This is a genomic window from Halobacterium zhouii (genome assembly GCF_021249405.1).
Lineage (GTDB): Archaea > Halobacteriota > Halobacteria > Halobacteriales > Halobacteriaceae > Halobacterium > Halobacterium zhouii.
Genome location: NZ_CP089593.1, coordinates 558,690 through 613,232, shown reverse-complemented (window position 1 = coordinate 613,232; position 54,543 = coordinate 558,690). Strand labels below are relative to the sequence as shown.

The 54,543-nt window shown below is 66.8% G+C and carries 62 protein-coding genes and 1 tRNA gene (2 of these 63 running past the window's edge); 28 read left to right on the top strand and 35 right to left on the bottom strand.

All coding sequences use genetic code 11. From position 1 onward, the window contains the following. The 9 genes from LT970_RS03100 to LT970_RS03060 form a co-directional block, all read left to right on the top strand. A protein-coding gene (locus LT970_RS03100; RefSeq protein WP_432419603.1) for a DNA-directed DNA polymerase crosses the window boundary here: on the top strand, positions 1–1,848 show its 3' portion. 885 nt of this gene lie to the left of the window's left edge; 1,848 of the gene's 2,733 nt are visible here — the last part of the coding sequence; the start codon falls outside the window, past its left edge; its stop codon occupies positions 1,846–1,848. 244 nt (positions 1,849–2,092) lie between these two features. Continuing rightward, entirely contained in the window at positions 2,093–2,998 is a 906-nt protein-coding gene (locus tag LT970_RS03095; protein WP_232687507.1) for an ABC transporter ATP-binding protein, read from the top strand. Between the two features lie 9 nt (positions 2,999–3,007). After that, positions 3,008–4,435 carry a Fe-S cluster assembly protein SufB gene (gene sufB / locus LT970_RS03090; protein ID WP_232687506.1) on the top strand — a complete coding sequence of 476 codons (1,428 nt, stop codon included), beginning with the start codon at positions 3,008–3,010 and terminating at the stop codon, positions 4,433–4,435. 1 nt (position 4,436) lies between these two features. Beyond that, complete coding sequence (sufD, locus tag LT970_RS03085; protein WP_232687505.1) at positions 4,437–5,651, top strand: Fe-S cluster assembly protein SufD; 1,215 nt, start codon at positions 4,437–4,439, stop codon at positions 5,649–5,651. A gap of 240 nt (positions 5,652–5,891) precedes the next feature. Next, the gene (locus tag LT970_RS03080) at positions 5,892–6,383 is read left to right on the top strand and encodes a ferritin-like domain-containing protein (protein ID WP_232687504.1); all 492 of its coding nucleotides are present in this window, start codon (positions 5,892–5,894) and stop codon (positions 6,381–6,383) included. An 84-nt stretch (positions 6,384–6,467) separates the two neighbouring features. Continuing rightward, positions 6,468–6,902 carry a metal-dependent transcriptional regulator gene (locus tag LT970_RS03075; protein ID WP_232687503.1) on the top strand — a complete coding sequence of 145 codons (435 nt, stop codon included), beginning with the start codon at positions 6,468–6,470 and terminating at the stop codon, positions 6,900–6,902. A 119-nt stretch (positions 6,903–7,021) separates the two neighbouring features. Next, positions 7,022–7,123: transfer RNA gene (locus LT970_RS03070), tRNA-Gln, on the top strand. 158 nt (positions 7,124–7,281) lie between these two features. Continuing rightward, the gene (locus LT970_RS03065) at positions 7,282–8,865 is read left to right on the top strand and encodes a lamin tail domain-containing protein (RefSeq protein ID WP_232687502.1); all 1,584 of its coding nucleotides are present in this window, start codon (positions 7,282–7,284) and stop codon (positions 8,863–8,865) included. Continuing rightward, entirely contained in the window at positions 8,865–9,161 is a 297-nt protein-coding gene (locus LT970_RS03060) for a DUF3006 domain-containing protein (RefSeq protein ID WP_232687501.1), read from the top strand. The genes LT970_RS03065 and LT970_RS03060 overlap by 1 nt, the downstream gene beginning before the upstream one ends. A 61-nt stretch (positions 9,162–9,222) precedes the next feature. On the opposite strand, the gene LT970_RS03055 is transcribed toward LT970_RS03060, so the two are convergent. The 4 genes from LT970_RS03055 to LT970_RS03040 all read right to left on the bottom strand — a co-directional run bounded on the left by LT970_RS03055 (position 9,223) and on the right by LT970_RS03040 (position 11,422). After that, positions 9,223–9,582: a helix-turn-helix domain-containing protein gene (locus LT970_RS03055; protein ID WP_232687500.1), complete on the bottom strand. Its 360-nt coding sequence runs from the start codon at positions 9,580–9,582 to the stop codon at positions 9,223–9,225. Between the two features lie 141 nt (positions 9,583–9,723). Further along, on the bottom strand, positions 9,724–9,945 hold the full coding sequence (locus tag LT970_RS03050) for a hypothetical protein (protein ID WP_232687499.1): 222 nt from the start codon (positions 9,943–9,945) through the stop codon (positions 9,724–9,726). Between the two features lie 167 nt (positions 9,946–10,112). Next, positions 10,113–11,018, bottom strand: a complete 906-nt coding sequence (gene rmuC, locus LT970_RS03045; protein ID WP_232687498.1) for a DNA recombination protein RmuC — start codon at positions 11,016–11,018, stop codon at positions 10,113–10,115. A gap of 248 nt (positions 11,019–11,266) precedes the next feature. Further along, the gene (locus tag LT970_RS03040; protein WP_232687497.1) at positions 11,267–11,422 is read right to left on the bottom strand and encodes a DUF7563 family protein; all 156 of its coding nucleotides are present in this window, start codon (positions 11,420–11,422) and stop codon (positions 11,267–11,269) included. A gap of 155 nt (positions 11,423–11,577) precedes the next feature. Between LT970_RS03040 and LT970_RS03035 the strand changes: the two genes are divergently transcribed. Then, positions 11,578–11,877, top strand: coding sequence for a DUF7964 domain-containing protein (locus tag LT970_RS03035; protein ID WP_232687496.1), 300 nt, complete (start codon positions 11,578–11,580; stop codon positions 11,875–11,877). A 117-nt stretch (positions 11,878–11,994) separates the two neighbouring features. Continuing rightward, on the top strand, positions 11,995–12,669 hold the full coding sequence (locus LT970_RS03030) for an HD domain-containing protein (RefSeq protein WP_232687495.1): 675 nt from the start codon (positions 11,995–11,997) through the stop codon (positions 12,667–12,669). Here the strand turns inward: LT970_RS03030 and LT970_RS03025 are convergent. The 5 genes from LT970_RS03025 to LT970_RS03005 all read right to left on the bottom strand — a co-directional run bounded on the left by LT970_RS03025 (position 12,666) and on the right by LT970_RS03005 (position 16,923). Then, entirely contained in the window at positions 12,666–13,298 is a 633-nt protein-coding gene (locus LT970_RS03025) for a LysE family translocator (protein ID WP_232687494.1), read from the bottom strand. The two genes, LT970_RS03030 and LT970_RS03025, sit on opposite strands and share 4 nt — an antisense overlap. 37 nt (positions 13,299–13,335) lie before the next feature. Then, positions 13,336–14,202 (bottom strand): TMEM165/GDT1 family protein, encoded by an 867-nt coding sequence (locus LT970_RS03020; RefSeq protein ID WP_232687493.1) that lies wholly within the window; start codon positions 14,200–14,202, stop codon positions 13,336–13,338. Then, entirely contained in the window at positions 14,203–14,877 is a 675-nt protein-coding gene (locus LT970_RS03015) for a metal-dependent transcriptional regulator (RefSeq protein WP_232687492.1), read from the bottom strand. Positions 14,878–14,961: 84 nt separating this feature from the next. Then, a complete protein-coding gene (locus tag LT970_RS03010; protein WP_232687491.1) occupies positions 14,962–16,155 on the bottom strand; it encodes a threonine synthase in 1,194 nt (397 codons plus the stop codon). A gap of 72 nt (positions 16,156–16,227) precedes the next feature. Further along, a complete protein-coding gene (locus tag LT970_RS03005) occupies positions 16,228–16,923 on the bottom strand; it encodes a metallophosphoesterase (RefSeq protein WP_232687490.1) in 696 nt (231 codons plus the stop codon). Between the two features lie 159 nt (positions 16,924–17,082). Here LT970_RS03005 and LT970_RS03000 point away from each other — a divergent pair, with 159 nt between their 5' ends. Beyond that, positions 17,083–17,865 carry a DUF7839 domain-containing protein gene (locus LT970_RS03000; protein WP_232687489.1) on the top strand — a complete coding sequence of 261 codons (783 nt, stop codon included), beginning with the start codon at positions 17,083–17,085 and terminating at the stop codon, positions 17,863–17,865. 17 nt (positions 17,866–17,882) lie between these two features. On the opposite strand, the gene LT970_RS02995 is transcribed toward LT970_RS03000, so the two are convergent. The 6 genes from LT970_RS02995 to LT970_RS02970 all read right to left on the bottom strand — a co-directional run bounded on the left by LT970_RS02995 (position 17,883) and on the right by LT970_RS02970 (position 21,136). Beyond that, entirely contained in the window at positions 17,883–18,488 is a 606-nt protein-coding gene (locus LT970_RS02995; RefSeq protein WP_232687488.1) for a J domain-containing protein, read from the bottom strand. Positions 18,489–18,840: 352 nt separating this feature from the next. Next, positions 18,841–19,596 (bottom strand): proteasome assembly chaperone family protein, encoded by a 756-nt coding sequence (locus tag LT970_RS02990; protein WP_232687487.1) that lies wholly within the window; start codon positions 19,594–19,596, stop codon positions 18,841–18,843. Positions 19,597–19,686: 90 nt separating this feature from the next. Further along, on the bottom strand, positions 19,687–19,854 hold the full coding sequence (locus LT970_RS02985; protein WP_232687486.1) for an RNA-protein complex protein Nop10: 168 nt from the start codon (positions 19,852–19,854) through the stop codon (positions 19,687–19,689). Between the two features lie 27 nt (positions 19,855–19,881). After that, positions 19,882–20,682, bottom strand: a complete 801-nt coding sequence (locus tag LT970_RS02980; protein ID WP_232687485.1) for a translation initiation factor IF-2 subunit alpha — start codon at positions 20,680–20,682, stop codon at positions 19,882–19,884. Next, a complete protein-coding gene (locus tag LT970_RS02975) occupies positions 20,679–20,852 on the bottom strand; it encodes a 30S ribosomal protein S27e (protein WP_232687484.1) in 174 nt (57 codons plus the stop codon). Before LT970_RS02975 ends, LT970_RS02980 begins: the two co-directional genes overlap by 4 nt. A 2-nt stretch (positions 20,853–20,854) precedes the next feature. Then, positions 20,855–21,136: a 50S ribosomal protein L44e gene (locus LT970_RS02970; RefSeq protein WP_232687483.1), complete on the bottom strand. Its 282-nt coding sequence runs from the start codon at positions 21,134–21,136 to the stop codon at positions 20,855–20,857. Between the two features lie 286 nt (positions 21,137–21,422). Between LT970_RS02970 and LT970_RS02965 the strand changes: the two genes are divergently transcribed. Further along, positions 21,423–21,689 carry an HAH_0734 family protein gene (locus LT970_RS02965; protein WP_232687482.1) on the top strand — a complete coding sequence of 89 codons (267 nt, stop codon included), beginning with the start codon at positions 21,423–21,425 and terminating at the stop codon, positions 21,687–21,689. A gap of 57 nt (positions 21,690–21,746) precedes the next feature. On the opposite strand, the gene LT970_RS02960 is transcribed toward LT970_RS02965, so the two are convergent. Then, positions 21,747–24,320, bottom strand: a complete 2,574-nt coding sequence (locus LT970_RS02960; protein WP_232687481.1) for a DUF2298 domain-containing protein — start codon at positions 24,318–24,320, stop codon at positions 21,747–21,749. A gap of 214 nt (positions 24,321–24,534) precedes the next feature. Between LT970_RS02960 and LT970_RS02955 the strand changes: the two genes are divergently transcribed. Further along, positions 24,535–24,876, top strand: coding sequence for a DUF7565 family protein (locus LT970_RS02955; protein WP_232687480.1), 342 nt, complete (start codon positions 24,535–24,537; stop codon positions 24,874–24,876). Between the two features lie 103 nt (positions 24,877–24,979). On the opposite strand, the gene LT970_RS02950 is transcribed toward LT970_RS02955, so the two are convergent. From LT970_RS02950 to LT970_RS02925, 6 genes are all read right to left on the bottom strand, one after another. Then, on the bottom strand, positions 24,980–25,252 hold the full coding sequence (locus LT970_RS02950; RefSeq protein WP_232687479.1) for a HalOD1 output domain-containing protein: 273 nt from the start codon (positions 25,250–25,252) through the stop codon (positions 24,980–24,982). Positions 25,253–25,563: 311 nt separating this feature from the next. Continuing rightward, positions 25,564–26,001 carry a transcription elongation factor Spt5 gene (locus LT970_RS02945; protein ID WP_232687478.1) on the bottom strand — a complete coding sequence of 146 codons (438 nt, stop codon included), beginning with the start codon at positions 25,999–26,001 and terminating at the stop codon, positions 25,564–25,566. 1 nt (position 26,002) lies between these two features. Next, complete coding sequence (locus LT970_RS02940; RefSeq protein WP_232687477.1) at positions 26,003–26,173, bottom strand: protein translocase SEC61 complex subunit gamma; 171 nt, start codon at positions 26,171–26,173, stop codon at positions 26,003–26,005. A 224-nt stretch (positions 26,174–26,397) separates the two neighbouring features. After that, positions 26,398–27,555, bottom strand: coding sequence for a cell division protein FtsZ (gene ftsZ / locus LT970_RS02935; RefSeq protein ID WP_232687476.1), 1,158 nt, complete (start codon positions 27,553–27,555; stop codon positions 26,398–26,400). Positions 27,556–27,582: 27 nt separating this feature from the next. Continuing rightward, the gene (locus tag LT970_RS02930; protein WP_232687475.1) at positions 27,583–29,022 is read right to left on the bottom strand and encodes a D-aminoacyl-tRNA deacylase; all 1,440 of its coding nucleotides are present in this window, start codon (positions 29,020–29,022) and stop codon (positions 27,583–27,585) included. A gap of 51 nt (positions 29,023–29,073) precedes the next feature. After that, positions 29,074–30,423, bottom strand: a complete 1,350-nt coding sequence (locus tag LT970_RS02925) for a sodium:calcium antiporter (RefSeq protein WP_349292249.1) — start codon at positions 30,421–30,423, stop codon at positions 29,074–29,076. Between the two features lie 218 nt (positions 30,424–30,641). Here LT970_RS02925 and LT970_RS02920 point away from each other — a divergent pair, with 218 nt between their 5' ends. The 4 genes from LT970_RS02920 to LT970_RS02905 all read left to right on the top strand — a co-directional run bounded on the left by LT970_RS02920 (position 30,642) and on the right by LT970_RS02905 (position 34,190). Next, positions 30,642–31,457: a shikimate dehydrogenase gene (locus LT970_RS02920; RefSeq protein ID WP_232687473.1), complete on the top strand. Its 816-nt coding sequence runs from the start codon at positions 30,642–30,644 to the stop codon at positions 31,455–31,457. Positions 31,458–31,483: 26 nt separating this feature from the next. Then, complete coding sequence (locus tag LT970_RS14610; protein WP_269785475.1) at positions 31,484–32,209, top strand: helix-hairpin-helix domain-containing protein; 726 nt, start codon at positions 31,484–31,486, stop codon at positions 32,207–32,209. 344 nt (positions 32,210–32,553) lie between these two features. Continuing rightward, positions 32,554–33,405: an aminotransferase class IV gene (locus LT970_RS02910; RefSeq protein WP_232687472.1), complete on the top strand. Its 852-nt coding sequence runs from the start codon at positions 32,554–32,556 to the stop codon at positions 33,403–33,405. A gap of 362 nt (positions 33,406–33,767) precedes the next feature. Further along, entirely contained in the window at positions 33,768–34,190 is a 423-nt protein-coding gene (locus tag LT970_RS02905; protein WP_232687471.1) for a Rieske (2Fe-2S) protein, read from the top strand. 42 nt (positions 34,191–34,232) lie between these two features. Here LT970_RS02905 and LT970_RS02900 read toward each other — a convergent pair whose 3' ends face one another. After that, positions 34,233–34,517, bottom strand: coding sequence for a transcriptional regulator (locus LT970_RS02900; protein ID WP_232687470.1), 285 nt, complete (start codon positions 34,515–34,517; stop codon positions 34,233–34,235). 59 nt (positions 34,518–34,576) lie between these two features. Here LT970_RS02900 and LT970_RS02895 point away from each other — a divergent pair, with 59 nt between their 5' ends. Beyond that, on the top strand, positions 34,577–35,545 hold the full coding sequence (locus LT970_RS02895; RefSeq protein WP_232688670.1) for a nucleotidyltransferase family protein: 969 nt from the start codon (positions 34,577–34,579) through the stop codon (positions 35,543–35,545). Positions 35,546–35,763: 218 nt separating this feature from the next. Here LT970_RS02895 and LT970_RS02890 read toward each other — a convergent pair whose 3' ends face one another. From LT970_RS02890 to LT970_RS02880, 3 genes are all read right to left on the bottom strand, one after another. After that, a complete protein-coding gene (locus LT970_RS02890) occupies positions 35,764–36,486 on the bottom strand; it encodes a diphthine--ammonia ligase (RefSeq protein WP_232687469.1) in 723 nt (240 codons plus the stop codon). An 81-nt stretch (positions 36,487–36,567) separates the two neighbouring features. Beyond that, on the bottom strand, positions 36,568–37,716 hold the full coding sequence (locus LT970_RS02885; RefSeq protein WP_232687468.1) for a DUF373 family protein: 1,149 nt from the start codon (positions 37,714–37,716) through the stop codon (positions 36,568–36,570). A 237-nt stretch (positions 37,717–37,953) separates the two neighbouring features. Beyond that, positions 37,954–38,856: a coiled-coil protein gene (locus tag LT970_RS02880; protein ID WP_232687467.1), complete on the bottom strand. Its 903-nt coding sequence runs from the start codon at positions 38,854–38,856 to the stop codon at positions 37,954–37,956. A 309-nt stretch (positions 38,857–39,165) separates the two neighbouring features. On the opposite strand from LT970_RS02880, the gene LT970_RS02875 reads away from it, so the two are divergent. Together LT970_RS02875 and LT970_RS02870 are read left to right on the top strand one after the other, a co-directional pair. Continuing rightward, positions 39,166–39,579: a DUF371 domain-containing protein gene (locus LT970_RS02875; protein ID WP_232687466.1), complete on the top strand. Its 414-nt coding sequence runs from the start codon at positions 39,166–39,168 to the stop codon at positions 39,577–39,579. A 76-nt stretch (positions 39,580–39,655) separates the two neighbouring features. After that, positions 39,656–40,495, top strand: coding sequence for an endonuclease III domain-containing protein (locus LT970_RS02870; RefSeq protein WP_232687465.1), 840 nt, complete (start codon positions 39,656–39,658; stop codon positions 40,493–40,495). A gap of 15 nt (positions 40,496–40,510) precedes the next feature. Here LT970_RS02870 and LT970_RS02865 read toward each other — a convergent pair whose 3' ends face one another. Beyond that, complete coding sequence (locus LT970_RS02865; protein ID WP_232687464.1) at positions 40,511–40,924, bottom strand: DUF7332 family protein; 414 nt, start codon at positions 40,922–40,924, stop codon at positions 40,511–40,513. Positions 40,925–41,519: 595 nt separating this feature from the next. Continuing rightward, positions 41,520–43,442, bottom strand: coding sequence for a beta-CASP ribonuclease aCPSF1 (locus LT970_RS02860; protein WP_232687463.1), 1,923 nt, complete (start codon positions 43,440–43,442; stop codon positions 41,520–41,522). A gap of 259 nt (positions 43,443–43,701) precedes the next feature. On the opposite strand from LT970_RS02860, the gene LT970_RS02855 reads away from it, so the two are divergent. Together LT970_RS02855 and LT970_RS02850 are read left to right on the top strand one after the other, a co-directional pair. Further along, positions 43,702–44,208 carry a DUF7984 family protein gene (locus LT970_RS02855; protein ID WP_232687462.1) on the top strand — a complete coding sequence of 169 codons (507 nt, stop codon included), beginning with the start codon at positions 43,702–43,704 and terminating at the stop codon, positions 44,206–44,208. A 40-nt stretch (positions 44,209–44,248) separates the two neighbouring features. Continuing rightward, the gene (locus tag LT970_RS02850; protein WP_232687461.1) at positions 44,249–44,731 is read left to right on the top strand and encodes a cupin domain-containing protein; all 483 of its coding nucleotides are present in this window, start codon (positions 44,249–44,251) and stop codon (positions 44,729–44,731) included. 134 nt (positions 44,732–44,865) lie between these two features. On the opposite strand, the gene LT970_RS02845 is transcribed toward LT970_RS02850, so the two are convergent. Beyond that, entirely contained in the window at positions 44,866–45,114 is a 249-nt protein-coding gene (locus LT970_RS02845) for a hypothetical protein (protein ID WP_232687460.1), read from the bottom strand. Positions 45,115–45,268: 154 nt separating this feature from the next. On the opposite strand from LT970_RS02845, the gene LT970_RS02840 reads away from it, so the two are divergent. After that, positions 45,269–46,024, top strand: coding sequence for a PHP-associated domain-containing protein (locus LT970_RS02840; RefSeq protein WP_232687459.1), 756 nt, complete (start codon positions 45,269–45,271; stop codon positions 46,022–46,024). 190 nt (positions 46,025–46,214) lie between these two features. After that, the gene (locus LT970_RS02835) at positions 46,215–46,343 is read left to right on the top strand and encodes a rubrerythrin-like domain-containing protein (RefSeq protein ID WP_232687458.1); all 129 of its coding nucleotides are present in this window, start codon (positions 46,215–46,217) and stop codon (positions 46,341–46,343) included. 19 nt (positions 46,344–46,362) lie between these two features. On the opposite strand, the gene LT970_RS02830 is transcribed toward LT970_RS02835, so the two are convergent. After that, on the bottom strand, positions 46,363–46,881 hold the full coding sequence (locus LT970_RS02830; RefSeq protein ID WP_232687457.1) for a metal-dependent hydrolase: 519 nt from the start codon (positions 46,879–46,881) through the stop codon (positions 46,363–46,365). A gap of 13 nt (positions 46,882–46,894) precedes the next feature. Next, positions 46,895–47,413 carry a CinA family protein gene (locus tag LT970_RS02825; protein ID WP_232687456.1) on the bottom strand — a complete coding sequence of 173 codons (519 nt, stop codon included), beginning with the start codon at positions 47,411–47,413 and terminating at the stop codon, positions 46,895–46,897. A gap of 202 nt (positions 47,414–47,615) precedes the next feature. On the opposite strand from LT970_RS02825, the gene LT970_RS02820 reads away from it, so the two are divergent. Further along, complete coding sequence (locus LT970_RS02820; protein ID WP_232687455.1) at positions 47,616–48,650, top strand: ArsA family ATPase; 1,035 nt, start codon at positions 47,616–47,618, stop codon at positions 48,648–48,650. A gap of 95 nt (positions 48,651–48,745) precedes the next feature. Beyond that, on the top strand, positions 48,746–50,107 hold the full coding sequence (locus tag LT970_RS02815; protein ID WP_232687454.1) for a GntP family permease: 1,362 nt from the start codon (positions 48,746–48,748) through the stop codon (positions 50,105–50,107). Between the two features lie 15 nt (positions 50,108–50,122). On the opposite strand, the gene LT970_RS02810 is transcribed toward LT970_RS02815, so the two are convergent. The 4 genes from LT970_RS02810 to LT970_RS02795 all read right to left on the bottom strand — a co-directional run bounded on the left by LT970_RS02810 (position 50,123) and on the right by LT970_RS02795 (position 54,301). After that, positions 50,123–51,511 (bottom strand): glycerate kinase type-2 family protein, encoded by a 1,389-nt coding sequence (locus LT970_RS02810; protein ID WP_232687453.1) that lies wholly within the window; start codon positions 51,509–51,511, stop codon positions 50,123–50,125. A 154-nt stretch (positions 51,512–51,665) separates the two neighbouring features. Next, entirely contained in the window at positions 51,666–52,502 is an 837-nt protein-coding gene (locus LT970_RS02805; protein ID WP_232687452.1) for an SDR family oxidoreductase, read from the bottom strand. Between the two features lie 50 nt (positions 52,503–52,552). Next, positions 52,553–53,353 (bottom strand): endonuclease V, encoded by an 801-nt coding sequence (locus LT970_RS02800; RefSeq protein WP_232687451.1) that lies wholly within the window; start codon positions 53,351–53,353, stop codon positions 52,553–52,555. Between the two features lie 30 nt (positions 53,354–53,383). Then, positions 53,384–54,301 carry a rhomboid family intramembrane serine protease gene (locus LT970_RS02795; protein WP_232687450.1) on the bottom strand — a complete coding sequence of 306 codons (918 nt, stop codon included), beginning with the start codon at positions 54,299–54,301 and terminating at the stop codon, positions 53,384–53,386. 171 nt (positions 54,302–54,472) lie between these two features. Between LT970_RS02795 and LT970_RS02790 the strand changes: the two genes are divergently transcribed. Then, positions 54,473–54,543, top strand: the beginning of a protein-coding gene (locus tag LT970_RS02790) for a DUF5788 family protein (protein ID WP_232687449.1). It continues 364 nt past the right edge of the window; the window shows 71 of its 435 coding nt (coding positions 1–71); its start codon is at positions 54,473–54,475; its stop codon lies off the right edge, out of view.

Below are 54,543 nucleotides of genomic sequence, written 5' to 3'. Positions count from 1 at the left end.
TACATCGAGGAGACCGACCCGGACGTCATGACGGGGTGGAACTTCGACGACTTCGACGCGCCGTACTACATCGACCGGCTCGACGAACTGAATCCCGGAACGCGCGAGAACCTCGACTCCGACCGGCTCTCCCGGGTCGACGAAGTGTGGACGTCCGGCTGGGGCGGTCCGAACGTGAAAGGGCGGGTCGTCTTCGACCTGCTGTACGCCTACCAGCGCACGCAGCGTTCGGAACTCGACTCCTACCGCCTGGACGCGGTCGGCGAGGTCGAGTTGGGCGTCGGGAAGGAGCGCTACGCGGGCGACATCGGCGACCTCTGGGAGAACGACCCCGAGCGCCTCCTGGAGTACAACGTGCGCGACGTGGAGCTCTGCGTGGAGATCGACGACAAGCAGAACATCGTGCCGTTCTGGGACGAGGCCCGGAAACTCGTCGGCTGCAAGCTAGAGGACGCCACGACGCCCGGGGACGCGGTGGACATGTTCGTCCTGCACAAGGCCTACGGGGAGTTCGTGCTCCCCTCGAAGGGCCAGCAGGACACCGAGGAGTTCGAGGGCGGCGCCGTCTTCGACCCTATCACGGGCGTCAAGGAGAACGTCTCCGTGCTCGACCTGAAGAGTCTCTACCCGATGTCGATGGTGACCATCAACGCGTCGCCGGAGACGAAAGTCGACCCCGAGGAGTACGACGGGGAGACCTACCGCACGCCGACGGGCGTCCACTTCCGGAAGGAGCCCGACGGCATCATCCGGGAGATGGTCGACGAGTTGCTCACGGAGCGCGAGGAGAAGAAGGAACTCCGCGACGACCACGACCCCGAATCCGAGGACTACGGCCGCTACGACCGCCAGCAGGCCGCGGTGAAGGTCATCATGAACAGCCTCTACGGTGTGTTCGGGTGGGACCGCTTCCGCCTCTACGACCGCGCGATGAGCGCGGGCGTCACGTCCACGAACCGCGAGGTCATCTCGTTCACCGAACAGGCCGCCAACGACATGGGCTACGAGGTGGCCTACGGCGACACCGACTCAGTCATGTTGGAACTTGGACAAGACCTGTCCACGGAAGAAGCCATCGAGCAGTCCTTCGACATCGAGGACCACATCAACGAGGCGTACGACGGGTTCGCGAGCGAGGAACTCAACGCCGAGGACCACCGCTTCCAGATCGAGTTCGAGAAGCTCTACCGCCGGTTCTTCCAGGCGGGGAAGAAGAAGCGCTACGCCGGGCACATCGTCTGGAAGGAGGGCAAGGACGTCGACGACGTGGACATCACGGGCTTCGAGTACCAGCGCTCGGACATCGCGCCCATCACGAAGGAGGTCCAGAAGGAGGTCATCGAACTCGTCGTGAAGGAGGGCGACGTGGACGGCGTCGAGGAGTACGTCCACGAGGTCATCGAGGAGTTCCGCGCGGGGAAGGTGAGCCTCGACGACATCGGCATTCCGGGCGGCATCGGGAAGCGCCTCGACAACTACGACACGGACACCGCCCACGTCCGCGGCGCGAAGTACGCGAACCTCCTGCTCGGCACGAACTTCCAGCGCGGGTCGAAACCCAAGCGCATCTACCTCGCGAAGGTCCACCCCGAGTTCTTCGAACAGGTGGAGGCAGAGCGCGGCCTCGACCCGCACGCAGACGTGCTGTACGCGGAGTTCAAACGCGATCCGGACGTCATCTGTTACGACTACGCCGACCAGATTCCGGACGCCTTCGAGGTGGACTACGACGTGATGCTGGACAAGACGCTGAAAGGCCCCATCGAGCGCATCCTCGCGGCCCTGGACGTCTCCTGGAACGAGGTCAAGAACGGGCAGACCCAGACCGGCCTGGGGAGTTTCACGTAGCACTCGGCGTCGTCGCCCGCGGATGACGGTGGCGGAGACGATGGCGAGAATGGTCTAGTGGCGAAAACGGCCGAAAACGTCGAGTTCACCGACAGGTCGTCGGCGAATCGCCGACAAATCACCAGCCAGCGAACCCGCCGGCCGTTTACATTTCGGAAACTGTTTTTTCGTATTCGAGAATCCGATGCCGGTAAATGCGTAACCGTTATGGGCGCGACACGCTTTCTTCAACACGACTGAGGCAATGGCTACGCTCGAACTCAAAAACGTCCACGCGACGGTAACAGAAGCAGACGAGAAGATCCTGAACGGCGTCGACCTCGAGATCCCCTCGGGCGAGATCCACGCCCTGATGGGACCGAACGGCTCCGGGAAGTCGACCACCTCGAAGATCATCGCAGGCCACCCGGCCTACGAGGTCACGGAGGGCGAGGTGCTCCTCCACCTCGAAGACAGCGACTTTGGTGACGTCGACATCCCCGAGGACGCCCGTACGTGGGACCTCCTCGACCTGGAACCGAACGAGCGCGCCGCGCTCGGCATCTACCTCGGCTTCCAGTATCCCGCCGAAATCGAGGGCGTCACACTCGTCAACTTCCTCCGCACCGCGCTCAACGCGAAACTCGACGAGCGCGAGGAACTCCTCTTCGGCGAGGACGAGGACGGCGAGGAAGACGAGGACTCGGGCTACGAGACCTCCCCGATGGAGGGCCCCGCCGACGAGGGCGAGATCGGTGTCGCTGAGTTCCAGGAACTACTCTCCGAGAAGATGGAACTCCTCGACATGGACGAATCGTTCGCCCAGCGCTACCTCAACGCCGGCTTCTCCGGCGGCGAGAAGAAGCAAAACGAGGTCCTCCAGGCCGCCATCCTCGAACCGAGCATCGCCGTGCTCGACGAGATCGACTCCGGACTGGACATCGACCGCCTACAGGACGTCGCGAAGGGCATTAACGCGCTCCGCGACGAACAGGACACCGGCATCCTGCAGATCACACACTACCAGCGCATCCTCGACTACGTCGAACCCGACCGCGTCCACATCATGCTCGACGGCGAAGTCGTCATGGAGGGTGACGCTGAGCTCGCCCAGAAGCTCGAGGACAAGGGGTACGACTGGGTCCGAGACCAGGTCTACGAGACCGCGTAAACCACGATTATGAGTTCAGACGAACACCTACAAGACACAGACACAGAAGCTCGATTCGAGTTCAAGAAGGAGGAGAACTCCGCCTTCGAATCCGGAAAGGGCCTCAACGAGGAGACCATCCGACTCATCTCCGAGGACAAGGACGAGCCCGACTGGATGCTCGAGCGGCGCCTTCGCGCGCTCGAGCAGTACAAGCAGATGCCGATGCCGACGGACTGGCCCGGCCAGCCCGACCTCTCGGAACTCGACGTCGAGGAGATCATCCCGTACATCCGCCCGGACGTCGACAAGCGCTCCGGCGCGGACGACTGGGACGACCTCCCGGACGAGATCCAGGACACGTTCGAACAGCTGGGCATCCCCGAGGCCGAGCGCGAAGCGCTCTCCGGCGTCGGCGCCCAGTACGAGTCCGAGGTCGTCTACCAGAACATGCAGGAGCGCTGGGAGGAGAAGGGCGTCATCTTCTGCAACATGGACGAGGCCGTCCAGGAGTACCCGGAACTCGTCAAGGAGCACTTCATGACGAGTTGCGTGCCGCCCAGCGACAACAAGTTCGCCGCGCTCCACGGCGCAGTGTGGTCCGGCGGCTCGTTCGTCTACGTCCCCGAGGACGTGACGGTGAACATGCCCGTGCAGGCGTACTTCCGCATGAACTCGGAAGGCATGGGCCAGTTCGAGCACACGCTCATCATCGCCGAACCCGGCAGCGAGGTCCACTACATCGAGGGCTGTTCCGCGCCGAAGTACGGCACCCACAACCTCCACAGCGGGGGCGTCGAGGTGTTCGTCGGCGAGGACGCGCACGTGCAGTACTCGACCGTGCAGAACTGGTCGAAGAACACGTTCAACCTCAACACGAAGCGCGCCATCGCCGAAGAGAACGCCACGATGGAGTGGGTTTCGGGCAGCATGGGTTCGAAGGCGACGATGCTCTACCCGAGCACCATCCTGAAGGGCCGGAACGCGACGGACAACCACATCACCATCGCGTTCGCGGGCGAAGGCCAGGACATCGACACCGGCGCGAAGGTGTACCACAACGCACCGGAGACGAAGTCCACCATCGAGTCCAAATCCATCGCGAAGGACGGCGGCCGCACGAACTACCGCGGCCTCGTCCACATCGCGGACGGCGCGGAGAACTCCTCCACGAGCGTGGAGTGTGACGCGCTGATGTTCGACAACGAATCCACCAGCGACACCATGCCGTACATGGAGATCAACGAGTCGAAGGTGGACGTCGCCCACGAGGCGACCGTCGGGAAGATCGGGGACGAGGACGTGTTCTACCTCCAGTCCCGCGGTCTCGACGACGACGACGCAAAACAGATGATCGTCGCTGGCTTCATCGAGCCCATCACGGAGGAACTACCCATCGAGTACGCGGTCGAACTCAACCGCCTCATCGAACTCGAGATGGAGGGGAGCCTCGGATAACATGAGCACGCAGCTTCACAACGACGTTTCCGAAGAGACGGTACGCACGCTCGCCGAGGAGCGAGACGAACCCGAGTGGCTCCTCCAGGCGCGACTGGACGCACTCGACGCACTCGACGAGCTCGACTATCCGAGCGTCATCCAGACGCCCGGCCGCAAATGGACGAACCTGGAGGACCTCGACTTCGACGCGCTCGTCGACCCGCTCTCCCAGACCGAGGACAAAGACCAGGTCGGCCCCGAGGACGCGCGCGTCGAGTCGTTCCACGACGCGCTCGACGACGACGAACTCGCGCCGCTCGTCGAGGAGCGCTTCGGGAGCGTCGTCGACCCTCAGGAGAACCGCCTCACCGCGCTCTCCACGGCGCTGTTCACGACCGGCACGGTCGTCTACGTGCCCGCGAGCGTCGACGCCGAGGACGTGACGATTCGGACGTCGATGAATTCGCGGTCGCTGTTCAACTACACGCTCGTCGTCACTGAGAAGAACGCTTCCGTGACGATTCTGGAGCGCCAGGACAGCGGCGAATCGGTCGAAGGCGAACGGTATTACAGCGGCATCGTCGAGGTGGACGCGGGCGAGAACTCCTACGTCCAGTACGGCAGCCTGCAGGACTTCGACCAGCAGACGTACAACTACACCGTGAAACGCGGCGACGCCGACACGTACGCCACGGTGAACTGGATCGAGGGCAACCTCGGCAGTCGCCTAACGAAGACCGGCGTCTCCACTGAACTCAACGGCAACGGCTCGGAGACGAAGATCGTCGGCGCCTTCTTCGGCCACGACGACCAGCACTTCGACCTCGACGCGAAGGTCTGGCACCGCGCCGAACACACCACCGCCGACCTCGTCACGCGCGGCGTCATCGACGACGAGGCGCGCTCGGTGTACGAGGGCGTCCAGGACGTCGGCAGCGGCGCCTGGGACACCTCCTCGTACCAGCGCGAGAACACGCTGATGTTGAGCGACGAGAGCGAGGCCGACGCCTCCCCGAAGCTCATCATCAACAACCACGACACGGAGGCCTCTCACTCCGCGACGGTCGGCCAGATCGACCAGGAGGACCTCTTCTACATGCAGAATCGCGCGGTGCCCGAGCAGGCCGCGACGAACATGCTCGTCGAGGGCTTTTTCGTCCCCGTCCTCGAGGAGGTCGAGGTCGACGAACTCCGCGACGACTTAGAGCAGCGAATCTACGAGCGCCTCCACTGACCACGCGAACGCGGCCACCGTACGGTGGTCGCGCTCGCCGTGTTCGCTCTCCGCCGGAGGGAACCGTTTAAGTCCGACTCTGCCCGAGTGTTCTACAGAATGAGTACTGAATCGCGGGGGTGGCCGCCGTGAGTTCCGTCGAATCGGTGATTCGACGACCTCACAGCAACATCTGGTGGTCGCTGTGAGCGTTCCCGGACCACGGGTGCAACAGGCTCACGAACCCACGAGGTGGGGAGCGTGAGCGTCTCCGCTCGCGTGGACTCCGACGGCCAGCTCGCGCGACTCCTCCAGATCGGCGTCGTCCTAGAGGAGGTGGTGGAGGCCCGCGCCCACCGGAACTACCAGACGCTCCCGGAGCGCGAGCGCGACGACGCCATCGAGGAACTGCTCTCGGAGGCTAGCGAGGAGTCCGCCGAGCACCGTCGGCTCCTCGAAGCGCTCATCGACGACCTGGACGCCAAGAGCATCCCTTTCGACGAGGTGAAGTCCCTCGTCGCGGAGAGCTACGGGCAGACGGGCCCGGAGGACTTCGACGGCGTGCTGTACGACCAGCTCCACGGCGAGGAGACCGCGTACAAGTTCTACGACGACCTCATCCAGGCCGTCGAGGCGAGCGACGCGGAGTTCGGCGTGGACCGCGAGGAACTGTTCGACACCCTTCGGTTCATCCGCGACGAGGAGGCGGAGGGCGTCGAGGAAGTCACGGAGCTGATGGGGGACCACTCATGAGTGCGTTCGACTGGAGGGATCTGATTTGAACACTGTCAGAGCGAGCTCTGACGGGCTCACGCTCGATCACAGAGGTGACCTCGCGTGAACACCGCCGACCAGTATCTGAAGACGATATTCCTCGTTCAGCAGTTACACGACGAGCCGGCGGCGACCGGTGAGCTCGCGGACCGACTCGGCGTAAGTCCCGCGAGCGTCAACGAGATGGTCGGAAAGCTCGAAGAGCGCGGCCTCGTCGAACACGAGAAGTACAAGGGCGCGAGCGTCACCGAGGAGGGCGAGCAGCGAGCCAGTGACGCTCTCCAGACGTACTGCATCCTCGAGCGCTTCCTCACGAACGTCCTCGAAGTGGAGGACTTCCGCGAGGAGGCGCGGCAACTCGAACCCGTCATCGACGAGACGGTCGCCCAACGCCTCGACATGATCATCGACCGCGAGCCTCAGTGTCCGGACTGCTTCGACGCCGAAGCCGACGCGTGCAGTCTGCTCGCGGAGGAGCGCGTCGAAGCCGACGACTGACCCGGGAATCGCACTACTCAAGTGACGGCCCTGTGTACTCCTTGTTGCGACCGGAGTCCCGTGGTGGTGAGTAAACGCGAAGCGTTTACGAGCCTCAGGGGGCTTCGAACGAAGTGAGAAGTCCCGTGGTGTAGTGGCCAATCATATGGGCCTTTGGACCGGTTCGGGTTTGCGTACCGGGAAGTCAGCCTATGACGGCGGTTCGAATCCGCCCGGGACTACTTCTGCTGCGAGCGAACGTGACGAGCAAGTGGGCTGCAGACACGATTCTGCGAGACTGCGGAGTAGCATGACCGAGAGGTTGCGCCGCGTGTCGCCACTTACTGGCGGCCATCCTGTCGATTGACCTATCGACTCGCGCGTCGTCAGTTGGCCCGGGATGCGTACTCGCCACCGCAGCGTGCTGGTTGTGGTCTGCGTCGTGGTGCTCGCGGGAGGTGTGGTCGGGTTGGAGGATGGAGGTGGGGCATCACCCGACGCGACGACGCGACCACTCGACACCCCGGGAGCGTCTCCGGAGGACGTGCAATCGGCGTCCGTTGCAACCGCGAACGGAACGCTGACGGTCCACTTCATCAACGTCGGACAGGGCGCCAGCGCGCTGGTCATCGGGCCGACGAACGAGACGATGCTCGTCGGCTCCGGCGACTGGACCGACGACGGCGAACGCGTCATCTCCTACCTCGAGGGTCACGGCGTCGAGCGCATCGATCACCTCGTGACGACACACGCCGACGCAGACCGCGTCGGTGGGCACGCCGCCGTCATCGACCACTTCGAGACCGAGGGCGAAGGCGTCGGTGCGGTGTACGATCCGGGTCTCGTAGCGAGTTCGCGAACCTACCAGGAGTACCTCGACGAGGTCGAGGAACACGACGTGACGCTGTACGAGACCCAGGCAGGCGACCAGATACCGTTCGAGGGTGTGCGAACGCGGGTCCTCTCGCCACCCGAGCGGCGCCTCGCGAACGGCGACCGGAACGAGAACAGCCTGGTGCTCGGACTCGGCTTCGGACGGGCGAGTTTCCTGCTCCCTGGAGACGTCGAGTCGGCCGGCGAGCGCCATCTGGTCGGAGGGAACGTCTCGGTCCTCAACGCGACGGTGCTGAGCGTCCCGCATCACGGGAGCCGTTCGAGTTCGGGCAGCGAGTTCCTGAACGCCGTGCAGCCCAGAATCGCCGTGATTTCGAGCGCGTACGATTCCGAGTACGGCCACCCTCACCGGGAGGTGCTCGAACGGCTGGCCGAGCGGTCGGTGCGGACGTACTGGACGGCGACACACGGCGACATTCGCATGGTGACGAACGGTTCTGCGGTCGTGGTAGCGACGCAGCGAGACGCACCGACCGACCCGCTTGCGCTCCGGAACGCGACGATGATACAGGCAGGTGATAGCCCTGGTATCGAGAATCGCACCGTGGTACGGCTGGGTGAAGCGACCCAGTCGCAGGTCGTTCCTTCCTCCGGAGCGCCGGCCACGACGACGACGCCGGGAACCGCGACGACACCGGAAACCGCGACCACGTCGGGAACTACGACGACGGCTACGGGAACGACACCGAAAACCGCGACGACGCCAGCCACGGCGATGCGCACCTTGACGACAACTGCTACAGGCCGGCCGGGCACGAGCAGTGGTCTGGCGGTCGTGACAGTTCACGAGGACGCGAGTGGCGACGAGTACGACAACCTGGACGACGAGTACGTGGTCTTCGAGAACGCGGGCGACCAGCCACTCGACCTCTCCGAGTGGACCGTCGTCGACGAGGCGGGCCACACCTACGTCTTCCCAAGTGGGGTTACGCTCGACCCGGGCGAACAGGTCACGCTCCGGACCGGGGTCGGAACAGACACCGCGACGGATCTGTACTGGGGGTCGGACGCGCCCGTCTGGAACAACGGCGGTGACACGGTTACCGTGCGGAACGACGACGGAGCGACCGTCACCGAGGAGGCGTACTGATGACGATGGATGGAACGTACACGACAGTCGTCGACCGGTTCGAGGGTGAGCGAGCGGTGCTATTGCTCGAAGACCAGGACGAGACAGCGGGAGAGATGGTCGTCGACCAGGAGCAACTTCCCGAGACGAGCCGGCACGTAGACGCGGTTGTGACAGTCGAAGTGGCGGACGGGGAGGTGGTCGATGCGACGTACGAGAAACGAGAGACCGAAGACAGGAGCGAACGGGCTCAGCGCCGATTCGACGAGTTGTCGCGGCGGCCACCGTCGCCGGAAGACGAGTCCGACTCGTCCTGAGATTCGGCGTTCTCGGTGCCAGAGTCGGGAGACTGCCGTTCGATTGGATGGCTGCCCGACCTCACTGGCAGTCGTCTGTGAACGCCAGGTCCAGATACGGTCGTACGGATTCGATGGCGTCTAGCGCGCGGACCGTCTCCTGGTCGACGTCGTAGCGAACGAGGCCGCCGTCGACCAGTTTCGGGAGTTGGGTGTGGTGGAGGTCGGTGAGGATGCGTTCGTAGTGGTCGTACGTCGGGTTGTCCTCACGGACGGCGAGCTGTTCGGCGAGTTCCCCGAGAGACACGGCGCCGGTGTGCTGACAGAGGTAGTGGAGGATGGCTCGACGCCGGTCGTCCGCGAGGAGCGGGAAGATGTCCGTGGCGGCGAGGTCGTCAGTCTGCGAACTATGCGACAGTTCGGCGGGAGTCTTCGTCGTCATACAGATTTCACCGATACTCGACCTACGGTCGTCGCCAACTCTCTCGTCGACTGCAACTTCAGCAGAGTACGTGTAGTAGTCCAGACGATTCGGCATAAGTGAACCGCCCACGAACTCACCAGAACCTACCGTCGTTCCGCGTTACTCTTCGAGAAGGTCGGGTTGATAGGACGTGGCTTCCTCCGAGTAGGATTTCGCTATCGTGACCGTCCAGTTGGGGGCGTCAGCGACAGGGACGGTGATGTCCCACGTCCCTTCGAGTGGGACGCCATCGGTGAACGAATTCAGAACGAGTTGTTCGAGCGTGCGCGCGAACGCGGCAACTTTGTCGCCGGTTTCCGGGATGTCGGGGTTCGAGTCCATGGCGGTAGGGGACGCTGTACGAGAGCAACGCTCGTCTGTCAGCCGTCTACCGTCTGGAACGAGGTGCGAGGTATAAACAGCCGTCGCCGGCGTGAGCGTATCCCCGGTACCGCCGGACCGAGTGCTCGGGTGTCGTCGCTCAGCGGAACCCGGTGCTCGGTCGCTGGTCAGTTCTCGATAGTCGGTTCGTCGACGCGGTCGAACTCTTCGCGGAGTCGGTCGTAGCTCCGGTCGACGTCGTCGGCCTTGTTCTTGGCGTTCGAGATGTGGCGGTAGAGGGTGTTCCACTCGTCCTCGACGTCGTCGAAGCGTTCGCCGAGTTCCTCGAGTCGGTCGAGGACGTCTTCGGCCTGCTCGGAGAGTTTCTGGGCGTGGACGTCGGCCTTGATGAGTTCGAGTTTGTGGCCGAACGTGAGCGGAGAGACGACCTGGACGCCGCGTTTGGTGAACTCCCGGAGGAGGTCGTACTCCTCGGTGATGAGGTGGTAGTAGACGCTCTCGGAGGGGATGAACGCGAACGCGAAGTCCGTGGTGCCCTGCGTGGGACGGACGTAGTCGGCAGCGATCTTCTGGAGTTGGCGTTCGACGTCGTCGCGGAACGCGCGGCGGTACTGGTCACGTTCGTGGTCGCTGTCGGCGTCGAGGTACTGCTCGTAGTTGTCGAGGGGGAACTTCGAGTCGATGCAGATGAGGCCGCCGGCGGACTGGATGTGCGCGTCCGGGGTCTTGCCGTCGACGACCTGCTCACGGGTGCCGTACATTCCCGGGGGGAGGTGGTCGTCGAGGAGGACCTCGAGTTGCTGTTCGCCGAACTCGCCGCGCTCCTGTGGGGTGCGGAGCATGCGCGCGATGTCGCCGTGGAACTCCTGGATATCGTCGGCGTGGTTCTCGAGGTCGTGGGCGATCCTGTCGATGTCCATCTCGCGCCAGGTCTGGGTGATGGCGGCCGAGAGTTTGTCGGAGTCGACGCCGCCGCGCGTGCGGACGGTGGCGTGGACGCGCCACACCATCGCGAGCGTGCCGACGGCGACCGCGAGGATGGCGGCGGACAGGAGCGTGTCGTTTACCGGCATACTGGGTTCTGGGGACGTGCCGACAAGATACTTTTCGAGTGGTGACCGGCGGGGACCGAAACAGCGACCAGTTCGTGTTCCAAGGTATCGTTGGCCAGGCAGTTACGGAGGCGGGTGGAGTAGCCCCGGGTGGAACACTCCGGTCGTGGCACCCAGGACGGTCGAGTTCGACGTCGAGGACGCGAGAGAAGGGGCCGCGAGCATCGAGCGTCGGGTGTGGGCAGGGCATACAGCAGACGGTTGTTCGTTCAGGACCTAGTGGCGCGGGCCTCGCGAACGTCGTTGCCGTCGCGTACCATGTCCGGACAGTCGGGGCAGATACGAGGGGACTCGACGCCCGGTGGGGCGAAGACGCGGACGTAGTCCGGCGTCACGAACGACCCGCAGTTCTGGCATTCGGGCATCTCAGTTGGTGCCACACCCACTCGCCATATATACTTTGTGTGAATTATCTCGGAGTGAATGAAACCCCGCGAGGCGAATGAAACACCGTGGAGTACAGTGCACAGGCTGGCGGCCGAACGAATGACCTAACCGTCCCTACCACCCTCTGTCGGGTATGACAGGCGCGCTGGACTCGCTTCCGGACCGGCCGCTCCGCCAGCAGGAGGTCACGGCGCTCAACCACGCCGACGCGTTCACGCTCGTCGTTCCCGTCGACCGCGAGGAGGCCGTCGAGGCCGACACTCGGGAACCGGTCGTCATCACTGAACGACTCGTACTCGGCACCGACGACTGGGTTCGCGGCCTGGTGTACGACGATGGGTGGCGGACCGTCGAGACTGTGCCGATCGAAGACCCGGACGAGGAACGGTTCGACGCGATGCGGGTGTGTGAGTCCGCAGTCGCCGAACACTGACCGCTGACGGGAGTGGACTGCTCGTCCAACCACGTGGTCTGCAAAAGGCTAAAGAGCGAAACAGGCCTTCGTATAGATAATGACACAGTCACCGTCCCGCAGAACGGAGGTGAGACCGTGGGCGTCGAGATAGCGGAGTCCCCAGTGTCGGACGCGGAGTTCGACGAGATGGCCGCATTCGTCCGCGACTTCCTCTCCGCGAGCGTGGAGAACGAGGAGGACGGCGGCCGCATGCGGTGGTACCCGTGGCACTCCTCCGAGTACCGCTTCAACCACATCATGAACGTCGTCGACCTCGCGGAACGAATCGCCATCGAGGAGGGCGCGAACGAGGACGTGGTCCGCGTCGCCGCGCTGTTCCACGACATCGCGAAACTCGAGGCCGACCAGGAGGTCCACGCGGAGGAGGGCGCGCGCATCGCCCGGAAGTACCTCGAGACGCACGGCGACTTCGCGCCGTCGTTCGTCGACCAGGTTGGTCGCGCAATCGAGACCCACTCCTACCAGGGCGACCTCACGGATCTCGCGCTCGAGACGCAGGTGCTCATCGAGGCCGACATGCTGGACAAAGCCGGGGCGAACGGCGTCGCGCTGATGCTCCTTCGGATGGGGTACGAGGCGCGCACGCACGTCGACGCCTCGAAGATGGTCGGACGAGTGGTCGACCGGAGCGTCGACGCCGCCGAGCGCGTCGAGAGCGACACCGCAGAATCCATCGCGCACCAGCGCCTCAAACGCGCGCGGTGGTTCCGCGAGTGGCTCGACGACGAGGTCCCGGGGATGCAGGACTAACCCACGACCGCGGTTCGCAGGAAGACGACGCCGAACACCGCCAGCACCGCCGCGCTCGCGTACGAGACCGCAGTGCCGAGCGCGTCGACCCGGTCGCCGGCCGCTCTGAGCGCCGCCGGGAACAGCGTTATCCAGAGGAAGATACCAGCGAAGAAGCCGACGACAGTGAGCGCGCCGTTCGCCGCGGCGAGCGAGACGCCGAACGCCGAGACGGAACTCGGGTTCAGGAGGCCGACGCCAACTGTCACCCACCACGTCACCTGATAGGGGTTTGCGATGGCGAGCGCGAACGCCTTCCGGAAGCCGTGGCCGTCGGCTGCCTCGGCGTCGGAAAAGGAGCGGGCGTCCCGGAGCGCGCCGTGTGCGTAGTACAGCATCAGTAGCCCGCCGACACCCACCATCACGGCCTCGACCGTTGGCGCGTTCTCGAGGAACGCGACGACGCCTGCGAGCGCGAGCACGAAGAAACAGGCGTCCGCGGCCATCGCACCGAGGCCCGCGGCGAACCCCGACGTCCAGCCCCGCGAAACGCTCTCCTCCGCGATGACGGCGTTCATCGGGCCGGGCGGCGCCGAAAGCGAGAGGCCGAGTACGGCGCCGGCGGCGAGTGAGACGGCGGCGGTGAACACGCCGAGAAGTGGCACCGAGTCGGTGAAAAGCCCGTCGCTACCGGCCAGTCGCGTACGCGACAACGACCGCGACCGCGAGCGCCAGGACGATGCCCGCGACGAGGCCGAAGTCGCCGATGACGCCGAACGCCGCGAGGCCGAACGCGAGGAAGACGATGCCCGCGGCAAGTTCGATGGCGCCCGTAGGGAGGCGGTTCTCGAGGTGGTCGCCGATGTACACGTCGACGCCCGTGCGGAGACCGAGCGCGGCGACGACGCCGACGAACACGAGGAGTCTGCTCTCCGGGAAGTGGGCGGCGAGCGCGATGGTGAGCGCCTGGGTCTTGTCGCCGAACTCCGCGACCCCGATGGCGAGGAAGGACGCGGCGACGGGGCCGCGGCCAGCGACCACGCGCTGGACGCGCTCTGAGAGCACGTCGTGGCCGCCGTCGGTGTCCGTGGGCCGCGGGCCGATCGGCCACGGCAGTTGCGTGACGCGCAACTGCTGGAGCGCCTCGCGGAGCGTGAGGAGCGCGAACCCGACGAACAGGCCGCCGGTGACCAGCGCCATCACGCCCGCCGGAAGCACGCTCGTTACCCACGCCCCGAACGCGACCTCGAGGGCGCTCCACGCGACGAACGCGCCCATCGCCCCGACGAACACCTTCTTGACGTCGTAGCGGGACGCGAGCGCGAGCACGACGAGTTGGCCCTTGTCGCCGAACGTGGCGAGCGTGTTCGCGAGGAACGAACCCAGAAGCGGCCCGAACGCGTCGTACCGATCGATGACGCCGCCGACGCCCCCAGCTGCGATCGAGTGAACGACGGTGGCAAGGGGTGTGGCGTAGCTACCGTACGCAGTGCCGACGGCGTCCGCGACGGCGACCACGTACGCGACCGCGAGTGCGCCGGGGACCGCCTCCATTCAGGAGGTCACCTCGGCGTTCACGGCCCGGACGCGGATGGTGGCGGCGACGTCGTCGGGGAGGTGGACTGTCTCGTCGCCGATCCGCACGACGACCACGCCGATGGGCGTGTGCTCGACGAGTTCGAGTTCGGTACCGGGTTCGACGCCGGATTCCGCGAGGTAGCGCAGTTCGTCGTCGTCGCGGTCGCTGACGCGCGCGACCACGACGCGGTCGCCCGCCTCGTGGTCGGAGAGCACGGTGGCGGTGTCGTCGTCGGGAATCTCGAGGTCCTCGCTGGGAATCGGGTCGCCGTGGGGGTCGACGCTGGGGTCGTCGAGTTTCTCGGCGAGGCGGCGCTCGAACTCCTCGCTGATGTGGTGTTCGAGCGTGTCGGCCTCCTCGTGAACGCGGTCCCACTCGTAGTCGAGGTGATCAGCTAAAAACGCCTCGAGGAGGCGGTGGTGGCGCAGCACCTCGACGGCGACGGTCTCGCCGTCGGGGGTGAGCTCCACGCCCTTGTACTTCTCCCGTTCTACGAGGCCGCGGTCGGCGAGTTTCTCCACCATGCTCGTGACGGTCGGTGGGGTCACACCGAGGTAGTCCGCGAGCGTGGACGTGCGGACGGGCGGCCCGTGCTCGCGCTGGAGCGCGTAAACCGCCTTCAGGTAGTCCTCCATCACGTCAGAGAGCATCTGTTGCCCGTTATTTGACGCGTCTAAAACTTAGGTTTGGCGGGTGAATCAGTGCACAGTTGCCGGTGGCGGGCAGGCGGCGGTCTACAGTCCCTTCCCCATCAGGTGCGAGCGCACCACGTCGGCGTCCTTGTTCGCGGTGCCCGTGTTCATCACGACGACCGTGTCGTCCTCGTCGAACTCGCCCTGCTGTGCGAGTTCCCACGCACCCGACGCGGCCGCCGCGGGCGTCGCGCCCATCTCGATGCCCTCGTGCTGGGCGACCAGCACCGCCGCGTCGAGGATGTCCTCGTCGCTCGTGGCGACCGCGCCGCCGCCGCTCTCCCGGAGCGCGTCGAGAATCAGGGGGCTGGCGCCCGGGTCCGGGATCTCGATGCCGCCACAGATGGTGTCCGGTGCGTCCCACGCCTCGTGGGTGTCTCTGTCCTCCTCGAACGCGCGCACCACCGGCGCGCAGCCCTCGGCCTGTGCGGCGTACATCGCGGGCAGGTCGTCGGTGAGCCCCAGGTCGCGGAACTCCTCGGCGGCCTTCTGCATCCCGACGAGGCCGACGCCGCCGCCGGTCGGGTAAACGACGCGGTCGGGAACTTCCCAGTCGAGTTGCTCGACGACTTCGTAGTACATCGTCTTCTTGCCCTCGTGGCGGTACGGCGTCTCGAACGTCTTCACGGAGTACCAGTCGTCGTGGTCGGCCATCGCGTCCTCGTAGGCCGCGCCCGCGTCGCCGATGCGCCCCTCGACGATGGTCATGTCGCCGCCGTGGACGTTCACCATCGCCTTGTTCGTGAACCCCGAGCGCGTCGGCAGGAAGACGTGGCTGTCGAGGCCCGCGCGACCCGCGTACGCCGACGCGGCCTGCCCCGCGTTGCCGGCGGAGGCAAGCGCCACGTCGCTCGCGCCGTGCTGGACCGCCGCGGTCACCGCGAGCGTCTGCCCGCGGTCCTTGAACGTGCCCGTCGGGTTCTGCCCCTCGTCCTTTATCAGCACGCGCTCGACGCCGAGTTCGTCGGCGAGACGCGGGCACTCCACGAGCGGCGTCGTGCCCTCGTGCATCGACACCGCCGAGTCACAGGTGAACGGGAGCAGTTCCTCGTAGCGCCACATCGACTCGAAGCGCCGTGATTCCAGGTCATCGCGGTCCAACTCGACCGAATCGTAGTCGTACGTCGGGTCGAGGATGCCCTCGCAGTCAGGGCAGCGGTGGGTCGCCGTCTCCGGGTCGAACGTCTCCCCGCAATCTACGCAGCGAAGGCCCTCGAAGGCCGGCGTCGTCTCCATGCGCCCGGGTTGGTGGTCCGGGAGAAAAGCCCTGTCCCTTCGAAACGGGCGGGGTGGGTCCGCCACTCGAACTCACAGGTGGCTGCGCAAATCCCCGAGGCGCGGGAACACGAGGGGGTCGTCGTCGCTCACGACGACGGGATGGAAGTCGTCCGGGTCGCGCAGGAGCGGGGAGAGCGACGACCCCGGAGTCAGGCCGTTCACGAGCGTGCCAGCGGCGAGACGGGAGAACGCCGGCAGCACGAGCGCGTCTGCGCTCTCGTACTCGCCCGGTCCGTAGAGAAAACACGGGTGTCGCTGGCCCTCGACGCGAATCGCCGGGTGTTCGTGGCCGACGACGAGTCGCTCGGCATCCGCAGTCGGCTCCTCGTGACCGTGACAGACCACGGTTCCGTCCGCGAGTTCGACCGCCGCGTCCACGTCGACGCCGAAGGAGTCGAGCATTGTGTCGTGGTTCCCGCGCGCCACGCGGAGGGACGCGCCTGCCTCCGCGACGGCGTCCACGAGCGCGCGAACCGTCGCCTCCGCGCCGTCCGGCAGACTCCCGTGGACGTGCAACACGTCGCCCGCGAACACCACCACCGACGGCGCGAACTCCCCGAGGAGCGCGTGCAGGCGCTCCGTGAGGTCCGCGCGCTCCCCCAGCGGGAGCGCCACGTTCGAGGCGGCGTCCCGTCCGACGTGGAAGTCCGCGAGCACCAGCGCGTCCGCGTCCGACAAGTAGACCGCTCGCTCCGCGAACGTCGCCCACGACGGCGGGTCGGTCACGACTCGCTCACGACTTCGGATGGGACGCGAACCGAGTTAGGTTCGGCGGTCGCACACCCCGCCGACCAGCCCACCGATGCAGTTGCTCGCCGATGCAGTTGCTCGCCGACCCGACTGCCCACCGATGCGGTTTTGACGCGCGCGTACGACGCCTCCCGTATGGTCGACGTCCTCGCGGACAAACGCAGCGCCACGCGGTTCCGGGTCCTCGTGGAGATCGCGGACCGCCAGCCCGCCGTCAGCCAGGGCGAAATCGCAGAGGCCGTCGGCGTCACCAGCCAGGCCGTCTCCGAGTACATCCGCGAACTCGTCGAGGACGGCCTCGTCACGAAGGAGGGGCGGTCGCGCTACCGCGTCACGAAAGAGGGCGTCGACTGGCTCCTGCGCACTGCTTCGAACGTACGTCGGTACGCCGACCGCGTCTCCGAGGACGTACTCGGCGGCGTGAACGAGGACGCCGCCATCGCCACCGACGACGTCGAGGCCGAGGACACGGTCTCCCTCGAGATGCGCGAGGGGCTGCTGCACGCGACTCCCGGCGACGTCGGGCCCGCGACCGGCATCGCGACGACGGACGCCGCCGCCGGCGAGGACGTCGGCGTCACGGGCTTCGAGGGCATCATCGACCTCGAACCCGGCGACGTCACTGTCTACCAGGTTCCCGCGGTGCGGTCGGGCGGGAGTCACGCGACCGACGCCGAGCGCCTCCGCAGTGCCACCGCGGACGCCGACCTCGTGGTCGCCGCGGGCGTCGAAGCCGTCGTCGCGCTCCGCCGCGCCGACCGCGAGCCAGCCGTGACGTTCGCCGCCGGGGAGGTCGCCGCCGACGCCGCGAGCCGCGGGCTGGACGTCGTGGTCGTCGCCGTCGCGGACGCCGTCGGCCGCGTCACCGACCCGCTTCGGGACGCCGGCGCGAACTACGAAGTGACGGACCTGGCGTAGCTACAGCAGAACGCTACTCACGACGTGCTCGCCTGCCGCGCCGCCGCGTACGCCTCCCGAACCCGTTCGAAGGTCTCCCGGTCGCCGCCGTGGTCGGGGTGGACGTCCTTCACTCGCTCCCTGTAGGCCGCCTTCACCTCGGACTCGCTCGCGGACCGCGGGAGCCCCAGCGTGTCGAACGCGCGCTCCACGCTGTCCGCGTCCGCCTCGTCGTCGCGCTCTCCGGATTCCTCGCCGAACAGTTCGCCGGGGTCGGGCGTCTCGAACGGCAGGCGGCCGCCGAGGTGTCGCCCCGGCATCTCGTGTTCCGCGAGCACGACGTGCGTCTTCGCGTTCCTGATGCGGAAGTACGCGGGCGCGTCGAACGTGATGGCGACGTCACGCCCTGGCAGGTAGAACGCGACGTGCGTCCCCGCGACGAAGTGCTCCTCCGCGAACGGTTCGTCGATTGCGCGCAGGTACTCCCGGATCTCCTGTCTGCGTTTCCACTCCCCGGACACTGACCCGGCCGGCGTGACCGGTTCCGTCGGGTACAGTCGCTCCCCGACGACGAACAGCGCCGCGACCACCACGGAGACCAGGCCCGCGATGACCAGTCCCAGTTCGAGCCAACCCGGGAACACACGTCGTGGTACGCAGTGGCGGGAAAAGAATCGTTCGCCGGTCGAGTCAGCCGAGGATACGACTGCCCTGTTTCTCTCTGTTGACCAACCGGCGTCCAGTGGACTGATCAGCCGGTCGCCTGGCGGACTTCCGAAGGGCGAGTGCGCTCCAGGAACCCGGGCGAAGGTGAGCCGAGCAACGCGAGGCGAACGTCGAGAGACGCAAAGGGTCTCTCGGAACAAGCACCGAAACGAGCGAAGCGAGTGAAGGCGCGCAGCGAGCCCCGGGACTGGAGCGCGCGAGGGCTTCGGGGATGTGGGAAGCAAGGGCTACCGCTGCGGAAGAAGGGAGAAGGGAGAAGACCGTCCGTTTCTAGCCGATGTAGCGCAGGTCGTCGTCGCTGCCGGGGCTCGGGCCTTCCTCCATCTCCTGGAGGCGGCCGACGACGTCCTCCATGTCCTCGGCGCGGTCGTCGAGGGCTTCCTCGTCCACCTCGAAGCCGAGCAGCGATTCGAGGACGCCGAGGACGGCCTTCGCGGCTTTCGGGTCGACGAGGTAGCCAGAGGTCTCGCCCATGAGGCAGGCGGCGTCGTGGCCGCGGCGGCCGCCGAGACCGAGCAGGAGGCCGCTCGAACCGACGATGCCGCCGGAGGGTTCCTCGCTGCGGAACTCGACGCCGGCGTCCTCGAGGCGGTCTTTCATGTCGGCGTCGGAGACGGCGCCGAGGACGTCGTGTTCCTCGACGAGTTCGCCCGTGGGGACGCCGCCGAGCGCGTACAGTTCAGTGGCGCCAAACTCCTCGGCGACGTCGAGGAACGACTCCGTGACCCGGTAGTGGCCGATGTTGTCCTGGGCCTGGTGGTTCCCGCTGAGCACGAGCAGGTCCCGGCCCTCCGTCTCGACGGCGTGGACGTCCGCGGCGGCGAGTTCCGCGACGCCGTCGTCGTCCACGGTCACCTGGGGCGGGAAGTGCTCGGTGTAGATCTGGCAGACGAGTTCGCTGTCCGCCTCCTCGACGACGTGTTCGGCGACGAGTTTTCCGACGTGCCCGACGCCCGGCAGTCCTTCGACGAACACGGGGTCCTCGAGTTCGGGCGTCGCCGCCCACTCGATGTCGATTTCGTCCATGCCTCTAGCGGCGGGAGCGCTCCTTAAGAGAGCGTCGGTCGCGCTCGTCTGCGAGCGCGCGTCGCAGTGCGCTGGAGGTGTTCGTGGAGGTTACTGGCGCGCTCGCCGATACCGTCCGTAGGGGTCCTCGGGGTCGAACGGGGCGGGCGCGCTGTTCACGGCGTCCGCGCCGCACTCCGGACACGTAGGAGAGAGCGTGTACACCGGCCGGTCGTGGGTGTCGCGCCACGCCGAACAGACGCGGATGTCCGATTTCATCTATCGAAGAAAACTCGTCGAGTCGGACTACTCGTCCTCGAGTTGGCGGTTGCGGTGGTACTCGCCCTCGCCGCCGAGGCCGTCGATCTCCGCGACCGCGCGGTCCGCTGCGGCCTCGAGTTCCGATTCGGCGGTCTTGTAGTTCGGCGCCTGGACGCGGAGGCGGTACTCGGGCGACCCGACGTACGTCACATCGAGTTCGGCCTCGTCGGGCACGTCTCCGTTCCCCTCGGCGGCCTGCAGCGCCTCCTTCACGTCGTCGACGCCGTCCGCATTCGGCGACGTGAGGCTCACGTAGCCGGTGACGGTGACGTACGGCACGGAGACGTTCTCGCGAGCGGTCTCGACGATGGCGTCCCGCTCGTCGTCCTCGAGGTCGGTGTCCTCGAGTGCGTCGTAGCCGTGGATGGCCGCCTGCTCGAAGCCGTCGTAGAGGCTCCCGAACGAGGCCAGCAGCCCGTTCGTGACGCGGCGGAACTGGTCGTCGGCCATGTCCTCGCCGAACGCGAGCGTGAGCCACTTGTCGGCCTTCTGCTCGTTCTTCCACTCCTGGATGGCGTCCGAGTGCTGGTGGTCGTTGACGTCCTTCAGCGAGAGGTCGATCTGTTGGGCCGACTCGTCGACGTCCAGGACCTTCGCGACGACCGTCTGGTCCTCGTTGACGTGGTCACGGACGTTCTTGATCCAGCCGCTGGCGACCTCGCTGACGTGCACGAGGCCACGCTTGCCCTCGTACTCCTCGAGGTCGACGAACACGCCGAAGTCCTCGATGTCGTCGACCTTCCCGACGACGAGTTCGCCCTCCTCGGGCCAGCCCTCGTACTTCATCTCGCCTCGACGGTCTCGACGACCTCGCCGAGGATGTTGGCCTCACCGCCCGTGGGACGCACGAGCGTCGTCCCGCAGACGGCACAGGCGACCTCGGTAGAGGCCTTCCCGAAGACGGTCTGTTCGTTCTCACAATCCGGACACTCGACTTTGTAGAACTGTCCTGACATCGTTATTCCTGGAGGACGAGACGGCCAGTGCGCCATCCCTCGCGGAGGTGGGCGTTACCGCACTCGCTGCAGCGGTACTTCAGGTCGGTCTTCTTCGTCGGCTTGTTGCCGACCGGCACCTTCGAGAAGCGGCCGTGGTTCCCGATGGAGTGGTTCGCGCGCTTCGTGCGGCGAGCGTCCCACTTCATGCCGGAGGAGCGGCCGCTCCGAACCTTCTCGACCTCGATCTGGTGGTGCTCGTTGCAGAACGGGCAGTAGCTGTTGAATCGGCGTGGCATCTCCATAGGCTAAATCAACTCTGTTGGCAGATGCTTGGCGGTGGTCGTTTAAAATCCGTTTGGTTCGGGTCGGCGACAGCGACTTCCTTCGGGCAACGGTTTCGCCTGCCTTCGGGCAAAGATTGTGCGCCTGCCCGGTGGAGCGTGTACGCCCTCCCCCGCTCGACCACCTCCACGTTCCTCGCAGTCGTCCTCGCGACTGTGCTCGCTCCGCTCGCGTACCTTTTCGACGCGCCGGTCGGTCGGAGCGGCCTTCGAAGCGTTTAATCCGCCCTACTGTGAACCCAGAGGCATGAAGCGCCTCATCATCCACGGCGACCCCGGCGTCCGCCGTGACGCCGTCATCGAGTACGACGGCGAGGAGAAGGTCCTCTTCCAGGTGACGCGGAACGGCGACTGGCACGGCCCCGACGAGGTCCAGTTGTGGTGTGTCATGGGCGACGCCGACGAACTCGAGGACTACGAGACGCGCAACTACGTCCCGCACTTCCTCGACGTCGAGTCCGTCGACGCAGAGGACGTCACCGTGAAGAAGCGCTCGGGCGACCTCGCGGTCTGACGCTCGGTCTGTTCTTCCACGCAGCCTGCTCTTTACACCTGATTCTGCTCGGTCGATTCACTCCGCTTCGTCGGCGTTCGGCGTCTCGACCAGCGCCGTCCGGTTCACCGCGTACACCGTCACCTCGGCGTTCCGGAACGCCGGCTCGATTCCCGGTTCGTCGACCATCTCCGCGACGTCCCAGCGGTTGCGTTCTATCGGGCCGACCCAGATGTACGCCACGTCGTGTTTCCGCAGGAGCGCCGCGCGGGACGACGGGTCCGCAGTCTTGTAGATGACTCGGACGTCGCTGACGCGCGTCTGGTACCCCTCCTCGCTGTGGTAGTTGGCGGCGTGTTGCCACCCCGCGACGGTCGGAATCCCGGTCAGGCTCGACGCCGGGTTCACCCACGAGTAGGTGCTCAGACCCGGCGCAGAGACTATGTGTGGCTGCCCGGGCTTGTCGTTCAGCCACTCGATGGCCTCGGCCTGATGCGGGCGGGTGTCGTGGGCGTACTCCATGCCGTCGATGGTGGCCTCGTCCATGCTCCCGAAGTGGTTGCCCAGCGCCAGGCCGCCGTAGATGGACGTCGAGACGACGAGCACCGCCACGAGCGCTGTCCCAGCGGTCTCCCGGAGTTGCGCGCCGTCCGGCGTCCACGACCTGCTGTGTTCTCGGACGGCCGACTGGCGCTCACCGGCCCTCCACACTCTGGACGCAAACGCCGCGAGCGCTACGCCCGCTGCGACCGACCAGAGCGCCCACACCTGCGCGTACACCTTGAACACGGTGTTGTACCGCTCGAAGCTCGCGGCGTCCGAGAGGTAGACGTACTCCACGAGCACCACGAGGCCGGTGCCCGCGACCACGAGCACGCCCTCGAACCCGATCCGGTCACGCCGGCGCAACAGCCACGCGCCGACGAGCAGTGGGCCGCCGACCGCGACGCCGACGAAGTCGAGGCGGACGCCAGCGACCACGAGGTCGAAGGACGCGGCGATGCCGGCGAACCCGACGACGGCGAGCCCCGCGGCGAGCCAGTCACGCCAGTCGCGGGCCACCCGGGAGACGAGGTACGCGGCGAACGCGACGAGGAAGACACCGTGGATCACCAGGAACGACTCGAGGTGCGAGGGCGCCGGAAGGACCGCCGGGTGCTGGCTGCTCGCCCCGACGAGCAACACACTCACCACGAACGGCCACACGGCCACGAGCGCGAGCGCACCGACGACCACAGCGGCGACGACCGCGAGCAGGATGCGCTGGATCTCGCGGAGCGGGCCGCGGTCGCGTTCCAATCGCGAGGCCACGCGCGCGGGCAGCAGCGTCCGCGGCGGCGCGTCGGCGAGCGCGACCGCGAGCGCAGGAACGCCCAGCGCCGTCGGGAAACTCCACGTGTTCACGGTGAGTATCAGCCCAGCCGCGACGGGTGACGCGACGAACAGCAGGCCGCGGCGCCGCCACCGCCGCTCGGCGGGCGTGCGGTAGTACGCGAGCGAGATGCCGACCACGACGAATAGCACCGCGACGCTCATCATGTGTCCGTGCAGGTCGCCGTTCAGGTACGCGAACAGCGGGAACTCGTTGATGCCGGTTCCGATAACCCTGCTCGCGTGCCACATGTCGAAGGTCTTCGGCGTCGTCGCGAGCGACCAGGCGTCGTTCATCCCCGTGCCCGCGATGAACCCGCGGAGCGCCGTGCTCGCCCCAGCGAGCAGCCGGAGCGGCGTCAGCACGTTGCTCGCGAACCCGAACACGAACGCCGCGAGCGCGCCCGCGCGTACCCGCCGCGAACGCGTGACGACCGCGAGCGCGAACGCCGCGGGCGTCACCAGTATCCACCACGACACGTCGAACGCGACCAGCGCTACCCCGAGCACCGCGCCCGTGACGCCGAGCGCTATCGACGGGCGGACCGCGCGCTCGCCGCCCGTCCAGACTCCCGTCTCTTGGGCTGTTCCACCGTCTGCCTGCGAGCGCTCGCCGTCCGTCTGGGAACGCTCGTCATCTCCCAGCGAACGCTCGCCACCCGCCAGCACCGCCGGCGCGCCGGTGCGTGCCGCGATGGTGCTCGCGAGGCCGTACGCCCCGGTCACCGCCATCGCGTAGAACCCGGCGAGCGCGGGGCTGTACGCGAACCTCCCCTGCGTCCCGGAGAGCATCGCGAGCGCGGCCGTCATCAGGTGGCCGCCGTAGTAGTAGACGACGCGCTCGCCGGCGTACCACATGTCCTGTGGCGGAAGCCGGTCAGCGCGCAGCAGACTCTGTAGCAGGCCGAAATCGAGGAACTTCTCGCCGCCACCCGGGGCGATGCCGTTGCTCGCCGCGCGTATCGCGACGAGAAACGCGAACGCCACCGTGAACACGGCGACGACTTCGGCGTATCGGCGCGCGTCCACGTCGACGCCGTCCCGCGCCAGCCACGCCGACACCGCTATCACGGCGACCGCCACGCCGGCGACCACGAGCGGTCCGAACGCGAAGTGGCCGACCCAGAACAGCGGCACCGTCAACAGCGCGAGCGCGGTCGGTATCGCAAGCGAGGCACCGCTGTCCGGCGCGTCAGGCAGCAGCCGTGAGGTGAACGGAAGCCCCACGAGCAACAGCGCCTGATAGAGCGCCCACCAGCGAACGACGACACCGTACTCCATCGGTGGATACCAGTCAAGCCGCCGCTAAACACTTTCGGGTTCCGTAGCAGGGACAGCCCACACCAGGCCCGAGACCGCCGCTCGCGGCCGCGCCGCCGCCAGCGAATCTCGACAGCCGGCGTCAGACGTTCGGCGTACAATCGGCAGACGGCGGGGGTTCAGTGGCCCGCAGATCGACACAAGGCTTATCTATTCGTTCTGGCTATACGCGAGTATGAACGGGTGGCACTGTGCGATCGTCGACTGCGGGTCGACGTTCGGGACCGTCGAGGCGCTCCTCGCCCACCAGGTCAGCGAACACGGCACTCACGAGTGCGAGGTCTGTGGCGAGGCAGTTCCCGAGGGGTACTTCGCCATCAAACACGGACTCGAGGACCACACTCGCGCGGAGTACGTGCGGGCCTACGACGGCGACGCCGCTGCGATCCGTGAACGCGAATCGGTCCTCTCGGACGTCGCCGACGCCCTCGACACGAACGTACTCGAGGACCTGTTGAGCGACGAGCGCACCGACGCACTCGACACCCCGGAAGCGACCCAGGCCACAACGAGTTAGCGCCCTCACGTCTACTGGCCCCACAGCTGCTTCCCTCACGTCTACCGCCGGTACACCGCAGAGACCCCCGAGGATTCTCGAGAAATCCGACAGGGTTCGACTGTTACTTCGTTCTGACGAACGTCGCCTCCCCGTTCTGTTCGACCGTGATTCGGTACTGCTCGTACGAGAACGTGACCTCGACCTCTGCGCTCGGGTCCGGCGGGTCCGAGAAGATGTGTGAGATGACGTGGTCGATCTGGTTGTACACGGGAGTGAGACTCTCCTCGTTCGTGTCCTCGTGTGACGCGACAATCTCGGCGATCTGGACCGAGGGCTCGTTTCGGGACGTCTCCAACTCGTGGTGAAAGACCTCTTCGTCGCGTGCCTCTGTCATACCATCACGTGCGGCGCCCACGAGGATAAAACCACTCCTTGGTATCCGGTTCGATACCACTCCCAGCACGCCTGATTCCGGGTGGTACGCGGCCACTTTCCTGCGTCGGATGCGCTTTGCGCACCGCTCTCTGCTCCGGCGCTTCGCGCCGTCTGCTCGCGGGCCAACGGCCCGCTCGCATGGGCTAGGGAACCTCCGGTTCCGCACTGTTCGTACGGCCAGCGGAACCGGGGGGTCCGTTCGGCTCGCAAACCGTGGTGAGAAACAGCCTCGCTCGCGAGTGAAACGCCTCGCTTCGTTCGGCGGACAGGCTACCGCTCGTCGGAGTCCAGCACGCGGATCTGGTCGCCGCGGACCGTCACCGGAATCGGGACCGTCGCCTCGTACAGTTCGACGGTGACCTGGTCTTTGCCCTCGTCGATGCGCTGGACCTGGGCCTTCTCGCCCTTGAACGGGCCGGCGATGAGTTCGACGATGTCGCTCTCCGCGATGCCCTCGACGTCCGGCTTCGGGGAGAGGAAGTGCTCGACCTCCGCGATGCCGGACTCGCCGGGGACGAGGCTGCGCGCGTGGGGAATCTCCTCCATCACGCGATTCAGCGCGGCGGTGCCGTCGGCCTCGACCATCACGTAGCTCGTGAGCGCGTCGGGCGCGATGACTGCGTGGATCTCGTCTTCCTCGCGGTTGGCGATCATGCTGGCGACGGTCTGCTCCTGGCTCGCCGTCGTCTTGACTGCGTAGATGCCCATGTTAGAACCCCGTCAGCCCCTCCATCACGAGGAAGATGAGGAAGCCGAGCAGTCCGATGAGCAGGATGCCCGCGCCGGCGATCTTCGAAATCTGGGAGAACTCCTCCCAGGACGGCGTGCTCGCGAGTCTGAGCACGCGGGTGTACGCTGAAAGCTCTAGGGGAACGTCCATGTACGGGGGAATGAGGCGCTCGCATTTTTATCTATTGGAATGCTGGCCAGGAAACCGACTGTGAGCATTCGCGGGCCGAGCGGCTTGAAAAGCCCGAGGGCCGCGATTCACTGCGCGAGCGAAGCGAGCGCAGGAAGTTTTTAGCGTAGCTTTTTGCGAGGAGTGGTTCCCGCAGCGAGCGGCGAAGCCGCGAGCGAGGAAACCCGACGAGTAAAAAGGTCCGACTACTCGACGTAGTCGATGTCCTCGATTTCGCTGCCGCTGTCGTCGTCCTCGGGTTCCGGCTGGGTGTCGTCGGTGCGGCCGTAGATCTGGGGGGAGTCGACGCCGGTGACGACGACCATGGTGCGCATCTCACCGTCGAGTTCCTCGTCGATGCTGGTGCCCCAGATGATGCGGGCGTCGGGGTCGATGCGGTCGTAGAGCTGTTCGACGACGCCCTCGGCCTCCTCGATGCTCATGTCCGGGCCGCCGGTGACGTTGATGAGCGCGGAGTTCGCGGAGCCGATCTCGACGTCGAGCAGCGGGGAGCGCAGCGCGTCCTTGATGGAGTCCGCGGCCTTCGCGTCGGAGTTGGCTTCGCCGAGACCGATCATGGCGACGCCGCCTTTCTCCATGACGGTGCGAACGTCGGCGAAGTCGAGGTTGACGAGGCCGGGCTTGGTGATGAGTTCGGTGATGCCCTTCACGGAGCGCATCAGGACCTCGTCGGAGATCTTGAACGCCTGGCGGACGGGGAGTTTGCCGACGGAGTCGAGCAGGCGGTCGTTCGGCACGACGATGACGGTGTCGGCGACATCGCGGAGGCGCTCGAGGCCGGCTTCGGCGTTGGTTCGCCGGACTTCGCCCTCGGCGGTGAACGGCGTAGTGACGATGGCGATGGTGAGCGCGCCCTCCTCTTTGGCGGCCTTCGCGACGACGGGTGCGGAGCCGGTGCCGGTGCCACCGCCGAGACCGGCGGTGACGAACACCATGTCCGAGCCCTGGATGGCGTCCCGAATCTCGTCCTGAGATTCGAGGGCGGCCTCCTCACCGACCTGCGGAAGCGAGCCGGCGCCGCGTCCCTGGGTCTTCTGCTGGCCCATGAGGATCTTGGTGCCGGCCTCGATCTCGACGAGATGCTGGACGTCGGTGTTCGCGGCGACGAGGTCGGCGCCGTGGATGCCCTCCGTGGCCATCCGATTGACAGTGTTCGAGCCGGCGCCGCCACAGCCGACCACGGTGATGCTGGTCTGGAGTTCCTGGAGGACGTCCTCGAGTTCGTCGTCGGTCATCGTCCCGGTCGGGACGGCGGACCCCTCGGACGGGACGTCACCCGCCTCGGAAGCCGAGTCTTCGGCATCCTCGGCCTCGTCGATGGCGTCCTCTACAATCGAGTCCATTGTTGCCTAACGGGTATCGGGTGAGGCTTAATTACCTTTCCCCTCCGCGTCGGACGGGCGGCGCACGCGCTCACGCGCACGCTCGCGGACCCCGACCGAAACCGAGACCGTCTCGGTTCTGGACACGTCGACCGGGTGAACGGTCTCGCCGTCGACGTCGACCGACTCGCCGTTCGCGAGCCGGCCGAACGCCGGGCCTTCTGGCACTCCGCGGTCGGCTGCGGCCGCCGGGTCGAGGACGGTTCGTTCCGCGATAAGCCTGTCATCTTCGCGGGTAACGTCGTATTTCCGTTCGAGTAGGGACGCCGTTCGGCCGACGAACGACTGGTAGGCGTCGTCGTCAACGAACGCCGCGCGAGTGCCGAGTCGGCTACCGTTTTCCTCGGTCTCGGCTGCGAGCGCGGTTCCGAGCGCGGCGGCGACGGCGTCCGCTGCGTCCACGGCGTTGGCGGCGTCTACCAGTGTCTCGGGAAGGTCGACGAGCACGTAGTCCGCGTCGGCGGCGGCGTCGCTGGCTGGACCACCGAACCGCAGGCCATCGTCCACGGAGCAGAGGTCGGTTTCGAGCGCGTCAGCGAGGGGAAGAGGGACGCCGCTGGTCTCCCGTACCCAGGTCTCGCTCACGACGTCGTACCCGAGGTCTTCGACGACGGCTTCCAGTTTGGGCACCTCCCCGTCATCGGACGGAGTCCGATTGGCAGAGGGACTTCGTCCCTCCCCGTCCACGACCGCGCGGGTGGCGTCGCTCGCTGTGAACATCTGGTCGACCACGTCCCGGTGTTGTTCGGGGTCGCCGAGGTCCGTGAGACACCAGTCGGCGGCGACGTGGCCGACCGCCCACTCCGTCTCGCGCAAGATTCTGGTCGGGCGGGGCGCGTAGTGGCCGCCGCCGAACGCCACGACCGTCCGATCGGTCCGGGCGTCGACGCCTGCGAGGTCGAGCACCGCGCTCGCCACGGCGCGCGCTCCCTCGGGGTCCGCCCACTCGTCTTCGCCGCTACCGAGTTCGACGAACATCGACGGCGCGCCGACGTCCGTCGGTCCGTGGTGCGTGCACTCAATCCCGACGTCGTACCCCTCCGGCGCGTGGTCGGCGAGCGCGGCGACGACGCGGCGGTGGGCGTTCGGGCAGGCGAGCGCGAGGTCCCGGTCTCTGCCGCCATGCTCGGCGGCGCCGAAGTTGCCGGTGAAGTGCGCGGTGAGCAGCGGCCCGGTGTCGCCGGCGTGCCGGGAGACAAACACGAGGAACTCGACGTCCGAGAACGAGTCAGCGACGCGTTCGAGGTCGAGGTGGAGGTCCTCGAACGTCCGCAACTCGAAGTCCGTGGACCGGTAGCACGCCTCCGACTGGGGCGTTGCTGCCGGGTCGGTGTCCTGGTCGACGCGCTCGAAGTCCCCGAGTTCGAGCAGATGCTCGGCGATGTGGACGGACGCGCTGTCGGCGTTACTCGCTACGATACCGATCACAGACATCGGTAGGGAGTGCGCGGTAAAACAGGTGTGGAAACTGGACTGCGCTCAGTCCGAGTGCTTGCTCGGCTGTCCGGAGCCCATCGCGTCGCGTGCGTCGCCTGCCGCCGTCCGGAAGAGGGCCTGGAGCTGCTGGCGGCGGGAGACCAGCAGCGCGGCGCCGAGCACGATGTAGAGGACCGTGTACGCGTAGAGGATGAGGATGCTGATTTCGGTGGCGCGGGCCTCGCTCGCGGTGGTGACGATGACGTAGTACTCGGCGACGACCTGGGTCACGAACAGCACGAGCAGCGTCGCCGCCTCCCGGAGGCTGATCTTGAAGTTCGTGAGGATGGCGATGGCGAAGAAGCTCTGCGCGGCCGTGATCCAGATTTCGGCCGTCTGCTTGTGGTCGAAGGGGAGCGTGCCGACGTAGCCCGCGGCGATGCTGTAGACGACCGCGAGCGTCCCGATGAGCAGCGTCCACTGGTTGAGCTTCGAGGAGATGAGCGCGTTGAACCCTGCCGTCGACCGCGCCTTGTTCACGAGATAGGCGACGACGATGAGTTCGGGGCTCTCGGACGCCAGCGGCGCGATCCACTGGATCATGAAGAACGGCGGGACGCCAGCGGCCTGCCCGAGCGCCTCGAGGCCGGTCGCGAACGGGTGGACGGCGGTGAAGATCATCGCGCCGGAGTACGCGAACAGCGAGAGGACGGTGGCGATGCGTTTCGGTCTCGAGAACGCCTGGAGGTAGGCGGGAACGCCGACCTGGTCCTCGTGTTCCTCCACGTCGCCGCGGATGATGATGGAGATGTACGCCAGGTAGAGGCCGACGAGAACGATGGTGTCGACGATGCCGATACCGCCCATGAACGGTACGAAGAAGGCGTACACGGTGGCGGCGAGCAGGAACACGATTTCGGTGCCGATGTCGTGGTCGAGGTGGACGCGACTCGCGAGGAAGCCGTCCTTGTGTTCGACGGACGAATCACGGGTGCGCTTGGCCTGGTAGACGGTGAAGATGGCGATGCCGGACCACCCGAGGCCGATGAGGATTCGGTTCGCGCCGGTCATGTTCGCGACCGCGAGGTTCGCCGCCTCCATGCCGCGCGCTGTGCCGACGTTCGCGCCGGCAGTCCACGCGTACAGCGCGTCGACGGCGTACTCGGGCGCGACGGCGAGCACCGCAAGCACGGCGAGCGCGAACGCCCGCGGGACGTCCTTTTCGGCGGTCTCGGCGCCCCACGCGAGCAGGAACGACGCGCCGAGTACGGCAATGCCGCTCACCGCGACGGTCGCGAGGTGGCTGAGATGGTGGGCGTGTGGTCCGCCGGTCAACTCGATGACGACCCACGGAATTGTCAACAGCACAGCGAACGCGAGCGCTGTGAGCGGGTGCTGAAGCCGGTCGGTTATCATGGCTTAACGGTCCGGGATGTCGAACCTAACGTTTGTGGTTTCGCGGGAAAACGTGTCGGTAGAGAACAAGTTTCGGCGGTGGCAGCGTCCCGGTGTCGTGTGACCACTCGAACCAGTGAGTCGTGCTGTCGGCCGCTCGGGGTCACCGCCTGCCGTTCGATCGAACGCGACCCGGGAGGCAACCAGTTATGGGTGTTCGGCCGATAGCGGGGTGCATGCAGGTGTTCGGACTCGTCGGCAACCCGGTGAGTCACTCACTCTCGCCGCCGATGCACGAGGCGGCCTACGAGGAAGTGGGGCTAGACGCGCGGTACGTCACGTTCGAACCGTCGCGGGACGAACTCGCGGCCGCTCTCCGGGGGGCCGACGCGCTCGGCGTCGCCGGACTCAACGTCACGGCGCCGTTCAAGCAGGACGTCCGTTCCCTCGTGTCGATGGACGACCTCGCGGCGCGCATCGGCGCGGTGAACACCGTCGACTTCTCGGGCGACGAACCGACCGGCCACAACACCGACGCAGCGGGCGTTCGGCGAGCGTTCACGCACCACGACGTCGCGCTCGACGGACAGAGTGCAGTCGTGGTGGGCGCGGGCGGCGCGGGTCGGTCGGCGGCGTTCGCGCTGGGCGAGGAGTGTAACCATCTCTGTGTCGCGAACCGGACGGTCGCGCGCGCCGAGGAACTCGCCGACGACGTGGGAAGGCAGACTGACGCGACGACGAGTTCGTGTTCGCTCGACGACCTTCCCGACGCGCTCGCCGACGCCGACGTGCTCGTGAACGCGACGAGCGTCGGCATGGGGGAGGACCGCTCACCGGTTCCGTCAGACGCGCTCCATCCGGAACTGGCAGTGCTGGACGCGGTGTACGAACCGCTTGAGACGCGACTCCTCCAAGATGCCCGGGCAGCGGGGGCGACCACAATCGACGGGGCGTGGATGCTGCTGTACCAGGGCGTCGAGGCCTTCGAAGTGTGGTTCGATGATTCCGCACCAGTGACCGTGATGAACCGGGCGCTCCGGGCACGGCTTTAAGTACGGGCAGTTGATAGAGGTGAGTAATGGGACTGCTCTCGAAACTCAAGTCGCTGCTCGGCGCGGGCGACGACGGCCGGCGCGGCGGCAGCGTCGACGTGACGGTAGAGCGCGACCCCGATTCGGACTCCGAGCCCGCGGCAGAGGCCCCGGCGTCCGCCGCGGGAAGCGAGACGGAATCGGTGACTGACGAGGGCGAGACAGCGTCAGTCACCGACGAACGCAGCGCCAAGTCAGGTACCGGCGAACACGACACTGGGTCGGACGCCGAGCACGGCGCGAAATCGGCTACCGAGGACGAGGAATCGGCCGCCAAAGAGACCGACGCGTCCGCGTCCACGGAGTCGATGGTCGACGAAGAACACGCAGACGACCCGACGCGCGCTGCCGAACCGAGCGAGACAGGCATCGCTGACGTCGACAAATCCACCGACGAACCCGTCGACGAAGACGAACCGCCCGCCGACACAGGGGAGACGGACGACGCCGAAGAGACGATGTCCGGCACTGACGCAGAGTCCACCACCGACGCGGAGTCCGACACGGGGTCGGACGCCACCGACGTCGAGGACGCCGACGAGTCCGTCGACACTGTGAAGGGAATCGGGCCGGCGTACGCGGACCGCCTCCGCGACGCCGGCGTCGAAACGGTCGGTGACCTCGCCACAGCCGACCCCGAAGAACTCGCCGACCGCGTCGACCTCTCGCCAAAGCGCGTCGGCCGATGGGTCGACAGCGCGAACGACAGATAGTCGCCAGGGCGACCGACGGGAACGCCATCTCACTCGCAGTGAGAACGTTCGTCTCCCCCGCAGTGGCCTCGCAGACACGTAACGAACGCCGAACAGCGACGCTCCGACACGGAATCCATCGTTCGACCGTGTCCCGGCGATTCATCGCTTCTGCGCTTTCCAAGCCGTTTCCGCTCGATGCCCGGTGGAATTATCACGGGGGCGCCCAAGCCACGAACGATGGAGTTGGTCGACGAGGCCGGACCCAACCAGAACGCCCCACCGGACAGCGCGCCGGCCGCCGGCTTCCGCGATGACGCCGTCCACGCCGGGTACACACAGACGACGCGACACCCACTCGACTCATGCAGTACCACGTAAACGGTGACCTCGTAGACGCCGACGACGCGACCGTGAGCGTCCGCGACCGCGGATTCCAGTACGGCGACGCCGCCTTCGAGACGCTGCGCGCGTACGGCGGCCAGGTGTTCGCGTGGAGCGCCCACCAGCGCCGCCTCGAAGCCACCTGCGACGCGCTCTCCCTCGACCACGACCTCTCCGGACGCGACCTCCGCGAGCGCGTCCACGAGACCCTCGCCGCGAACGGCCTCGCGGAAGCCGCCGTCCGCCTCACCATCACGCGCGGCGAATCGAGCGGCCTCACCCCAACCGACGACGCCGACCCGACCGTCGTCGTCGTCGCCGAACCCCTCCCGCGCGGCGGCCTCGACGGCGAACGTGTCTGGGACGCTCCCGCAACCGCGCGCACCGTCGACGCCCAGCACGTCCCCGAAGCCACTGTCCCCGCGGTCGCCAAGACCCACAACCGCCTCGACGGCGTCCTCGCACGCATCGACGCCGGCGACGCCGACGAAGCCATCACGTTCGACGCCGATGGCCACGTTACCGAGGGCACCACCAGCAACGTCTTCTTCGTCGACGACGGCGTCCTCCACACCCCCAGCCTCGACCTCCCCGTCCACCCCGGCATCACGCGCTGGGCCGTCACCGAACTCGCTGACGACCTCGACATCCCGGTCGAAGAAGGCCACTACCGGCCCGAAGACCTCCGGGGCGCCGACGAACTCTTCCTCACCAACACCACCTGGGAAGTCCGCCCCGTCGCCCACCTCGACGGCGCCACCTACGACACCTGCAAAGTGGGCGTCCGCCTCGCCCGCGCGTTCGCCGACGTCGTCGAAGCCAGCCACTATTAGCGACCTTTTGCGCTGCGTGAGGCGCGCTTGGCGCGCCTCATCTGCTCACGGCGCACAGCGCCGTTCCCATGGTTAGCGGGACCGGAGGTCCCGCTCAACTCGGCAAAAGCTCGGCCAAAAGCACTCCTCCTTCGGTTCGCTCGCTGCACTCGCTCCCCTCAGTCGTCGGCCCGCGCTCACTCGCTCACGGCACTTCGTGCCGTTCGCGCATTCCGAGGCGCGTAGCGCCTCGCGACGTTCCCAGAGTGAACCGGCGACCTGCCGGGGCCTCCGGCCTGCTCGGTCGCCGGATGCCTGGCGCTGCTAAGTGGCCGATCTCGTTCCGGTGCGTTCAAACGCGCTCGTCGGATACGTCGGGACCAATGGAGGACGACGAGCGCATCGCCGCAGTCGAGGACGTGCCCGCCGACGGGTCGTTTCTGTTCACTGTCTCGGCCGACGGCGAGGAGCGCGAGGCGATTCTCGTCCGACTCTCGGACGGAACCATTGCCGGGTGGCTCAACTACTGCATGCACTGGACCGACGTCGCGCTCGACACCGGTGACGGCGCGCCGACGCGCGACGGCGAACTCGTCTGCCGGAAGCACGCCGCGACCTTCGAGAAGGACTCGGGCGTCTGCACGCACGGCCCCTGCGAGGGCGCTCGACTCGACCCCGTCGAGATTGTCGTCGAGGACGGCGACGTCTACCTCGCCGACGCGGACTACGAGTTCGTAGCGGCGGGTGTCGAAGACGACGACCCCGTCGACCTCTCTACGTCCCCCGGGTCGCGGATCGGCTTCTGAAGCACAGCGACCTGTGTCGCCTCTCGGCCGTACTGCTGTGACTCACTCCACGACGAACGCCGGTTCCTCGATGCCCTCGTGCTTGCACTCCGGGCACCGCGACGGGACGTTCACGGGGTCGTCGAAGTCGTCGAACCCGCACTCACGACACGCCGGCGGGCGAACCAGCAACGCCTCGTCAGTGCCGTCGAGTGTTTCCGAGAGGTGGGTGACGTGTGTCAGGACGGTCCCGCGCGCGATTTCGAACTCGCCCGCGAGCCCGCTCGGCGTGTCCGGGCGCTCGCGGAGCGCGTCCAGAATCCGGCGTCGAGTCGTCTGCTCGTCCATGTCCTACGGTTCGGTGCTGTATGAAAAAGGACTTATCGGACGACGTGGACGGTGGTAGCATGAAGGCAGTCGTGCTTGCTGGCGGTTACGCCACGCGACTCTGGCCGGTCACGCGACACCGGCCGAAGATGTTCCTCCCGGTCGGGGACACCACCGTCATCGACCGTATCTTCGAGGAGTTGGAATCCGACGACCGGTTCGACGAGGTGTTCGTCTCCACGAACGAGCGGTTCGCCGAGGACTTCGAGTCCTACATCGCGGACAGCGACTTCGAGAAGCTCACGCTCACCGTCGAAGACACTACCGAGGAAGACGAGAAGTTCGGCGTCGTCGGCGCGCTCGCCCAACTCGTCGACCGCGAGAACGTCGACGACGACCTCCTCGTCGTCGCGGGCGACAACCTCATCAGCTTCGACATCTCGGAGTTCGTGGACTTCTTCGAGGCCAAAGACAGCCCCACGCTCGCCGCCTACGACGTCGGCAGCCACGAGCGCGCGAAGTCCTACGGGCTCGTCGAACTCGACGGCGACGAAGTCGTGGACTTCCAGGAGAAACCCGAGAACCCCAAGAGCACCCTCGTCTCTATCGCGTGCTACGCGTTCCCCCGGGAGACGGTGCCCGACCTCCACACGTACCTCGAGGAAGGCCAAAACCCCGACGAACCTGGCTGGTTCCTCCAGTGGCTGCAGGCCCGCCAGTCCGTCCACGCGTTCACGTTCGACGACGCGTGGTTCGACATCGGCACGCCCGAATCCTACCTCGAGGCCGTCGCGTGGACCCTCGACGGCGAGAGCGTCGTCAGCGACGACGCCGTCGTCGAGAACACCACCATCGGCGAGAACGTCCACGTGATGGCGGGCGCGGAACTCGTCAACTCCAGCGTCGACAACTCCATCATCTTCCCGGACGCCACGCTCCGGGACTGTGACGTCCGTGACTCCATCATCGACGAGAAGACGCGACTCGAGAACATCGACTTCTCCGGCGCGCTCATCGGCGCGCACACCACTATCTCGAACGGGCGTTAGTTCGTACCTTTTTGCTGCACTCACTCGGCCGCTGGCGCGGCCTCGTTCGTTGGCAAAAAGCTACGACAAAAAGCCGTCGCGGCTCCCGTCGCGCCCTCCGGGCGCGGTGGTCGCCACTCGGCCCGCTCGCTCACTGTGTTCGCTCGCGGTGAGTCGACTACCTCCGTTCAGCGACCGTGCACCGCTACCGCTCCGCTACTGCGACCATTCCACTACTGCTACTCCGCGAGTCGCGCGTCCGTAATCTCGACGTGACCGCGGTCCCCCTCCCACACCGTGTCGTACTCCAGTTCGATTCGTCGCTCCATGTGCGGCCCGTCGGTCACCATCGTCTCGAACTCCCCGCCCTCGCCGAGCACGTGGACGCCGTACTCGTCGTGCAGCGCCTCGAGTTCGTCGAACACCTCGTAGTCGAGCGTGCGCCCGAGCCACGACTCGTCGAGGCCGTACGCCGCCACCTGGACGATCTGAATCTCGAAGCCGGCGTCGAGCATGTCGGCGGCGAGCGCGCGCGGGTCGCGCTGCCAGAGCGGCGCGAACAACTCACAGTTAAGGCGCTCGCACATCGCCTCGATGCGGGACGTCTGGAACTCGCTTTCGACGGCGCCGGCGGTCACGCCCGCGATACCCCCTGGCAGGTCGTCGTCCAGGTCGGCCAGCGCCGCCTCCAGCGGTTCGAGTTCGCTGTCCCCCTGTTCGCTCGCATCGACGGCGTCGCTCGCGCCGAACGCCCCGGGTTCGACGTCGACGAGCGGGATGCCCACGCTCTCCGATGCGAGGTCCGCGAGTCGCGTCGCCGGCACGTGGTACATGTACGAATCGCCCTCCGGGTGAACCGTCACGAGACGGTCCACGTCGAACCCCTCCTCGAGCGCGCGGTAGAGCGCCCACGAGGAGTCCTTCCCACCGGAGAACAGGCTCACCCACTGTCCGTCGGTCATACGTGTCGTTGTGCGCCGGCGTTGAAAGGCGTCACTCTTCGAGCAGCGTGTGTACTCGAACTGCCCGAACGCTCCGCGGCGTCACCGCTCGAGGACCTGCTCGACGTCATCGTAGTCGGTCTCGCTGAAGCGCGTCGAGACGCGGATGCCGACGAGGCTGACGAACACGCCCAGCACGACGAACGACGCGAGGCGTTCCTCGGGCGTGAGCGCGAACCCGTGAACGGTGAGTGCGCCAACCTGTACCACCGGCACCGTCAAGGAGTCGACAAGCGCGGCGCGTTCGACGAAGTACGCGGAGAAACCCCGGACGACGAGCGCGACGGCGAGCACGCCGAACGGGAGGTTCAGGAACGACGTCCGGACCTCGTCGTGCTGGATGAGTTCGTCGAACAGGCGGCCCGTGCTCGCCGCGAGACCGCCGAGCGCCAGCCACGGAACGCTGTAGTAGACGAACGCCATCCCCGCCAGTAGTGGCGGGGTCGTCATCGGCAGTTCGGAGAGCCTGAGCGCGCCCGCGAACACGCCGACGAGCGCGAGGCCGACGGCGACAACGTACGTGACGATGGAGACCCGGCCGGAGTACAGCGCGTCCCGGACCTGCCCCGGGAGCGTCGCGAGATAGTCGTCGACGCTCAGCCCCTTGTAGAGCAAGAAGAGGCCGATGACCGTGGTTATCGACGCGGCGGCGACCGCGAGACTCCCGGTCAACATCATGAGCGCCGGGAACACGAGCAAGACGATGCCTATGGGGACGAGAACGGTCTGCCGGAGTTCCTCGTCCGCGAGGAACTGCTTCAGGAGGTAGTACGTCGATTCGAGGTCGCGGGCCTGCCGGACGACCACGCGGTCGACGGCGTCCACCTGGACGCGGCTTTCGACGATTGGAACGAGACGTTCGTCCTCCTCGCTGTCGACGACGACGATCGCGGAGTCCGGGTCGTACCGCTCCAGGAGGTCATCGACTTGCTCGGCGACGGAGCGGTCCGCGGTCACGTCGTCACCCACGCCGGAGACGGCAGCGACGACGGCGTCGTCGTCGTCGTCGCGGAGGTCGCGGGTGACGCGGAGCGCTTCGAGTAGCGTGTTGACACTGGAGTCCTCGGGGTCGGCGACGCCCATGTCGACGACGAGGGACTGCACGGCCTCCCAGCCGGCGACCGGCGTCTCGAGTCCCGTCTTTCGGGAGAGGTCACCGGTCCGGTCGACACAGACTACCAGTGTACGCATCAGTCGTCAACAGGGTCACGCCGCCGGAATAAAAACCCCGCGTTGAGGGTCGCGGATCGGCGCACAACCCTGAATGGGCGCGCGTCGTTCTGACGTCCTGGCACGGCGCTGTGACATCTCTAGCAGGCGCTGTGGCATCCTGGGTGCGTCGTCGTCACAGCAACCCCGCTGGACTGCGTTGGTACTCTCCAACCGGGAAATGAAGAATTCGCGTCGGTCGACTGCGTTCGGATCCGATTAGAGGTGGCCGGACTTCTGGAGTTTGCGAAGGTCCTCGGTGTCGAGGGTCTCGCCCTCCTTGAACCGCTCGTAGATCTCCTCGGCCTCCTCGCGGGCCTCCTCCTGCTCTTTCGCGCGCTCGTCCTTGCGCTCTTCTTCCTCCTGCTTGTCGAGTTCGCGGAGGCGCTTCTGGACGCGCACGAACGCCTCGTGGTGGGCGTCGGCGGCCTCCTGGGCCTCGACGAAGGCCTCGTGCATCTCGTCGGCCTCGTCGCGGATGTCGTCGGCCTCGCGGTAGGCCTCGATCATCTCGTTGTGGTGTTCCTGGGCCTTGTCCGCGAGCTCCGTCACCTTCTCGTGGTGCTCGGACGCTTCGGCGCGGACCTCCTCGGCTTCCTCGACGAGTTCCTCGAGGTTGCCAGAGTCCTCGAGGGTCTCCTTGCGTTCCTGGTACTCCTCGCGTTTCTCCTCGATCTTCTCGATGAGCTCGCGCTCGTCCTCGGTGGAGAGTACCTCGGTCTGCTGCTTGAACTCGAGTTGCTCGATCTCCTCTTTGAGCTGTTCGAGGTCCTTGCCCTCGTCCAGTTCGAGGTCGGACTTGCGGTCGTCGACCTCGTCGAAGAGCTCGTTTGCTTCCGCGTTCAGTTCGTTGCGTTTCTCCTTGTGCTCCTGGACGCGCTCGTTGAGCTCGTCGCGCTGCTCGCGGTGTTCCTGTGCGGCGTCGACCTTCTCTCGGGTCTCCGCGTTGAGCTCGTCGCGACTGGAGGCTCGCGAGGACGCGAGCTGGTTCAGCTCGTTCCGTCGGTCTCGGAACTGACCGGCGTTCTTGATGAGCTGCCCCTTGGATTTCTCCTGGAGTTCTTCGTCAGTAATGAGTTCGTCTGCGCTCGATACGTCGATATTTTGTTCTTCCTCAGCCATTGTTCAAACCTCTGTGCCATACCCGCCGGAGCGCCGCGCGCAGTGCCGTTGCTCGGGATGTAACACGGTCCTGTCGGGAGGAGAGCGTCCTGTCATTCTCTCTCGGGCTGTGCGCGGCGAACGCTCGCAGCGTTCTGGTGTCTGATAGTAAACAACCACGGCTTATAAAATTTGCGCTCGCCGGTCCGTGCAAACAGTTGCCAGACCCCGTGCTACGTGTGGTACAGCGTCTCGGGGAGTTCACGGCGGTACATAAACCCCCGGTCGGCGAGCGTGGGGCACAAGTGTCCCAGTGCGAAACGGGAGGGCATGGAAGAGGTCGTACGCGCACGCGGGCACGAGAACGTCACCGGCAGGCACGCGAGCACACTCGAGGTGACGACCGACGACTACCTGACGGCCGCAGGCGACTGCATTCTCGGCATCGAGGCCGACCGCACACCAGCGGCGTTCGACCGCGAATTCGTGTCTGCCTGTGCCGACGCGGACGCGATGATCACGCTCGTCCTCGAGGCCGACGGCCACACGGAAACAGTGACCGGCAGCGGCCACCCGGAGATCGAACTCACGAACGACCGCGGGTTCGTCGCACGCACCAGCACGTACGTCGACGACCGAACGGTACTTGTGGACGCGGACACGGCCGCTGGCGACGTCGACCGAAATCTGGTCAGCGCGCTCGCCGACGGCGCCGACCTCACCGCCACGCTGCGCGTGGAGTAACGGACCACCGCGGCGAGTCGTCGTTCGCGCGCGACGCGACCGCAGTCTTTTCGCCGGTCGCACCCCTGCGACGACCATGGACGACGAACCCGCCGAGAACATCTCCGGAGGCTACCTTGGCGGCGGCGAGTCCACCTCGTTCGAAACGGGGGCTGCCGCGACGCGCGCGGAGGCCGTCGTCGACCGCCTCGGGGAGCGGTACTGGCAGAAGACCTACGGCGGACAGGACGCCTTCGAGTGTCTCGTCCGCACCATTCTCAGCCAGAACACCAGCGACGTGGCGAGCCAGCCAGCCCACGACGCGCTCGTGGAGCGGTACGGCCAGGACGGACCCGCGGCGTCCGAAGGCGACAGCGTCGGCCTCGCCGCGTCGCTCGCCGACGCCCACCACGACGAACTCGCGGAGACCATCTCCTCGGCGGGCCTCTACAACCAGAAGGCAGAGACGCTGATACGCCTCGCGGGCCGGATCTGCGAGGAGTATGGGTGCGCCGACGGGTTCGACGAGTTCGTGCGGAGCGAGGACCCAGTGGAGGTCCGCGAGACGCTACTGGACATGAAGGGCGTCGGGCCGAAAACCGCCGACTGCGTGCTCCTGTTCGCCGGCGGGCAGTCGGGCGTCTTCCCCGTGGACACGCACGTCCACCGCATCACGCGGCGACTGGGGGTCGCGCCGCCGGACGCCGACCACGAGGACGTGCGCGAGGCCCTCGAGGCCGACGTCCCCGCGGAGAAGTGCGGGTTCGGTCACACGGCGACGATTCAGTTCGGGCGGGAGTTCTGCACTGCTCGGAGGCCCGCGTGCCTCGACGGCCCAGAAGCGTGCCCACTGTACGACCTGTGTGACCGCGTAGGCGTCGACGAACTCGACGAGTCGGTCGTCGACCCCGCGGACGCCGCAGACGCCGACCAGTGAGCGCACGCCTGCTCGCTAGGGGGAGATTGTCCGGTTGTCCCGGTAGTCGAAGGAGTCGTCGGCGGCCGGCCCCGCCGAGAGGAACGGCAGGTGGAGTTCCCACTCCGCGGTGACGGAGAACCGCGCGAATGGGTCCGAGAGAAATTCGCCGAGCGGCCCGACGCCCGCGAAGTGCAACTGCAGGTCGACGGTCACGACCCGCGTGTCGAGTGCCGTGCCGACGGCGTTGAATCCGAAGTCACCGGCGCTCCCGAGGTTCGTGAGCAGGTCGAGGTGGAGCCAGAACGTGATGTGGGGATTCTCATCGCCGATGTCGAAGCGGTGGCCATCAGCAAGGCCGGCCGAAGGACCGGCAGCGGCCACGCCGGCGAACGACGACAGCACCACGACTGCCGCGAGGACCACGCGGACTGTACGCGACGGCTTCACACCAGATAGTTACCGGACGACGGTATTAGAACTATCGCCGCTAGTAGTGGTGGGTGTTGGGTTGTTTGCCGAACTCGTCGAGGTTCAGTGGGAAGCGCTGACTGTAGTGAACGAGGTCGAACTTGAGAACGCCCAGAAAGCCCCGGCGCGCTCGGCGTCTGCAACTTGCTGCGCGCGTCGCTCACTCCGTTCGCTTCCGTGCTTACTTCGTTTCGACTGCCGAGCGCGCCGCCCCTTTCAGTCCTGGAAGACTCGCTGCGCTTGTCTTCCAACCGTCGCGGGCGCAAGCGCCCGCTCAGCCCCACCCTGCCGGTTGATCAACCGGTGGTGAGGTGGGACTGAAAGGGGCAGACGTCTCGACGAAGGTGGACGACGGTGAGCCGAACGGAGTGAGGCGAACGTCGAAAGACGCTCCGCGTCTTTCGGAATAAGCACCGGAACGAACGCAGTGAGTGAGGAGCGCAGCGAGTCCCCCGACTCGAGACGTCTGGGGCTTTCTGGGCGTTACAGGAAGCGACTCAGTTCACTCCAATCAGGGATTTCTGGCTGATCTCGTGGTCCCACGAAGGAACGTTCACAGGATCAGAGAACGCAGTCAGACGAACCGGAACGTCTCGAGGTTCTTCGGCGCGAACGTGCGCATGTTGAACTCGTGGTAGAGCGCACTGGAGAGGTCCTGCGTGGAGCGCTCGTCGCCGTGCACGCAGAGCACCTTCTCGGGCCGGGGGTTCATCGTGCGGACGAAGTCCTCTAACCCCTGGCGGTCGGCGTGCCCGGAGAAGCCGTCGACGGTCTCCGTGTCCATCTTCAGCGTGAGGCGTTCGTTGCGCCCGTTGCCGCGACTGTCCGGCATCGGAATCTCGTCCCAGCCGGACTGGATGCGGCGACCGAGCGTCCCCTGTGCCTGGTAACCGACGAACGTCATCGTGGAGTCCGGGTCGGGGCCGAGGTGTTCGAGCCAGGACATGATGGGGCCGCCGGTCACCATCCCGGACGTCGAGAGGATGATACACTGCTCGCCGTCGGCGACCTCCTTGCGCTCGTCCTCGCCGCCGTCGATGTGGTTGAACTGGTCGGCGAGGAATGGGTTCTCGTCCTCGTGGAAGATGCGGTCTTTGAGGTCGTCCCGGAGGTACTCGGGGTAGGTGGTGTGGATGGCAGTCGCCTCCCAGATCATGCCGTCGAGGTGGACCGGCATCTCGGGGATGTCGCCGTTGCGCATCGCCTCCTCGATGACCAGCATCATCTCCTGGGAGCGGCCGACGGCGAACGCCGGGATGAGTATCTTCCCGCCGTCCTCGTACGTCTCGTTGATGACCTCCTTGAGTGTCTCCTCGGAGTCCTCCTGGTCGGTCTGGTAGTCGTTCCGGCCGCCGTACGTGGATTCGAGGACGAGCGTCTCGACGCGCGGGAAGTCGTTGACCGCGCCGTTGAATAGCCGCGTGTCCTCGTAGTGGATGTCGCCGGAGAACGCGACGTTGTAGAGGCCGTCGCCGATGTGGAAGTGAGACACCGCGCTTCCGAGGATGTGGCCGGCGTTGTGGAACGTGAGTTTGACGTCGGGCGCGATGTCCGTGACGTCGCCGTACTCCAGGGGGATGGTGTGCTTGATGGCTTCGCGCACCATCTCGGAGTCGTAGGGTGGCGTCCGGCCTTCCTTGGCCGCGACGTCGAGGTAGTCGAGCGTGAGCAGCCCCATCAGGTCGCGGGTCGGTTCGGTCGTGTAGATGGGGCCGTCGTAGCCGTACTTGAACAGGAGCGGGATGAGCGCGGAGTGGTCGAGGTGCGCGTGCGTGAGCACGACCGCGTCGATGGTCGCTGCGCCCGCGCCGAGGGCTTCCTGGACCTGGAGGTACGGCACGTCGTCGCTCCCGGGCTTGTCGCCGGAGTCGATGAGGATGCGCGTCTCGGGCGTGGAGAGGATGAAACTCGCGCGCCCGACCTCCCGGCAGCAGCCTAGTGTGGTGATGCGCACGTACTCGTCGTCGGACATCTCCTCGCGGTGGATCTGGCGGCCGACCTTCTCCAGGATGTCGCGGCGGTCGTCGCGCTCCTGTTTCAGGAAGTTCCGCACGTTCGACACCGTCGAGGACTCGATGGGCGGCGTACGAACGACCTCGGGCGTCCACCCCGCTTCGGTCGTGATCTCCCGGAGCGTGGAGCCGTGTCGCCCGATGACCAGGCCTGGTTTCTGGGCCTCGATGACGACCTCACCGGTGTCCTCGTGGAAGTCGAGGTCGGTGACGCCCGCGTCGTCGGGGATGACGTCCATGATCTGTTCGCGGGCGCGCTCGGGAGTGGAGAGCACGTCGGGGTCCGGGCGAACGGTGATTCGCTTCCGGAGTTTGCTCGCCAGGCTCCGAATGAGGTCGCCGTCTTCGGCGAACTGCTTGGGGTCGCGCGTGTACACGACGAGTTCCGGACCTTCGTATTTGACTTCGGTGACCGAGATGTCCGGCGGAATCTCGTCGACGATTTTGTCCTGTAATTCCTCGAGTTGCTGGTCTACAGTGCTCATAATCGGGAAACATGCTCTCGTGCAGGGTCGCTTCCCGAATCACTGGTGACGGCGCTCGGCTGCCGACGCGGGTCGGTGAACGAGCGTTCCGAGAAGCGCGGGGAGCAGACCGAGAGTGTCGTCATACCAGTGAGGGAAAGCGGGACTCCCGACCGAGTCCGGTCGGGCCACGGGGAAACTGCACGAGAACCCGCTTACCCGGGGTTAGACGGGCAGGGTTATAAAAGCCTTCGCAAAGTTTGGAGTGCCAGACCTCACCATGGAGCTGACACCGACCGCTGTGGAGCGAGAACACGCCTGGGTTCGCGAGCGCGCCGACGTCGTGGTTCCGATACTGAACGACGTCCGGCAGTCCCTCGGGGAGGCCTTCGACGCGGACGTCCCGGACGTCACTCGCGAAGAGTACCGTGGGGCGGTGGACGCGGTGTTCGCGGACGGCGACCGCGCGGTCAACGCCGCGGCGCTGGTCGCCATCCTCCGGAACCTCGACGTACAGAACGACTACCCGGGGTTCGTCGTTGACGAACTGCTCGGGCGCGAACTCGCCGGGATCATCGCAGGTGAACAGCCGCTGCGCCTGCTCGCGGAGTCGACGTTCCACTACGCTGACGTGGTGACGGACGGCGCGGCGGACGCGCGAGACGTCAGTGACGAACCCGCGGGCGTCGACGACCTCGACGCGGCGCTCGCAGCGGGCTTCCAGACCCGGCTCCCGGGCTGGTCGTGGACCGAGGGCGACAGTCCGTTCTCGGTCCCGCAGGAGTGACACGGGACAGAGCTTTCCGGCCGGCGTCCACGATGCAGGCATGGAGAAAGTCGAGATAGACGACGTGCGAAACGAACCGAATCCGCTCGGCGTTCACGGCGTTCGACGACCGATTTCCGACGCACTCGGGACGGACGACGTATCGATGGCGTTCTACGAACTCGCGCCGGGCGAGCAGTTCTCCGGCGGCCTCCACGCACACCACGACCAGGAGGAGGTGTTCTACGTGCTCGCTGGAACGGCCACGTTCGACGTCGGGACCGAGCGCGAGTCGGTGACGGTCGAGGAGGGACAACTGATCCGCTTCCCGCCGGGTCAGTTCCAGAGTGGGCGAAACGAGACGGACGACCCAGTGCGCGCACTGGCCATCGGCGCGCCGGGCGCTCGCCACAACTGGGCGGACCTCGAATCACTGATTCCATGCCCGGAGTGCGGCGAGGTGACGAGCCACGGCGTCCGGGAGCCCACCGACGACGGACGGATGCCGGTGTACTGCAACGAGTGCGGGAACGAACTGGTCTGAGCGGCCGGCACCCACCAGGGAGGTCACTGCTACGGGACAGTCTTCCCGCCGGAGAGCACCGCTGCTCGGCAGCGGACTGTCGAAGAATGGAGGCGTGGGTGGATTCCGTCGACGAAAGGGGTTCCGTGGACGGACTACGTCTCGACGTGTACGTCGTCCTCGGATGCGTCGGGTGCTTCCGGAGGTTCTTCGGACGCGTCGGGTGTTTCGGAGGGTTCGGGAGGGTCTTCGGATGCGTCGGGTACCTCGGGAGGCTCTTCGGTTGCGTCGGGCGCTTCCGGGGGTTCTTCGGACGCGTCGAGCTCGCGTTCGAGTTCGTGCTCGATGCGTTGTTCGCGCTTTTTCAGGCCTTTCCGCTCGCGGCCGCGCTTCGTGTCACCCATACTGTGCCCCATGCTCTCACACCACTTAACTCGTGCGGCGGTAGCAGTATCGACCACTAGTCGATAGATGGGGAGGTGCGCGAAGGGTCAACGGTCCTCGCGGGGACGCGAACGAATCGTAAGTCGCTAAGTGGCCGCGTGTGAACCCTGCGTCGTGCCGACGACACGGGCGGACCTCCACGTGAAGGTGCTCGACGAGGCGGTCGTCGAGCGAGCGAAGGCCGCGGGCGTCGACGTACTCGTCTACGCGCCACACTTCACGCGACTGCCGGACGTGCGCGAGCGCGCCGACCGGTTCTCCGACGACGAGTTGCTCGTGGTGCCGGGCCGCGAAGTGTTCACGGGGTCGTACCGCGACCGCAGGCACCTCCTCGCAATCGGACTCGAAGACCCCGTTCCAGACTTCGTGACGCTTTCGGGCGCGCTGTCGGCGTTCGACGAGCAGGACGCGGCGGTGCTAGCCCCGCATCCGACGTTCCTGAACGTGAGCCTGAGCGCCGGCGACCTGAGCCGCTACCGCGAACAGATCGACGCCGTGGAGACGTACAACCCGAAACTCCTCTCGCATCACTGCAAGCGAGCGCGGAGCATCGCGAACGCCCACGACATCCCGGCGTTCGCGTCGACGTACGCCCACCTGCCCCGGACGATCGGCGAGGTGTGGACGGAGTTCGACACAGACATCGAGAGTGAGGCCGACCTCGTCGCCGCGCTCCGGGACGGCGTCGAACGGCGCACGTACCACCACCACGGCGTGCGCCACCGGACACGGAGCTTCACGGAGAAACTCCACCTCGCCTACGAGAACTCCTGGGAGAAGGTCGACCGACTGTTCCTCTCGGGCACCGAACCGACGCACCCGCGCCACATCGCGTACGACGGCCGGTTCGACGACGTCTCTGTCTACTGAGCCAGTGTGGCAGTAGCACCGACTCGATACGGCGGCAGTCACCGACTCGATACGGCGACAGCCACCGACTCGGTACGGCGGCAGTCACCGACTCGATACGGCGACAGCCACCGACTCGGTACGGCGGCAGTCACCGGCCACAGGCGTGAACGGCAGTAACGTACAACCGTCCAGCAGCCGTGACATCGGTATGGGAAACGCCGGCGAGAACACCTACGAGTGCAACGACTGCGGGAATCGGATGAAGGCCGAACACCAGCCGGAGGTCTGTCCGAAGTGCGGCGGTGACATGATCGACATCAGCGTCTCCCGGGAGTAAACTCGGTCCGAAGAGCGAGTCACCACGGGCGGGGCAGTCGGGCGAGCGCGTTCGCGACGTCACTGGGAACCACATCCAGGCTGGGAACCACATCCGGAGCGACGTGGAGGGCCGCCGCGACGAGCGCGAGTTCGAGTGCGGTGACGACGACGGTCACGACGCTCGCGTACTTCGAGACGGTGGCGACGCCGACCGGGAGGCCGTACTCGGTCTTCGAGAACGGGTAGAACAACGCGACGCCGCGCTTGCTCCCGAGGGCGTCGAGCACGTAGTGCGTGGCGACCCCGATCCAGACGTACCGGAGGTTCGCGAAGACGTACGGGAACGCGTAGAGGAGCGCGAGCACTGGGAGGTTGTGCAGCGTCTTCCGGTGGCGCCCGAGGCTCGTGTCGACGTCCGGGAGCAGCGCGCCGAGCACCACGGGGACCGCGACCGCGGCGATGGTCTGGAGGGTCGCCACCCCGCCTGCGGGATACCAGACGTACCCCAGGCCGATGGCGAGTAGAACACCGTTGAGGACGTGGTCTCGCTTGTTCATCGTGCTGCGGGGATCACTCGCGCACCGCCTCGAGTTCCGCAGCCAGGTCGTGGAGCGCGCGTCTCGCGATCTGCTCTTTCACGTCGGCTCTGTCACCCTCGAACTCGTAGCGCTCGACAGTCGCGTAAGAGGACTGCGAGCCCCAGTCGCCGCGGTACGCGACGCCGACGAAGACCGTCCCGACCGGCGTCTCCTCGGTGCCGCCACTCGGTCCCGCGACGCCGGTCGTGGAGACTCCCCACGTCGTGCCGGCACTGTCCCGGGCGGCCTGAGCCATCTGGCGCGCGACGGGTTCGCTGACCGCGCCGTGTTCGTCGAGCGCCTCCCGGGTGATGCCGCTGTCGAGTTTCGCGTCGTAGGAGTACGTGACGGTGGCGCGGTCGAAGTACTCACTCGACCCCGGCACGTCCGTGAGCAGCGACCCGACGAGACCGCCCGTGCAGGACTCCGCCACGGCGACGGTGTGCCCGGCGTCACGGAGGGCGTCCCCGAGTGTCTCCTCGACCGGGGGGTCGTCGGCGTGGTCGCGCATACGCCCACTAACGTCTAGTCGTGCTTCAATTTGGCGCCAGCGTCCGACGTTCGTCTTGCGTTTTCACTGTATTCAGGTGCCGAGTTGTACGCCAAGTGATGAGTTCAGATGCCGCCGACGCTGCTGTTTTTGCCCAGAGACGGCCGGGCCTGGCCCGCATTCGACCGACGGATTGACCCACGTGGAACGCCGATGCCGGCGCATGGACGAACTCGAGGTCGAGGCGGTCGACTCCCTCGACCCCGGCGTCGGGGCGGGGACCGCGGAGTACGTGCTGTACGGCGGGAAGGGCGGCGTGGGGAAGACGACGATGGCGGCGGCGACGGCGCTCGCCAGCGCGAACGCTGGCACGTCGACGCTCGTCGTGTCGACGGACCCCGCGCACTCGCTGTCGGACACACTCGGCGCCGAAATTCCGTCACGGCCGGCGCAGATTCGGGAGGACGCGCCGCTGTGGGCGGTCGAGATCGACCCCGACGACGCGCTCTCGCAGGCCGGGATGTTCGGCCAGGAGGGCGGGTTCGCCGGCGGTCTGGACGCGCTGCTCGGGGGCGCGGCGGGCGACAGCGCCGACGACGCCGCGATGATGCCCGGCGCGGATGAGGCCGCGGCGATGCAACTCCTCCTCGAGTACCTGGACGACGAGCGCTTCGACCGCGTGGTCGTCGACACCGCGCCGACCGGGCACACGCTCCGACTGCTCGAACTCCCGGAGGTCCTCGACTCCATGGTCGGGCGCCTCGTGCAGATGCGCGAGCGCTTCGGCGGGATGCTCGACGGCGTGAAGGGGATGTTCGGCGGAGGCGGCGACGGCGCCGAGGACGACGGCTTCGGCGACCTCGACGCCGTGAAAGAGCGCGTCGAGCGACTCCGTGGCGTGCTCACGGACCCGGCGCGGACCGACTTCCGCGTCGTGATGGTGCCAGAGGAGATGAGCGTCGTGGAGTCCGAGCGTCTCGTCTCCCGACTCGACGAGTTCGGCGTGCCGGTCGGCACCGTCGTCGTGAACCGCGTGATGGAGCCACTCGCGGACGTCACCGACGTGCCGACCGAGGCGTTCGTCGCGCCCGACCCCGAGCACTGCGACTTTTGCTCGCGACGCTGGGCGGTCCAGCAGGGCGCGCTCGCGGACGCCCAGGACCTGTTCCGCGGCCACGACGTGAAACGCGTGCCGCTGCTCGCGGAGGAAGTCAGAGGCGAGCGCTCGCTTCGCGTCGTCGCGTCCTGCCTGGACTGAGACGCCGTCATCTCCTGGGACAGTTCACACATTCTACCAGAATCGTTGCTGGTAGGGACAGCATTATACAAACAATCCGTTTGGGAACAACCTGCATGTTATCGGGAATACCGCTGGTATTGTTGCTGCTGGCGGCAATCGCGTTCATCATCGTCGCCACCGCAAAACTGGATTTACACGCGTTTCTCACCCTGCTCGTCGCGGCGTACGGAACCGCGCTCGTCGCGGGAGTCGCGCCAAGCGAGGCGGCGGCACTCGTCACGAACGGATTCGGCAGTGTGCTCGGCTACATCGGTATCGTAATTCTCGCCGGGACCATCATCGGCACCGCGCTCGAACGGTCGGGCGCAGCCATCGTCATCGCCGAGTCGATTCTCGACGTCGTCGGCGAGGAACACACGACCACGGTGATGGCCATCACGGGAAGTTTCGTGAGCATTCCCGTGTTCTGTGACTCGGGATTCGTCATCCTATCGGGGCTCAACCGAACGCTCGCCGATCGGTCGTCGCTCTCACTCGCCACGGTCGGCGTCGCGCTCGCCGGCGGGCTCTACGTCACGCACGTGTTCGTCCCACCGACGCCCGGCCCCATCGCTGCAGCGGGCATCATCGGCGCGGACATCGGCCTCGTCATGCTCGCGGGAATCGTTGTGAGCGCTCCCATCGTGTTCGTCGCCGCGGTGTGGGCCGACCGGGTCGCCTCCCGGTTCCACATCGACCCCGACCCGGAGATGACGGTCGAGGAGATCGAAGACGAGTACGGCACGCTTCCGTCGCCTGCCGCCTCGTTCGCACCGCTAGTGGTCCCCATCGTGCTCATCGCGCTCGGGAGTGTCGCCGCGTACCCCGAGGCGGCAAATCCGGAACTGATCACGGGCACGCTCCAGAACTGGCTGCTGTTCTTCGGTGACCCCGCAGTCGCGCTCATCATTGGCGCCTTCGTCTCCTTCGCCGCCGTCCCCGAGTTCACCGACGAGGTCACCGACGAGTGGGTGAGCGAAGGTATCACGAACGCCGCCGTCATCCTCGCCGTGACCGGTGCCGGCGGCGCGTTCGGCAACGTGCTGGGCGCGCTCCCGCTTCAGGACTTCGTCACCAGCACGTTCGGTGGCCTGGGCATCGGCCTGCTCGCCGCGTTCGTCATCGCGGCCGCGATGAAGACCGCACTCGGCTCCTCGACCGTTGCCATCCTGACGACGGCGAGCCTCGTCGCACCGCTGCTCGAACCGCTCGGTCTCGCCTCGCAGTGGGGCCGGGTGTTCGCGGTGCTCGCCATCGGCGCGGGGAGCATGACAGTGAGCCACGCAAACGACTCCTACTTCTGGATCATCACCGAGTTCACCGACATGGAGGCGGCGACAGCCTACCAGGCGTGGACGCTGGCGACGCTCGCGCTCGGCGTCACGAGCATCGTCTGGATCGTCGTCCTCAGAGGCCTGGTCGGCCTGGTCCTGTAACGACCCAGGGGCGGTCTAGGACCGCTCCGCGACGACCAGCACTCGGAGGTCGTTGACGTTCGTTCCTGTCGTCCCCGTTCGAACGAGCGCGCCTCGCTCGTCGAGATACCGGGCGACGTCGTTGTTCGCGAGCGCCGTGCGAACAGCGTCGGCGCCGCCATCGGGGACCGTGTCGGCGTCGACAACGGCGCCCGCCGCGTCGGTCGCGCCGTCGATGCCGTCGGTGTCTACGGACGCCAGCACGACGCCGGCCGCGTCGAGTTCCGCCGCGGCGCTCGTGGCGAACTCCTGGTTCGGGCCGCCGGCGGACTCGGTTCGCTCGTCCGCCGAACCGTCAGTCGCGTCGCTCCCGACGCCGCCGTCCCCGGAGAGCGTCACGGTGGTCTCGCCGCCCGAGAGGACGACCGCCGGCGGCTCGACGGGGTCGGCGCTCGTGACAATCTCCTCGGCGACGGCGACGTGAGTCTTGGCCGCCTCGCAGGCCTCGCCCCGCACGCTCGCCGAGAGAACCATCGCATCGTAGCCGCGCTCGGCGGCTGCGTCGCGGGCCGCGTCGAGCGCTGTCCGCGCGTTCGCCAGCACGTGGTTGGTCACGCGGTCGAACGTTTCGTCCCCCACGCCCGGCGTCTCGGAGACGTCGCCGTCGGCGCCGCGCCTGAGCCGGTCGCGGACACGCTCGGGCGCGTCTGCGTCGTAGGCGTCGAGCACCGATAGCGCCGATTCGAACGTCGAGTCGTCGGGGGCCGTCGGGCCGCTGGCGATCACGCCGAGGTCGTCGCCGACCACGTCGCTGAGCACCAGTCCGACGACCGCCCCGGGGGCGGCCGCGGCCGCCAGCTGTCCGCCCTTCAGTGCGGAGAGGTGCTTCCGCACGGCGTTCATCTCGTTGATGGGAGCACCGCTCGCGAGCAGCGAGTCGGTCGTCGCCTGGAGGTCCTCGAGTGTCACGTCGCCCGCCGGCGCGGGCAGAAGAGCGCTTCCGCCGCCGGTGAGGACGGCCAGCACCAGGGTTCGCTCGTCCGCGGATTCGGCAAGGTCGAGAATACTGCGCGCGCCGTCGACACCTCGCTCGCTCGGAACCGGATGGTCGCCCGGCAGCACCTCGACTCGGTCCGTCTCCGCGAAGTCGTCGGTGACGACAGCGCCGCCGTCGAGGGAGTCGCCGAGGATGGATTCGAGCGCGGCGGCCACGTGACCAGCGGCGTTCCCGCCGCCCGCGACGACCACCTCGTCGTACTCGCCGAGGTCGTACTCGGCGTCCAGCACCCGGAGCGTTTCCCCCGAGCGACGGACCGACTCTCGGACGACCGCGCGCGGATGGGCGGCCCGGATGCCCGCCTCGAGGCACGCGAGTGCGGTCTCCCGGCCGTCGCCGCCAGCCAGCTCGTCCCGATTCCGTATCATCGGTTTGGTTGGGACGCGGTTCCACGCGGACAAGTGGATTCCGGTTGGCGCACCGACCCGGACTCGACCACCGGCGCCCCGCTCTCGGTCGTCGAAGCCGCTGCTACTCGGCTTCCCGCTCCACCACCGGAACTCGGCTTCCCGACCCGTCCGGTCAGTCCCTCGACTGCACTCGCGACGCGAGGGACATCCCGAGACTGTACAGCCGGTCCAGCACGCTCGCCGGGAGGAAACGAGCGAGCACGCCGATTTTCCCGGCTCGACCGACGGGGTAGCGCGCCTTCGGGTTCGAGCTCACGGTGGCCTCCACGATGGTGTCCGCGACGTCCTCGGCCGACACCGCGCCGACGCCGTTGACCGCGCTCGCGTCCGCGAAGAACTCGTAGAGCCGGTCGTAGGCGCCGCTTCCCTCCAGCGGGTCGAGTTCCGACTCCGCGCGGTCCGAGAACTGCGTCTCCACGGGCCCGGGTTCGACGAGCGCGACGTCCACGCCGAAGGAGTCGACCTCCGCACGGAGCGCGTCGCTCATCCCCTCGAGCGCGAACTTCGAGGCGTTGTACGCGCCCATCCCGGGTGTGGCGACGCGACCGGAGACGCTCGAGACGTTCACGATGGTTCCGTCGCCGGCCTCCCGCATGTGCGGGAGCGCCGCCCGAATGAGGCGGTGAGGACCGTAGACGTTCACGTCGAACTGGTCGTGGACGCGCCGCGTCGGCACGTCCTCGAGCGGGCCGAGTTGCGCGTACCCGGCGTTGTTCACGAGCGCGTCGAGGCGGCCGTGGCGCTCCACGACGTCATCGACGACGTTCACGCACTGTGCGGGTTTCGTCACGTCGAGTTCGGCGGTCTCACAGCCCGCGTTCGCGAGCGCGGCGACGTCGTCGGTGTCGCGTGCGGTCGCGACGACGGTCCACTCCTCCTCGAGCAGTGCTCGGGCGGTCGCGTCACCGATGCCCGACGAACAACCAGTGACGAGCGCGACGTTCTCCATGCCGGCACGTCACCGCCCTGGTAGTTAACGCTTCACCTCCCCGCCGGCGGCTACGCCTTCAGTTCGTCGGCGTACGCGTCGGCGAGTCTGGTCGGTTCGGGAAGCTTGTACCCCGAACAGGTCGCCTCGACGACGTCGACCGCCGTTTCGGCGCTCAGGCGGTGGCCGGGGCTCACGAACAGTGGGTTGACGTGGCGCGTCTCGGGATTCGGGTACTGGCGGCTCTGGTAAGCGTAGCCGACGACGGTGCCGTCGGGGGCGTCCATCGAATCGTCGGCCTCGATGGCGACGCGAGCGCCCGCCGCGAGCGGGTCGTCGAGTGACGCGCGGGGTGTGCCACACAGGAGGTTCTTCGCCACGCCGACCGCCGGAACGTCGAACAGGACGCCGACGTGCGTGGCGAGGCCGGCCTGCCGGAAGTGGATGCGCCCGCTGCCGTCGACGACCAGCACGTCGGGGTCGACGGAGAGGGATTCGAGTGCGTCCACGATGGCGCTTCCCTCCCGAAAGGAGAGCAGGCCCGGAATGTAGGGAATCTCCAGGGGCGCGTGCCCCGCCGCGCGGTCCACCACGACGCCGTCGCGGATGGCGACGACGGCGCTCACCGCCTCGTCGTCCGTGAACGCCTGGTCGACGCCGACGACGACCGGTGTGTCCGTTGCGCTGCTCGCATCGAGTTCCGTCTGACCGACTTCATGCTCGGTCGGTGTTCCAGAGAGCGCGACGTCCGCGGAATCGAAGTCAACGTCGTCCTCGAACTCGGCGTCCGCCGCGATGTCGCGCTGGAGTACCTCCATCTCCTCGCGCGAGCGACCGGGGTCCGGAAGGTACTCCGGGTGGACGACGTTCACCCCGGACCACCCGCGGTGACGGCGGTCATCTCAGAAGCGCCCGCGACCCGGGCCGCCCCGGCCACCACCGCCGCCCCCGAACTGGAGCTGGCGGGGCGTGCGGCCGCGGCCCTCGACGTGCTTGCCGTACGCCAGCCCGATCAGCAGGCCGACGAGGTGGGCCGCGTTCGCCACGTTCGCGCCCGCGATGCTCGGCCCGACGATGCCGATGACGCTCACCACCGCGTAGAGACCGGTGAGCACCCAGATTGGCACGGGCAGGATGAAGTAGAGGTAGACGCGCAGTCCCGGGTTGAGCACGGTGAGCACGCCCATGATGGCGAGACCGGCGCCGCTCGCGCCGACCACGCCCGCAGGGGTGCTCTGAAGCAACCCGACGAGTATCTGGCTCAGGCCCGCAAGCGCGCCCGACGCCAGGAACAGCACTGAGAACTCCCTGGAGCCGACGTAGTCCTCGACCAGACGGCCGAAGAAGAATATCACGATGCTGTTCACGAAGATGTGCGAGAACCCGGCGTGCGCGAAGATGGACGTGAACCACGTCCAGACGTACTCCGGGTGCGTGGTCGTCAGCACGAAGATGCTCTCGTAGAGCGCGACGTCCGCCTGTGAGTCGATGGTGCTCTGGAAGATGAGTTGCGCGACGAACGTCAACCACATCAGCGCGAGGAACACGTACGTCATGTTCCCGCGGAAGTAGCCGAACAGGCCGCCCGTGCTCGCGTCCGGCGTCACGCGACTCACGACGCTTCCCTCGGCCTGCTGCTGTTGCTTGCCGCCGCTATCGTCGAACCCGCTGTCGAAGACGCCGTTCGGGTCGTCCCACTCGTCCAGCCCCGGACAGTTGTGGTTCTCCGGGAGTCGGTGGTCCGAACAGTAGGTGCCGCCACAAAGCCGACACCGGTACGGCATCGGCTCCTGTTCGCCACACCGGTCACACGTCGCCATTACCGGGCGTTAGGGAGGGGCGGCGAAAGCGTTTGGGGTCGCAGTAGAGCGTCGTCGGGCGAACGGGCAGGCAGGAGACCGAGCGCAGAATCCCGACAGCGCCACAACGCACACCGGAACCATCCGGAAACAGCCACGGTGTTTTTGGCCGCTCCGGTGGTACCAGCGGATATGCAAGAGTACGAGCGCAAGCAACTCCTCGAACGGGTCGACCGGGAGTCCGCGACGGTGGGGGCGTCGAT

Coding starts and splice junctions, on each gene's coding strand:
- LT970_RS02825 (WP_232687456.1), bottom strand. CDS start 47,413: ATGCGCGACCACGCCGACGACCCCCCGGTCGAGGAGACACTCGGGGAC.
- LT970_RS02860 (WP_232687463.1), bottom strand. CDS start 43,442: ATGAGCACTGTAGACCAGCAACTCGAGGAATTACAGGACAAAATCGTC.
- LT970_RS02960 (WP_232687481.1), bottom strand. CDS start 24,320: ATGGAGTACGGTGTCGTCGTTCGCTGGTGGGCGCTCTATCAGGCGCTG.
- LT970_RS03000 (WP_232687489.1), top strand. CDS start 17,083: ATGGTCGACGTCCTCGCGGACAAACGCAGCGCCACGCGGTTCCGGGTC.
- LT970_RS03095 (WP_232687507.1), top strand. CDS start 2,093: ATGGCTACGCTCGAACTCAAAAACGTCCACGCGACGGTAACAGAAGCA.
- LT970_RS02885 (WP_232687468.1), bottom strand. CDS start 37,716: ATGCGTACACTGGTAGTCTGTGTCGACCGGACCGGTGACCTCTCCCGA.
- LT970_RS02940 (WP_232687477.1), bottom strand. CDS start 26,173: ATGGACGTTCCCCTAGAGCTTTCAGCGTACACCCGCGTGCTCAGACTC.
- sufB (WP_232687506.1), top strand. CDS start 3,008: ATGAGTTCAGACGAACACCTACAAGACACAGACACAGAAGCTCGATTC.
- LT970_RS02970 (WP_232687483.1), bottom strand. CDS start 21,136: ATGGAGATGCCACGCCGATTCAACAGCTACTGCCCGTTCTGCAACGAG.
- LT970_RS02975 (WP_232687484.1), bottom strand. CDS start 20,852: ATGTCAGGACAGTTCTACAAAGTCGAGTGTCCGGATTGTGAGAACGAA.
- LT970_RS02820 (WP_232687455.1), top strand. CDS start 47,616: ATGGACGAACTCGAGGTCGAGGCGGTCGACTCCCTCGACCCCGGCGTC.
- LT970_RS02900 (WP_232687470.1), bottom strand. CDS start 34,517: ATGGACGAGCAGACGACTCGACGCCGGATTCTGGACGCGCTCCGCGAG.
- LT970_RS02895 (WP_232688670.1), top strand. CDS start 34,577: ATGAAGGCAGTCGTGCTTGCTGGCGGTTACGCCACGCGACTCTGGCCG.
- LT970_RS14610 (WP_269785475.1), top strand. CDS start 31,484: ATGGGACTGCTCTCGAAACTCAAGTCGCTGCTCGGCGCGGGCGACGAC.
- LT970_RS02980 (WP_232687485.1), bottom strand. CDS start 20,682: ATGAAGTACGAGGGCTGGCCCGAGGAGGGCGAACTCGTCGTCGGGAAG.
- LT970_RS02950 (WP_232687479.1), bottom strand. CDS start 25,252: ATGACAGAGGCACGCGACGAAGAGGTCTTTCACCACGAGTTGGAGACG.
- sufD (WP_232687505.1), top strand. CDS start 4,437: ATGAGCACGCAGCTTCACAACGACGTTTCCGAAGAGACGGTACGCACG.
- LT970_RS02805 (WP_232687452.1), bottom strand. CDS start 52,502: ATGGAGAACGTCGCGCTCGTCACTGGTTGTTCGTCGGGCATCGGTGAC.
- LT970_RS02985 (WP_232687486.1), bottom strand. CDS start 19,854: ATGAAATCGGACATCCGCGTCTGTTCGGCGTGGCGCGACACCCACGAC.
- LT970_RS02890 (WP_232687469.1), bottom strand. CDS start 36,486: ATGACCGACGGACAGTGGGTGAGCCTGTTCTCCGGTGGGAAGGACTCC.
- rmuC (WP_232687498.1), bottom strand. CDS start 11,018: ATGCCGGTAAACGACACGCTCCTGTCCGCCGCCATCCTCGCGGTCGCC.
- LT970_RS03010 (WP_232687491.1), bottom strand. CDS start 16,155: ATGGAGACGACGCCGGCCTTCGAGGGCCTTCGCTGCGTAGATTGCGGG.
- LT970_RS02880 (WP_232687467.1), bottom strand. CDS start 38,856: ATGGCTGAGGAAGAACAAAATATCGACGTATCGAGCGCAGACGAACTC.
- LT970_RS02990 (WP_232687487.1), bottom strand. CDS start 19,596: ATGGACGAAATCGACATCGAGTGGGCGGCGACGCCCGAACTCGAGGAC.
- ftsZ (WP_232687476.1), bottom strand. CDS start 27,555: ATGGACTCGATTGTAGAGGACGCCATCGACGAGGCCGAGGATGCCGAA.
- LT970_RS02875 (WP_232687466.1), top strand. CDS start 39,166: ATGGAAGAGGTCGTACGCGCACGCGGGCACGAGAACGTCACCGGCAGG.
- LT970_RS03015 (WP_232687492.1), bottom strand. CDS start 14,877: ATGCTCTCTGACGTGATGGAGGACTACCTGAAGGCGGTTTACGCGCTC.
- LT970_RS03055 (WP_232687500.1), bottom strand. CDS start 9,582: ATGACGACGAAGACTCCCGCCGAACTGTCGCATAGTTCGCAGACTGAC.
- LT970_RS02795 (WP_232687450.1), bottom strand. CDS start 54,301: ATGGCGACGTGTGACCGGTGTGGCGAACAGGAGCCGATGCCGTACCGG.
- LT970_RS03060 (WP_232687501.1), top strand. CDS start 8,865: ATGACGATGGATGGAACGTACACGACAGTCGTCGACCGGTTCGAGGGT.
- LT970_RS03065 (WP_232687502.1), top strand. CDS start 7,282: ATGCGTACTCGCCACCGCAGCGTGCTGGTTGTGGTCTGCGTCGTGGTG.
- LT970_RS02905 (WP_232687471.1), top strand. CDS start 33,768: ATGGAGGACGACGAGCGCATCGCCGCAGTCGAGGACGTGCCCGCCGAC.
- LT970_RS02945 (WP_232687478.1), bottom strand. CDS start 26,001: ATGGGCATCTACGCAGTCAAGACGACGGCGAGCCAGGAGCAGACCGTC.
- LT970_RS02965 (WP_232687482.1), top strand. CDS start 21,423: ATGAAGCGCCTCATCATCCACGGCGACCCCGGCGTCCGCCGTGACGCC.
- LT970_RS02830 (WP_232687457.1), bottom strand. CDS start 46,881: ATGAACAAGCGAGACCACGTCCTCAACGGTGTTCTACTCGCCATCGGC.
- LT970_RS02815 (WP_232687454.1), top strand. CDS start 48,746: ATGTTATCGGGAATACCGCTGGTATTGTTGCTGCTGGCGGCAATCGCG.
- LT970_RS02920 (WP_232687473.1), top strand. CDS start 30,642: ATGCAGGTGTTCGGACTCGTCGGCAACCCGGTGAGTCACTCACTCTCG.
- LT970_RS03050 (WP_232687499.1), bottom strand. CDS start 9,945: ATGGACTCGAACCCCGACATCCCGGAAACCGGCGACAAAGTTGCCGCG.
- LT970_RS02835 (WP_232687458.1), top strand. CDS start 46,215: ATGGGAAACGCCGGCGAGAACACCTACGAGTGCAACGACTGCGGGAAT.
- LT970_RS03035 (WP_232687496.1), top strand. CDS start 11,578: ATGACAGGCGCGCTGGACTCGCTTCCGGACCGGCCGCTCCGCCAGCAG.
- LT970_RS02845 (WP_232687460.1), bottom strand. CDS start 45,114: ATGGGTGACACGAAGCGCGGCCGCGAGCGGAAAGGCCTGAAAAAGCGC.
- LT970_RS02855 (WP_232687462.1), top strand. CDS start 43,702: ATGGAGCTGACACCGACCGCTGTGGAGCGAGAACACGCCTGGGTTCGC.
- LT970_RS03020 (WP_232687493.1), bottom strand. CDS start 14,202: ATGGAGGCGGTCCCCGGCGCACTCGCGGTCGCGTACGTGGTCGCCGTC.
- LT970_RS03040 (WP_232687497.1), bottom strand. CDS start 11,422: ATGCCCGAATGCCAGAACTGCGGGTCGTTCGTGACGCCGGACTACGTC.
- LT970_RS02955 (WP_232687480.1), top strand. CDS start 24,535: ATGAACGGGTGGCACTGTGCGATCGTCGACTGCGGGTCGACGTTCGGG.
- LT970_RS02910 (WP_232687472.1), top strand. CDS start 32,554: ATGCAGTACCACGTAAACGGTGACCTCGTAGACGCCGACGACGCGACC.
- LT970_RS02850 (WP_232687461.1), top strand. CDS start 44,249: ATGGAGAAAGTCGAGATAGACGACGTGCGAAACGAACCGAATCCGCTC.
- LT970_RS02870 (WP_232687465.1), top strand. CDS start 39,656: ATGGACGACGAACCCGCCGAGAACATCTCCGGAGGCTACCTTGGCGGC.
- LT970_RS02810 (WP_232687453.1), bottom strand. CDS start 51,511: ATGATACGGAATCGGGACGAGCTGGCTGGCGGCGACGGCCGGGAGACC.